Source organism: Luteimonas sp. e5, assembly GCF_054031035.1.
The window spans coordinates 56,564-112,143 of record NZ_JBSTRX010000004.1 but is presented as its reverse complement, the minus strand read 5'-3'; the positions used below and the strand labels follow the sequence as shown (position 1 = coordinate 112,143).

The following is a 55,580-nucleotide window of genomic DNA, read 5'->3' as shown; positions in this document are numbered from 1 at the left end:
AAAAGTGATCGGGTCACGCCTGACCCGCAATAACCCCCAATCAGCCAGACGCCATCCACCTGATTGAGATGGGGTGCATGATCGATGGTATATGCAATCTTTCCGCTCCAGACAAACTCGAAGTCAGATGGCCCCAGATCCGGATGCAACCGCTGGACTGCAACAGCGAACTGCTGTTGTTGAACTTGCAGTGACGCATGCGGGCTGGAAATTCTCCCTCCGAAAATGAAGCGAGCATGATCCGGAGACGGCCTGGACCAGATGAAAACCCTCCCGGTTTCCCCGTGCATGTGGAAACGTGGTGACATGGCCCTGACGCGCTGCTCTCCAAGGTGGCGGGTTGCCGCCACGCTCACATCGACAGGAACGACGCGCCCGTTCATCGCTGGCACACGTCCGTCCGAATACCCATTGGTTGCCAGGATGAGGTGACGTGCCATGAGGGCACCCTCCGGCGTCGCAACCTGGAACCTGTCACCACTTCTCCTTATCCCCGACACGGGCGTGAAGCTCCGGAGATGCGCGCCGGCGCTCTCGGCGCGCGATGCCAGCAAATTGACCAGGCGCTTGGGATGCACCCCTCCATCCCGCGGATACAACACGCCGCCCTTGTACACCGAAACACTGGTGTGCAAATGGACTTCTCCTGCCTTCACCAGCTGATAGGGAAGCCCGACTGCCATCTTCAGTCGCTGGCATTCCGCAACCATGGCATCGAGATCGGCATCACTGCGCGCGCCTCGAAACCTTCCCGTCAACCGGAAATCACAGTCGAAGCCTTCCCTCGAGAACAGGTCCTGGCAGTATTCCAGCGCGTCCATGCCTGCACGCATGATGTTCCTGGCTCTGGCCTCGCCATATTTCTGCGTCAAGCCACGCATCCCGAATGCATGAAAACTTGGTCCCACCATGCCGCCGTTGCGTGTCGAGGCGCCATATCCGATCTCGTTTGCATCCAGCACGAGTACAGACAGTCCGTTGCCTGCCAAACCCCAGGCAACTGCCAACCCCGAATATCCGGCCCCGATCACGATGGCATCATATTCGGCACACAGCGGCCTGGGCATGGGGTGGAAGTCCGGCACGCCTTGGTGCCAGTAATTGGCAAGGTATCCTGCCGGGTCTGCGCGGCCGAAGCCGTTTGCGGCCGTCATCGTGCACCCGCCCGCTGTGAACTCAACAGCAAATCACGCACATGGTTTCGCCACACTTTGCCGCGAATAGCGCCCACCCACGCCTTCGGGCAAAAGCTGGATCTCACATAGATGCGCCAGGACTTGCATGCAGTTTTCGGGCCGCGCATGTCTTAGTCCTTGAAATGAGTAAGCTCGGTTACCAACGGGCCGAGCGAGATTGAACCCTGCAACTTGAAGCCCCAGTCCAGACGTTCATTGCGTACCCAGACTTGAGCCCCCTCGCTTGAGGGAATGGCGCATACGCTCTCGATGATCAAGCGCTGTGCCTGCTTCCACAGCTCGATCCGTTTCGCCGGATCCTGCTCCACCCTGGCCGCGTCTATCTGCAGGTCGGCCACGTCGCAATGGCTGAAGTTCGTCATTGCGGTGGCTGTGCCCACGCTGCTGTCCGAATGAAAAAACTGCGTCAAGTAGACATCGGCAATCGGGAACCGGGATGCACCATAGGGCACCACGGCATTCACGTCCTTGCGAATCAGTTGATGCCAGGTTGCGTGCTCCACGGGCTGGAGGTCGACCACGATTCCCGACTCTTTCAGGTTTGCCTGAAGAATCTGCAGCTCGGCGTAGTAACCCGGGCTCTGGCTTGCAATCATGCTGAAACTCAGGCCGTTCGGATATCCTGCCTCCTGCAGCAGGGCCTTTGCTTTCAGCGGGTCGAATTCCAAACGCGGAACATCATCCGTATAGCCGATGTTGTCCGAGGGGACCACTGACTTCGCGGGCCGGGAAAACTCGGCACCTCGGTACCTGGGAAGCCGGCTCGGATCCAGCGCATGAGCCAGCGCTCGCCGCACCAGGATGTTGTCGAACGGCGGCATCTTGGTGTTGACATGCAGCAGGTTCAACTCGGATGGCTCAAAAATGTCGATCGTCGCGCCCGGTGTTGCCTTGATGTGGCGCAACCAGTTCTGATCTGCGGAACCGGTGGCCGCGTCGACTTCCCCGGCGAGGAACGCCAGGCCGCGCGCAGATGCCGAGCTGAGAAACCGGTACTTGACTTTGGTCAGCATCGGCTCTCCACGGAAATAGGTCTTGTGCGGGACGAACGTCACTGCCACGCCCGGCTCGACCGAATCGAACTGAAACGGGCCAAACCCGACCGGGCGACGCGCATAATCCTCGCCAAGCTCCTCGTACGCCTTGCGGCTCATGATGAATCCGCCGGAATAGTTGGAAAGAAGCCCCAGAACACTCGGGACCGGATGCTTCAACGTGATGCGCACCGTGTAAGGATCCAGTGCATCGACGGAATGGAACGCCGCATAATCAATCGAATACGCCGAGCGATCAGGATCCGCCGACTTCTTCAGGCTGAAAACAACATCATCGGACGTGACCTCGCCGAAACCATGATGCCACTGCACGCCTTGGCGCAGTTTGAATGTCCACACCAGACCGTCCTCGCTTGCACTCCAGCTTTCGGCAAGGTCCGGCTCCAGCTTCTCGGGATTGATCGTCCCCGGGGCGAACCTGACCAGTGCGCCATAGATCCAGGCAACCAACGTCCGATCAGCGGTTCCCGAAGCAAAATGCGGGTCCAGAGTGCCGATGTCGGCAGCCGACGATCCAAGCGTCAGCTCGGTCTTTTTGCCTGGCGCGGGGCTTTTCCCACACGCCGCCGCCAGCAACGACGCAAGCAGCAGGCATGCCACGACAATTCGCTTCATCTCATCAGCCTCCATCACCCGGCACGGTCAATCTCGTTTCACTCTCGGCCGACTCGGTGCCGTCGAGAGCTGCAAACAGGGGGCCAAATCCGTGTGTGGCAACTCCGTCAAGCGCGGCCAGTACTTCCTCCTGTTTTTGGGGAGAAAGGTTTTCAGCTGTTACACGACGGAACTTGTCAACGACTTGTCTCTTCGACATCGGGTTGTGGAAGTCTCCCAGAGGGTGTTGCACGGTCAACATCCTCGGACCTGCGCCCTGATCAAGCGTGACGCGACACGGTGTCGTTGCCGGGAAGGCGGCAACGAAGTCTTCGTGTGCGGACAGCCTCATGCGTTGTGCGATGTCGCGAACATCCTGATCCGCGAGAAGAGCTGAATCGACAGGCTGCAGTGCTTCCGCCCCGTACAGCGCAGCAACGGCACAGCTGAAGTAATAGCTGTACTGTCCACCTTCCAGCGTTTGTGGCGCCTTGGCATTGGAAAGACGCAAGCCTTCAGGGAATGTTTCGACCCCCAGGTCGAGAATCGGCTTCCCCGGTTGCCGCAGTGCCACGATCGCGTCGATCGCTGCGTGCATGTAACGGCAACAGGCATAAGGCTTGAGGTAGCACTGCTCCAGCCACCAGCTCTCGCCCAGCCCGGAAAGCATGGTGTTCCGCGAGAAGTGCTCGTCATCATCCAGCAAGTCGACAGGACCGGTAGCACCGGCGCGTGCGCGAAATGCGCCCGCCAACCCGACGACGACCGCAGGCGGAATCCCCTCTTTCACACTGCTGCCAAGCCGGGACCGGGGCAACATGACCGGACTTTCCGCTCCGGCCATTGCCATTGCGTGAGCAATCTGGTGTGCGCCCAGACCGAGAAGGCGACCGGCTGCCGCTGCCACTCCGAATGCGACCCAGCGGCCACTGCAATACGTCTCGATGGTGGGCGGTGGTCGGGAGCTGGCGATACGGAGCGCAACGTCATAGCCAAGCACCATGGCGTCCAGCATGCAGGCATCATCCGCACCCATGGACTGCCCGACTGCCAGCACCGCCGGAATGATGCCCGCACCTGGATGGCCAGCGGCTCCCCGGTGCCCGTCGTCAATGTCCAGTGCACTGGCCGCAGCAGCGTTGGCCATCGCTGCTCCGGCAATAGTCAATGACTGCCCGGTCAGCCATACCTTGGCGTCACCCGGACCATGCAAGGCCACAGCAGCGGCCCTCGTCGCGCGTGCCAGCGAAGAGTTCAGGCCAGCCGCTGCAGCCGCCATCAGATCAGTCAGCAGGAGAGCCGCTTTTTCCTGCGTGCGCAGCGGCAGTGCCCCCTCCGGGTGCTGTGCGACGAAACTGGCGAGCTCTTCGATTGCGTGCATGGGACCGGGATGCCCTGATTTACAGTGATCGAACGGATTGCCGGATGTAATGACCATCTGCCGCCATGCTCCACCGCGATGCCGCGGGCTGATAGCCAATCGGCCTGATGGGGCTGCGTGGTGTCATGTCATTTCCGTACTGCACTGCCGGGGTACCGCGCTTGTCCGGGTGCGTGATCGGGATTGCCGAGAGCAGCCGTTGCGTGTACTCGTGAGCCGGGCGACCAATGACGTCACGGCGCGAGCCAATCTCGACAATCTCGCCGAAGTACATCACTGCAACGCGGTCGCAGGTTTGCTCTACAGCCGCCATGTCATGGCTGATGAAAAGATAGGAAACCCCGAATTCCCCCTGCAAATCGAGCATGAGATCGATGATCTGACGCTTGATCGCAACATCGAGTGCAGATACCGCCTCGTCGGCGATGATGAGTTTCGGCGACATCGCCAGCGCACGGGCGATGCATATTCTTTGACGCTGCCCGCCGGAAAACTCGTGCGGCAAGCAGGACGCTCGCGCCGGGTCAAGCCCGACCCGCTGCATCAGCCACTCCATCCTCTCGACGGCTTCTGCCCCTCTTGCCAGCCGATGCACATGCATCGGCTCGATGATTGCCGCGCCAATCGACTGACGCGCATTGAGCGAGCCGAACGGATCCTGAAAGATCATCTGCACGTTGCGGCGCAGTCGAGCAAGACTCGCTGGATCGTCCTGGTCGATCAGCTTGCCCAACACACGGATTTGCCCTGAGTGAATTGGAGCCAGATTGATCACCGCCTTGCCAAGGGTCGATTTTCCCGAACCCGACTCGCCGACCAGCCCCAACGTTTCACCTTTGCCGATGAACAGGGACACATCCTCCACCGCATGAATCATGCCGCTGACTCGCCCCAGGATCCCGCTGCGGACGGGAAATCGGACCGACAGATCGGTTACCTCCAGCACGGGTGCATCCTCTGCCCGCGCACTTGGCAAAGCATTGACGGGAACCGCCGCCACGGCAGAACCCGCCAGCTTCCTGACCAGGCTCGGGGTCGCCTCTATCAAGGCGCGGGTATAGGCATCACTCGGCTGCGAGAAGACGTCATGCACGGACCCTTTTTCGATTTCGCGTCCGCTGCGCATGACGAGCACCTCATCCGCCACCTCCGCGGCCACCCCCATGTCATGGGTAATGAACAGCACGGCCGCACCGGTCTCCCGTTGCAGGTCTTTCAGCAATGCCAGGATCTGTGCCTGCACGGTCACGTCCAGCGCGGTGGTCGGCTCATCGGCGATGATCAGCGCAGGGTTGCAAGCCAATGCCATCGCAATCATCACGCGCTGACGCATTCCGCCAGAGAATGTGTGCGGATATTGCCGCATGCGCATCTCCGGATCCGGGATGCCCACCTTGCGCAGCATCTCGATCACGGCACTCCTCAGCTCGGCTCCCTTCAGTCCGCGATGAATGCGGATTGCCTCGGCAATCTGGTCGCCAATCCGCTGTACGGGATTCAAGGAGGTCATCGGCTCCTGGAATATCATGCTGACTCGTGCACCGCGAACCTTGCGCATTTCCGATTCGGGCAAAGACAGGAGCTTGCGCCCTTCCAGCAGGATCGAGCCGGTCGCGCACCCGATACCCTCGGGTAGCAGACCCATGATTGCCAGGGAAGTGACGCTTTTTCCGGAGCCGGATTCACCAACCAGCGCCAACGTCTGCCCTGCGGCGACCTCGAAACTCAGATCGTGCACCACCCTGGCTCCAGCAAACGAAACCCCCAAACCGCGGACGGAAATAATGCGTCGGGTATTCATCACGAGATACCCTTCAGCCGTGGGTCGATTGCATCGCGCAGCCCATCACCTATCAGATTGAATGCAAGAACCAGAAGCAGGATCGCCAAGCTGGGCATGATCGCCAAATGAAAGGAACTCAAGATGTTGTCGAATCCGTCGCGCACCATCCCTCCCCACGTCGGCATCGGTGGCGCAATCCCCAGACCGATGAATGCAAGTGACGCCTCGGTGCGAACAGCTGTCGCCATCCACAAGGAAGAGATCACCAAAAGCTCCGGAAATATCGATGGCATGATGTGTCGGAACAGAATCCTTGGCCGCGAAAAACCCATGGCCTGGCACGCCTGCACGTACTCGCGATCACGTTGTCCGATCACCCCGGCACGGGCGATGCGAGCGAACGAAGGTGTCGAACCGAACGCGATGGCGATGACGATGTTCGGGAGCGTCGCCCCCATGAGGGCGACCAGTGCAAGGCCGAGAATGAGAGTTGGGAAAGCAAGGATGACGTCCATCACTTGCATCAGAACGATGTCGATGCGTCCGCCAAGGTATCCCGCGACCATGCCGATCAACGTGCCCACAAGCATCGCCAGCAGAATTGACAGGAACCCGATGGCCAGGGAGTAGCGCGCGCCAAACAGGAGCCTGGACCAGATATCCCGACCAAGGTCATCCGTCCCCAGCAGGAATCGCGATCCAGGTGGGATGAGCTGGTCCATGAGACTTTGCTGCAAAGGGTCGTGCGTTGCCAGCAAAGGTGCGAATACCGCTGCCAGGACGAGGCTTGCCACGATGCTCAAGCCGATCCAGGTGGAGGCGTTGAGACGCTTCAGCAAGTTCCTCGGACCGGCTCCGGATTGCGAGCTGCGGACTTGCGAAGCACCCGCGTTCATTTGTACTGGACCCTTGGATCGAGGAGGCCGTATGTCAGATCTGTCAAAAGGTTCACGACGATGACAATCAAGGTGTAAACGACGATCATTCCTTGCAGCAGCGGGTAGTCCCGCTGAGCCAGGGAGCTCAGGATCAGCTTGCCGAGACCGGGACGGGAAAAAACGATCTCGGTCAGAACCGAGTTCCCGATCAGTATTCCCAGATAAAGACCGACAACCGTCGTGATCGGGATCATGCAATTGCCAAGCGCATGCTTCCAGATGACGGCTGCCTGGCTTGCGCCTTTGGCGCGGGCAGTGCGTACGAAATCGGAGTTCAGCACCTCCAGCATTGCCGAGCGCGTTACCCGGGTGATATAGGCCATCATGATCAGCGCCAGCGCCAGGGCTGGCAGCGCCATCTGCCGGAATCGGTCGATGATCGTGTCGCCGGTTCCGGCACTGATGACCGGAAACCAGCGCAACTGGATGGCAAAGATCATCAACAGAATGATCGCCGCCACGAAAGCCGGCACGGACAGCCCGATCAGGGATATGAAGCGCACCAGGTAATCCGGGAAGTGATTACGGCGAACTGCACCCCATATCCCCATGGGAACCCCCAGCGCTACACCCAGTGTCAGTGCTGCAATCGTCAACTCGATCGTGTAGGGAAGCACTGCCAGGATCTCGTCGGATACCGGCCGCCCGGTAATCATCGAGTTGCCCAGGTTTCCGCGAAGTGCGCTGGACAAAAACTGCACATATTGGACGTGAAGAGGTTGATCCAGACCAAGGCTTTCACGCAGCGCCGCTATGCTGGCAGCACTCGCCTGCTCCCCCAGGATCATGAGCGCCGGATCTCCAGGCAAAATCCGGATAAGCATGAACACCAGCGTCAGTACGCAGATCAGCGTCAGCGCAGAAAATCCGAGGCGTTTGAGCAAAAATGGAATCATCCGCCACTCCATCCCGCCCGCATCCGCCGCCTCCCGTGCCTTGCTGCATCAGATCGCACGGAGTGACGCCGACGCGCGCTCGCCATGCCGGCGTCCGGAATGGATATGCATTCCGTGACTAACAGAAAACTTGGCAGCCACTTGAAAGACTCACTTGCGACTGCAGTGACGAGTTGCCCGGACATGATGAGTGAGTTTTCACCTGCAGAATGCGCTCACTCCATACTCCAACCTGCACGCAACATCCGCCAGTGAAAAAATGCCCATCGCGCATAACCCCAAGCTATGGCGACGATCATGCAAAAATCATGACAAGGGGGCCACTGCGGCTTTTCAGTGATTATTGAATCGGCACGAGCGCGTGCTCATCCGCTCATGGCAACGAACGCGACCATCAGCGACTCCACATCGATTACAGGCATGCATGACATTCCATCACGCGAGCGCTCGAATCAGGATGCCACCACGATCACCCGAGCACAAAATGCATGACCAAAATTGCCACTTGGCATGCGCCCGCACTACGCGAGCCCAAGCATGTTTGAAGCACCCGGCATGCCACGGCGCGCATGTGCGTTCACCATCACGGGCACGTGCCCTGCGGAGGGTGATGCAGCAGCATGCGACCGGGCAGCGCGTCGCTGACATGCCCGGGGCCGAGCATCGCGGTGCCGTTGACGAACACATGGACCACGCCTTCGGCCAGTGCCGTCGGATTCTCGTACGTGGCCCGCGGGGCATAACGCAGCGGGTCGAATACCACCACGTCGGCATGGTAGCCCTGGCGCAGATAGCCGCGATCGGCCAGCCCCAACGTGTCCGCGGTCAAGCCGGTCGAGCGATGGATGAAGTCCTGCAGCGTGATCACCTTGTCCTCGACGACGAAACGCGCATATTTCTCCGGGAACGTGGCGTGCTGGCGCGGGTGGCCGTCGCTGCCGTCGGAGCCGGTCAATACCCATGGCCTGCGCATGAACGCCACCACGTCGTCACGGATCATGTTGAACGAGGCCACCCGCAGCGCGCCCCGCACGCCGTGACTTTCAACGCCACCGGTTCGGATGATGCGCAGTGCCGCATCCACCGGGTCCTGCTCCCAGGTTGCTGCCATCTGCTCCAGGGTGCGGCCGGTCCAGGGCCAGCCCTCGCCGACCATGAGCAGCGCGGCAGCACCGCCTCGACGCCGCAAGTTGTCCCGCATCTCGTCGCGGATGCGTTGCGTCGTGGCCGGCTCCTCCAGGCGCGCGAACAGTGCGGCACGTCCACCATCCCTGGCCCACGCGGGCAGCAGCACCGAGTCGAGGCCGGTACTCGATGCAAGCCACGGATAGTGGTCGGCGGTGATGGCCTGCCCTTGCGCCTGCGCGCGTTCGATGCGCGCGATCACTTCCCCGGACTGGCCATGCACGTCGGCGCCCAGCGCCTTGATGTGCGCGATGTGCACCGGCAGTTCGGCGCGGCGCCCGATTTCCAGCGCTTCGTCGATCGATGCCAGGAGGCCGATCGAATAGCTGGATTCGTCACGCAGATGGCTGTCATAGCGACCACCGCGGCGGCCGGCTTCGCGCGCCAACGCCACCACTTCGTCGGTCGTGGCAAAGCCTTGGGGCGTGTAGAACAACCCGGTCGACAAACCGAAAGCTCCTTCGCACATGGCCTGTGCGACGAGTGCGCGCATCTGCGCCAGTTCCTGCGTGTCCGGCGCGCGCGCGTCATTGCCCAGCACGCGCCGGCGCACCGGGCCCAGGCCGACATACGCGGCCACGTTGGTGCCCACGCCGTGGCTGTCGAACCAGGCACGTTCCTGCGCCACTTCGGGCGTGCCGCCACCATCGACGCCGATGAAAATGGTGGTGACACCCTGGTACAACCAGGGAAGGTTGCGGCGCACCGCCGCGTCCTGATGGCGGATGTAACTGTCGGGATGTGTATGCGGATCGATGAACCCCGGCGCGACCACCAGTCCGCTGGCATCGATGACGCGTGCGGCGCGGTAACGATCGCCCAGGTCCGGCGCCACCGCCACGATGCGATCACCGGTTATCGCGACATCCGCCCGCCTGCCCGGACTGCTGCTGCCGTCGAACACCTCGCCTCCGGTGATCAGCAGGTCCACGGACGAGGCGGGATCCTTTTCGATGCCCGGGGCAGCACATCCGCTGGCCGCGCAGGACAGCAGCGCCACCAGTGTCAACCGGAGCGCGCCGTGTGCATGGATCGGAAACGTCCGGTTCGAAATCCTGGCCAAGTTCAAGTCTCCCGTATCTGGGCACCCGGTGCCGGATGGACAGGCCACAACCGGCGTCACAGCCATCGTGCCGGGTTCCCGCGCTGCCGGCCAATGAAAAGAGGCGCCACCAGCATAGACGCCGGTTATGCGTGGGGTGTCCGTGCGGCCGGATTCCACGTATCGCACGGGTCTCCGACAAGCAACACGCCATGCCGATGCCTGATTTGCGATGGCGGATAAGCACCGTTCGGGAGTGGCGAAGCAGCGCCCTCGAGACGTGCTGCCGTGTTCAGAACATTCCGGTTTCAAGCCGCGCCGCTTCGCTCATCATGCTGCGGTTCCACGGCGGGTCGAACACCAGTTCGACGTCGGCTTCGGTAATGGTGGGGATCATTTCCAGCTTGTCGCGCACATCGGCGACGAGGATCTCGCCCATGCCGCAGCCGGGTGCGGTCAGGGTCATCTTGACATCGACCCGGCGCTTGTCCGGATCGTCCTCGCAATGGCTGAGCACCGCCTCGTAGACCAGTCCGAGATCGACGATGTTGATCGGGATTTCCGGATCGAAGCAGGTGCGCAGCTGGCGCCAGACCAGCTTTTCCACGTCCTCGTCGCCGGCATCCTCGGGCAGTTCGATCGGCTCCGGCGGCTCCTTGCCGATGGCATCCGCATCCTCGCCCGCGACCCGCATCAGATTGCCTTCGACGAACACGGTGAAGCTGCCCCCCAGGGCCTGGGTGATGTAACCGATCGAGCCGGCGGGGATGGTCACCTCCTCACCGGAGGGCACCAGGACGACGCGGCAATCGCGCTCGAAGCGCACGGGTTCGCTGCTGCGGGAGTACATGAACGGGGCAAAGTCTCGAATCGCGTATTGTACGCCGGCCGCCTGCCGCGGCATCACCCGTCTTGTTTCCGCTTGCTGCGCATGTCCGTTACCGCGACTCCTTCCCGCTCCTCGCACCTCGTCCGCCTGACGCTTGCCGTGCTGGGCCTGCCATTGCTTGGGGCACTCGGCTTTGCCGCGCTGTGGGCGCTGTTCGGCCTGTTCCGCGGCCATCTGCCCACCTGGCCGGCCCTGCTTGCAGCGCTGGACCTGCTGCTGATGGTGCGCCTGGCACGCCTGCCCCGCGGGGCCATGCGTGGCGCGGTGGCGATGCTGGGCGTACTGCTGTGCATCGTGCTGGCGCACTGGCTCTATCTCGGCGTGCTGGTCGGCAGCCTGCTCGGCATGCCGCCGCTGCTCGGCGTCAGCCTGATGCGCCCGGGCTTTGCCTGGACCCTGTTCACCCTGCTCGGCAATGCGGCCGATCTCGCCGCCTTGCTCGCCGCGCTTGCCATCGCCGCCTGGTTCGGGCGCTGAGCCCCCGCCTGCTGTCTCAGGCGTCCAGCGCCTTCAATTCGCTGACCAGGGCGTTGGCCATGTCGGCGCCGTCGCCGTAAAGCATGCGCGTGTTGTCGGCGTAGAACAGGGCGTTTTCGATGCCGGCAAAGCCGGTGCCCTTGCCACGCTTGATGACGATGGTGTTCTTCGAATCGACCACGTCGAGGATCGGCATGCCGTAAATCGGGCTTGACGGGTCGGTCTTTGCCACCGGATTGACCACGTCGTTGGCGCCGATCACCAGCGAGACGTCAGTGTTGCGGAACTCCGGGTTGATGTCGTCCATGTCCGCGATCAGGTCGTAGGGCACGCCAGCTTCGGCCAGCAGCACGTTCATGTGCCCGGGCATGCGTCCGGCGACCGGGTGGATCGCGAACTTCACCTTGACTCCGCGGTCCATCAGCCGCTGGGTCAGCTCCCAGATCTTATGCTGCGCCTGTGCCACCGCCATGCCGTAGCCGGGCACGATCACCACCCGCTCGGCATAGGCCATCAGCGCGGCGACGTCGCTGGCCTCGATCGGCTTCATCGCCCCGCCGATCTCCTGCGCCGCGCCGCCGGCGGCACCGAAGTTGGAGAACAGCACGTTCTTGATGCTGCGGTTCATCGCCTTGGCCATCAGCCGGGTCAGCAACAGGCCGGCGGCACCGACCATGGTGCCGGCGATGATCAATGCCTCGTTGCCCAGCACATAGCCCTCGAACGCCACCGCCAGCCCGGTCAGCGCGTTGTAGAGGGAAATCACCACCGGCATGTCGGCACCGCCGATCGGCAGCGTCATCAACACACCCAGCGCCAGCGCCAGCACGAAGAAGGTCACGATCCACGGCAGTGCCAGCGTGTTCCACGCCGCGATGCCGGCGATCAATGCGGCCAGCGCGACGCAGGCGTTGAACCATTGCTGGCCGGGAAACGCATAACGCTTGTCCATGCGCCCGTCGAGCTTGGCCCAGGCGATCACCGAGCCGGTCAACGCGACCGAACCGATCAGCGCACCGAGCGCGGCCAGTGCCAGTCCGCTGCGCAGCTGCAGCAGCTCCTGCGCCGGCAGCAGCGACGCGCCCAGCGAGCCGGCGACCGCGCCCTGAAGGTGGCCGGCACGCAGCAACTCCAGCGCACCGATCGCCGCCGCCGAGCCACCGCCCATGCCGTTGAACAGCGCCACCATCTGCGGCATGTCGGTGATCGCCACCTTCCGCCCCCAGACCCAGTTGATCCCGACCCCGATCACGATGGCCACGATCATCAGCGCGATGTTCTGCAAGCCCGGCAGGAAGAACGTCGCCAGCGTCGCCAGCACCATGCCGGCACCGGCCCACTGGATGCCGCTGCGCGCGGTTCTGGGACTGGCCATGCGCTGCAGGCCGAGCAGGAACAGCGCCGCGGCGATGAAGTAACTGAGCTTGACCAGCGCCGCGAGGCTCATGCGCCGTCCTCCGGCTTGCGTGATGGCTTGAACATCTCCAGCATGCGCTCGGTCACCACGTAGCCGCCGGCGGCGTTGCCGGCGCCCAGCAGCACGGCGATGAAGCCGATCACCTTCTCCACCGGCGTCTGCGCGTGACCGAGCACCACCATCGCGCCGATCAGCACGATGCCGTGGATGAAGTTGGAACCGGACATCAGCGGCGTGTGCAGGATCACCGGCACCCGCGAAATGATCACGTGGCCGGCGATCGCCGCCAGCATGAAGATGTAGAGCATGTCGAACAGGTGGGCCAGGAAGCCTTCGGACATGAATCCTCTCCACGCGGTTTTCGGCATCATAACCAGCCCTGAACGCGGATGTGTCCGGTCAACCGCCGACCGCGGCGCGCGTTTGCATTGACGAGCCCACCCATGTGCCCCGACCGATGTGTCCCGATTCCGGAATGGAGCCCCGCCTGATGCGGCCCGCCGAAGCCCCGGCGCCGGCCACGCTGGACGGGTTCCTGGCCGACGTCGGCCCACGCGCGCTGCGCTTTGCCGAACTCGGCCTGCGCCATCGCGAGGACGCATTGGACGTGGTGCAGGAAGCGATGCTCAAGATGCTGGCCTATCGCGAGCGCCCGGCGCAGGAATGGACGCCGCTGTTCTGGCGCATCCTGCGCACGCGCATCATCGATGCACAGCGCAGGCGCCGCTTCCGCCTGAGCTGGCTCAGTTCGGCGACCGGCGATGACGGCAGCCAGATCGACTGGGCCGACGACGCGGCCGGCCCGGCACGCAGCCACGATGGCCGCGAAGCCTGGGGCCGGATCCGCGAGGCCATGCGCGCGTTGCCGGCACGCCAACGCGAGGCATTCACCCTGCGCGTGCTTGAAGAGCTTGATGTGGCCGATACCGCCGCGGTGATGGGCTGCAGCGAGGGTTCGGTCAAAACCCACCTGTCACGTGCACGCAGCGCGTTGCAGGCGCAACTGGAAGACTGGCGATGAACATGCACCCCGATGATCGTTTCGATGCCACCCTGCGCGAGCACTACCGCGAAGCCACCGCGCGGCTGCCCGGTCCGCTGCGCCTGCAGCTTGATCCACGCATCGTGGCGCAGCGTGCCGCCGTCCCCGATACGCCGCAGCGTCCACGCTGGGCGCTGCCGGCAGGCTTGGCCGGCGCGGCACTGGTCGCGGCATTGGTGCTTTCGCCCGCGCTGCGTGCACCGGGCGATGCCGTCGATGCCACCCGCATCGCGGCCGACGCCGGTCCGGCGGCGGCAGCGGATGACGCACTGCTGGAAAGCAGCCCCGACTTCTATGCCTGGCTGGGCTCGGACGAGGTCCGTGTCCTGGCGATGGAGTGATGCCATGAATCCTGCGCGCATGTTCAGCCCGCTCCTGATCACCCTGCTGATGACCAGCGCGGCCCTGCCGCTGCGTGCGCAGGAGACGCCCGTCGGCAATTGGAACTCACTCAGCGCCGAACAGCGTGAACTGCTGATCCAGCCGCTGCGCGAGCGCTGGGACGCGGCCGACGCCGAAAAGCGCCAGCGCATGTACCGGCACGCGCAACGCTGGCGCGAAATGCCGGTCGAAGAACGCGCACGCGCGCGCCGCGGCCACGATCGCTTCGGTCAACTCACTGCCGAGCAGCAACAGCAGCTGCGCGTGCTGTACGACAAGACCCGTGACCTGCCCTACGAAGAGCGCAGGCAAGCGCTGGTGCTGTTCCATGTCATGCGCAAGATGCCGGCCGCCGAGCGCGAGGCGCTGCGCCAGCGCTGGGGCCGGATGAACGCGGCCGAGCGCGACGCCTGGATGCAGGAAAACGCGCCGCAACGCCCGTCGCACCGGGGCGCGGCCAAGCCCTGAGGTCGGCCTGCGCCGCGCCTGGCAAGGCTCAGGCGCCGTCGCCCTCGCGTGGCGGCCACACCGTGCGCGCGAGCAGCTCGTCCTCCCAGTCCAGCTGCAAACCGTCTTCGCCAAGCATCAACTGAGCGAAATTGAACACATTGCGGGCAAACATCTCGCTGGCATGCAGCGCACCTTGTGAGGCGAGGCCAAGCGGCCCGGCGATGATCACGCCGCTGTCGGTCTGGATGGTCTGGCCGGGCACGGTCGCGGCGCAGTTGCCGCCACTTTCGGCGGCCAGATCGACGATCACGCTGCCGGCGCGCATGCTGTCGAGCATCGGCGCGGTGAGGATGGTCGGTGCCGGCCGTCCGGGCACCGCGGCGGTGGTGATGATCACGTCCACGTTCTTCAGATGCTCGCCCAGGCGCCGCTGCTGCTCGGCGCGCTCCTCGTCATTGAGCGCGCGTGCGTAACCGCCCTCGCCCACCGCGCTGACGCCCAGATCAAGGAAGCGTCCGCCGAGGGATTCGATCTGCTCGCGGGTTTCCGGGCGCACGTCGAAGCCTTCCACCTGTGCGCCCAGGCGACGCGCGGTGGCGATGGCCTGCAGGCCGGCGACACCGGCACCGATCACCAGCACCTTGCTCGGGCGAATGGTGCCGGCGGCGGTGGTCAGCATCGGAAAGAAGCGTGGCGCCAGCTGGGCCGCGATCAGGGTGGCCTTGTAACCGGCCATGCCGGCCTGCGAGCTGAGGATATCCATCGCCTGCGCGCGCGTGGTGCGCGGCAGCCGTTCCAGCGGGAAGGCCACGATCGCGCGCTCGCGCAAGGCTTCGGCGCGCGCCGCGTCGGCCTCGGGCTGGATCCCGCCGATCAGCACCGCACCCGGTTTCATCTGACCGATGCGCTGCGCATCCGGCGCCTGCACACAGAACACCAGGTCGGCATCGGCAAGCGCGGCGGCCGCATCCGCGGCCAGTTCCGCACCGGCATCCTGGTACGCCGGATCGGGAAAGAACGCTGCATCACCGAGCCCGCGCTCGATGCGCACCGTGCAGCCGGCCTTGACCAGTCGCGCGCAGGTTTCCGGGGTCAATGCCACCCGCTTCTCGCCCGCCGCCGTTTCCTTCGCCACGCCGATTGCCAGTGCCATGGTCCAAATCCGTCCGCGTCGTTGCCGCCATCCTAACCAATGCCGGCGATCGGTTCGCCTAGAATCCGTGCATGGACTTTTCCTGCCTCGACCAACGCCGCTCCACCCCCTCGCGCCTGCTGGGCGAGCCCGGCCCCGATCAGCAGCAACTGCTGGCCATGCTCGCTGCGGCCAGCCGCGTGCCCGACCACGGCAATCGCGTGCCGTTCCGTTTCCTGCGCATCGCCGGCAGCGCGCGCCAGGCGCTCGGCCAATGGCTGGTCGAGCGCAAGCGTGAACTCGATCCCGCCGCCAGCGCCGCGGTGCTGGACAAGGAGCGCGGCCGTTTCAATCATGCGCCGGTGGTGATCGCGGTGATCGCGCAGCAGGGGCCGGACGAGAAAATTCCGGCCAGCGAGCGTTTCTCGACCGCCAGTTGCGTGTGCTTCGCGCTGTTGCAGGCGGCCCGTGCCGCCGGTTTCGGCGCGCAATGGCTGACCGGCTGGGGCGCGCATGACCCGGCCATGAGAACCTACCTGGGCCTTGCCGAAGACGAAGTCATCGTCGGCTTCATCCATATCGGCAGCGCGCGCCAAGAAGCCCCCGAACGCGCGCGCCCCGACGCCGCCACCCTGCTGCGCGACTGGACACCGTGAGCGTCAGCGCTGCGCCGGCGCCACTGTATCTGGTGGATGCGTCGCTGTACGTGTTCCGCGCTTGGCATTCGATGCCCGACCAATGGCACGACGCCGAGGGCTGGCCGCTCAATGCGGTGCAGGGCTTTGCCCGCTTCCTGCTGGAATTGCTGGAGCGCGAGCGCCCGCGGCACGTCCTGGTCGCATTCGACGAAGCACTCGATTCGTGCTTCCGCAATCGCCTGTACCCGGATTACAAAGCCAACCGGCCACCAGCACCGGAGGAACTCAAGCGTCAGTTCGCGTATTGCAAGGCACTGTGCGAGGCACTGGGCCTGGCCACGGCCGCACATGCCGAATACGAGGCCGACGACCTGATCGGCAGCGCGCTGACGGCGGTGCGCGGGCACGGCCTGCGCGGCGTCATCGTCTCTGCCGACAAGGATCTTTCACAACTCCTGCAGGAAGGCGACGAGCAGTACGACTTCGCCCGCGGCCAGCGTTGGGGCCATGCCGGGGTCAAGGCCCGGCACGGCGTGCATGCGCACCAGATCGCCGACTTCCTCGCCCTGGCCGGCGATGCCATCGACAACATCCCCGGGGTCAGCGGCATCGGCGGCAAGACCGCGGCCACGTTGATTTCACATTTCGGCGATCTCGACAGCCTGCTCGAGCGCATCGATGAAGTCGCCTTCCTGCGCCTGCGTGGCGCCGCCGCCACCGCGCGCCGGCTGCACGAGCAGCGCGAGCATGCCCTGCTGTGGCGCCAACTCACGCGCATCGCGCTGGATGCGCCGCTGCCGCATCCGCCCCCCTTCCGCCGCCAGCCGGCCGATGCCGACAGCGTGCAGCGGCTTGCCGAGCAGTTGCGCTTCGGTCCGCTGACGCGGCGCCGCATGCTGGAAGCCTGAGCCGACCCCGACGGAGCCGACCGATGCACGAGCCACGCGAAATCCTCCACCAGGGCCGATGGCTGCGGCTGGTCCGGCGCGGACGCTGGGAGTGGTGCGAGCGCTGCCACGATGACGCCGGCATGGCGGTGATGGTGGCGGCCCTGACCGAGCAGGACGAGGTGCTGCTGGTCGAGCAGTACCGTGCCGCGCTCGGTGCACGCTGCATCGAACTGCCTGCCGGTCTGGTCGGTGACCAGGATGGAGACGACTCGCCCGAGGCTGCCGCGCGGCGCGAGCTGATCGAGGAAACCGGCTGGGATGCCGAGCATTTCGAGGTGGCGCTCGATGGCGCCAGCACGCCCGGCATGAGCAACGAACGCCTGGTGATCATGGTTGCGCATGGCCTGCGCGAAGTCGGCGAAGGCGGCGGCGTGGATGGCGAGGACATCCAGCTGCACCGCGTCCCGCGCCGCGACGTGCACGCCTGGCTGCTGCGCCAGCGCGCCGCGGGCAAGGTGCTCGACCTCAAGATCTGGGCCGGACTGTGGCTGCTGCAGGCGGCGACCGCGCGCCGCGCGAGCGTCGACGAGTGCGCGATGTGAAGCGCCGTTGACGCGTGGCTTGCGGCACTGCCCGCGAGCCATCCGTATCGCAGGCGCACATGCTGCGGCGACCATGACGCGAAAAGCGACGCCTGCCGGTGGTGCCGTTCAAGATGCAAAACCGGGCGCGGCAGCGCGGCCAGCGCAGCGCGCCCTTGGCGCTCAGGCCTTTTTCAGGAACTCGGTGCGCAACACCAGGCCCTTGACCTTCTCCACATTGCATTCGATCAGGTCGGCATCATCGGTCAGGCGGATGTTGCGGCACAGGGTGCCGCGCTTGAGCGTGACCGAGGTGCCCTTGACCTTGAGATCCTTGATCAGGGTCACGCTGTCGCCATCGGCCAGGCGCGTGCCGTTGCTGTCCTTGACGATGATCTCGTCCTCGTCGTTGTCGCTCATCGCGATCCTCCGTGCATGATGGATGGGCTGCCCGCATATGCCGGCAGCCGCGGGTTTACATCGCCTGCGGGGCGAAATGGTCGGTGGCGCGCACCAGCGCGTCGATGTTCTCGTCCTCGAACGCCGAGTGGCCGGCGGTGGCGGTGATTTCCAGCGTCGATTCCGGCCAGGCCCGGTGCAGCTCCCAGGCATTGGCCACCGGGCACACCACGTCGTAGCGGCCGTGCACGATGATGCCGGGGATATCGGCGATGCGATCGACATCGCGCAGCAACTGGTCATCGACGTCGAAGAAGCCGTGGTTGACGAAGTAATGGTTCTCGATGCGCGCGAAGGCCAGCGCGAAGTGCGCATCGCCATGGCTGTCGGCATACCCCTCCGGCACGCGCAAGTAGCTGGTGCCGCCTTCCCAGATGCTCCAGTGCCGCGCCGCGGCCAGCCGCACCTCCTCGTCATCGCTGGTCAGGCGGCGGTGGTAGGCGGCGATCAGGTCGCCGCGCTCGGCCTCGGGGATGTGTTCGCGGTAAGGCTGGAAGTGATCCGGGAACAGGCGCGAGGCGCCTTCCTGGTAGAACCATTCCAGCTCCCAGCGGCGCAGCATGAAGATGCCGCGCAACACCAGTTCGGTGACCCGCTCGGGATGCTTCTGCGCATAGGCCAGCGCCAGTGTCGAACCCCAGCTGCCGCCGAATACCTGCCAGCGCTCGACGCCGAGCATCTCGCGCAGCTTTTCGATGTCCTCAATCAGGTGCCAGGTGGTGTTGTCGACAAGGTCCGCATGCGGCGTGCTGCGGCCGGCGCCGCGCTGGTCGAACAGGATGATGCGGTAGCGCGCCGGGTCGTGGAAGCGGCGCATCGATGCATTGCAGCCGCCGCCCGGCCCGCCGTGCAGCAGCACCACCGGCTTGCCGTCGGGGTTGCCGCACTCTTCCCAGTACAGGCTGTGCCGTGCATCCACCTGCAGCATGCCGTGGCGATGGGGTTCGATCTCGGGGTACAGCGTGCGCATGCCGGGCTCCGTCAAGGTCAGCCGGGGATTGTAGCCCTGCGCCACGAACCGGGCCGCGACATGCGCGATCAACGCCGACCGAGGCTGACCCGCTCGCGTGCCTCGAGGTCGTGCTCGCTGCCGACCGCGGAAAACCCGGCCGCGGCAAACAGTTCGCGCACCGCGGCGCCCTGGTCGTGTCCGTGCTCGACCAGCAGCCAGCCGCCGGGCAGCAGGTATTGCGGTGCATCGGCGATGATCCGGCGCAGGTCGTCCAGTCCGTCGCCGCCGCTGGCCAGCGCCGATGGCGGCTCGAAGCGCAGATCGCCCCGGCCCAAGTGCGCATCGCCCTCCGCGACATAGGGCGGGTTGCTCGCCACCAGGTCGAAGCGCTCGCCGGCCAGCGGCGCAAACCAGTCGCCATGGCGAAACTCGACATTGCCCAGGCCATGCGCGCGCGCGTTGCGGCAAGCGACTTCGAGCGCGGCGGCGCTGGCGTCGGTGGCGACCACCCGCGCCAACGGGCGCTCGCGCGCCAGCGCCAGTGCGATCGCGCCGCTGCCGGTACCGAGGTCGGCGATCCGCAGCGGGGTGTCCGCCGGCAGCCGCGCCAGCGCCAGTTCCACCAGCCGCTCGGTTTCGGCACGCGGGATCAGGGTGTCCGGGCCCACTTCCAGATCCAGGCTCCAGAAGCCGCGACGCCCGGTGAGGTAAGCCACCGGCCAGCCTTCGGCGCGGCGCGTGACCAGGTCTTCGAAACGCGCCACTGCATCCGCGTCGAGCGCTTCGTCGCCATGCGCGAACAGCCAGCCCCGCCCGCGCCCCAGCACGTGCAGCAACAGGTATTCGGCATCGACCGCGTCGATCCGTCGAGCGGCGCTGCGCAGCAGGCGGGCGGGGCTGGCCGAGGGCGACATCATGCCGCGCATGGTATCCAGCGCGTCGCCGGAATTGCGGGCGGCGCGCATTCGGCGGACTGATCCCCCGGTCACTTGCAATAGCTTATATCTATTGATACAATCCCAACAATCGATTGGAATTATCAATCGAGGCTCTGTAATCTTCCCTTCGCCGGATGGGACCGACCATCCAATTCCCCCTCGCAACCCCACAGGAGAGAGCGCATGTCCCTGATCAATACCGAAATCCAGCCGTTCAAGGCCCAGGCCTTCAAGAACGGCGAGTTCATCACCGTCACCGAGGCAGATCTGAAGGGCAAGTGGTCGGTGCTGATCTTCATGCCGGCGGCCTTCACCTTCAACTGCCCGACCGAAATCGAAGACGCCGCCGATCACTACGCCGAGTTCGAGAAGGCCGGTGCGCAGGTGTTCATCGTCACCACCGACACCCACTTCTCGCACAAGGTGTGGCACGAAACCTCGCCGGCGGTGGGCAAGGCCAAGTTCGCCCTGGTCGGCGACCCGACCCACGCCCTGTCGCGCGCCTTCGACGTGCTGATCGAGGAAGAAGGCCTGGCCCTGCGTGGCACCTTCGTGATCAACCCGGACGGCGTGATCAAGACCATGGAAGTGCATGACAACGCCATCGCCCGCGACGTCACCGAAACCGTGCGCAAGCTCAAGGCGGCGCAGTACGTCGCCAACCACGACGGCGAAGTGTGCCCGGCGAAGTGGAAGGAAGGCGAAAAGACGCTGACCCCGTCCTTGGACCTGGTCGGCAAGATCTGATTGCGACCTGCCGCGCTCGCTCGCGACGCGGCAATCGCATCACCAACGCTCCCGCCCTCTCCGTTCGCGGAGAGGGTTGGGAACAGGGCAGCCCGACTGCCCTGCTCCCAGCCCTCTTGGCACCCATGCATACCGGCCCGCAGCGCCTGCGGTCCTGGCCGGCACGCACGCGACGCACCGCGTCTCAAGGCGCGATGACCGCACCCGCCACGACGGCCCATCCATCCCCTGTCCAATCCTGAAGCATCCAAGGAGTCCGACATGCTCGCCACCGAACTGAAAACCCAGCTCGCCGCCTACCTGCAGAACCTGCGTGTGCCGCTGACCCTGACCGCCTCGCTGGACGAGGGCGAGCTGTCGGCGCAGATGCGCGGACTGCTGGATGATATCGTCGAAGCCGGCGCCGGACGCATCAGCCTGCGCATGGCCGAAACGCCGGCCGCGCGCATGCCGAGCTTCCGCATCCAGCGCGAAGACGCGGACGTCGGCGTGGAATTCGCCGGCCTGCCGCTGGGCCACGAGTTCACTTCGCTGGTGCTGGCGCTGCTGCACGTCGGCGGGCATCCGCCGAAGATCGACGAAGCGCTGATCGAACAGATCAAGGCGCTGCAGGGCGAGTTCCGCTTCGAGACCTTCTTCTCGCAGTCCTGCCAGAGCTGCCCGGAAGTTGTGCAGTCGCTGAACACCATGGCCGCGCTGAACCCGGCGATCCGCCACGTCGCCGTGGACGGCGCCGCGTTCGCCGAGGAAATGGAACAGCGCGGGGTGATGGCGGTGCCGACCGTGCTGCTCAATGGCGAGCCGTTCGCCGCCGGGCGCATGGGCATCGAGGAGTTCATCGCCAAGCTCGACAGCGGCGCCGAAGCGCGCGCTGCCGAGGCGATCAGCGCCAAGGAGCCGTTCGAGGTGCTGGTGGTCGGCGGTGGCCCGGCCGGCGCGGCCGCGGCGATCTACTCGGCGCGCAAGGGCATCCGCACCGGCGTCTTGGCCGAGCGCTTCGGCGGCCAGGTGCTGGACACGCTGGCGATCGAGAACTTCATCTCCGTGCGCCATACCGAAGGCCCGCAGCTGGCCACCGCGCTGGAAGCGCATGTCGCCGATTACGACGTCGACGTGATGAACCTGCAGCGCGCGGAGAAGCTCGAGCAGGTCGATGGCGGCTTCCGCGTCACCACTGCCAGCGGTGCCTCGCTTGAAGCGCGCAGCGTGGTGCTGGCCACCGGCGCACGCTGGCGGCGCATGAACGTGCCGGGCGAGGAGGAATACATCGGCAAGGGCGTGGCCTTCTGTCCGCATTGCGACGGCCCGCTGTTCAAGGGCAAGCGCGTGGCGGTGATCGGCGGCGGCAACTCCGGTGTCGAAGCCGCGATCGACCTGGCCGGCATCGTCGACCACGTCACCGTGCTGGAATTCGACACCCGCCTGCGCGCCGACGAAGTGCTGCAGAACAAGCTGCGCAGCCTGCCCAATGTCACCATCCACACCTCGGCGATGACCACCGAAGTGATCGGCGATGGCGGCAAGGTCAAGGCGCTGCGCTACCAGGACCGCGATGACGGCGACGAGCACGTGATCGACCTGGAAGGCGTGTTCGTGCAGATCGGCCTGCTGCCCAATACCGACTGGCTGAAGGACACCGTGACGCTGAGCAACCGCGGCGAGATCGTGATCGACGAGCGTGGCCAGACCAGCCTGCCCGGCGTGTTCGCCGCCGGCGACTGCACCACCGTGCCGTACAAGCAGATCGTGATCGCGATGGGCGCCGGCGCGACCGCCTCGCTGTCGGCCTTCGACCACCTGATCCGCACCTCCGCCCCGGCCGAAAAGGCGAAGAAGGCGGCGTGAGCGGCGCGGGCCGGGCACGCGAGTTTGCGGCCCGGCCCCGTCACCTTGGCCTGAAGGTGTCGATGCGATGAACCTGCGCGATCTCAAATACCTCGTCGCCCTGGCCGAGCACCGCCACTTCGGCAAGGCGGCGGAGGCGAGCTTCGTCAGCCAGCCCACGCTGTCGACCCAGATCCGCAAGCTGGAGGAGGAACTGGGCGTGCAGCTGTTCGAGCGCGCGCCGCGCAACGTGATGCTGACCCCGATCGGCCGCGAAGTGGTGGCCCGGGCACGCCTGATCCTGGGCGAGGCCGAAGGCATCCACGATCTTGCCCGGCGCAGCCGCGACCCCGAATCGGGCACCTTGCGTCTCGGCGCCTTCCCCACCCTGGCGCCCTACTTCCTGCCGTACGCGGTGCCCGAGCTGCACAAGCGTTTCCCGCGGCTGGAACTGCTGCTGGTCGAGGACAAGAGCGATGCGCTGCTGGAAAAGCTGCGCGATGGCCAGATCGATGCCGCGTTGCTGGCGCTGCCGGTGACCGACGAGCAACTGCATGCCGAGGAACTGTTCGAAGAACCCTTCCTGCTGGCGACCAGTGCGCAGGGCTCGCTGGCCGCGCAGAACACGGTGAGTCTGGACGACCTCGACGCGCATGCCCTGTTGCTGCTGGAGGACGGCCATTGCCTGCGCGATCAGGCGCTCGACGTGTGCCGCCTTTCCGGGGCGCATGAAAAGGCCGGCTTCCGCGCCACCAGCCTGGAGACGCTGCGGCAGATGGTCGCCGCCGGCGGCGGCATCACCCTGCTGCCACTGCTGGCCACGCGCTCGCCGGTGGCACAACCGGAAAACCTGCGCCTGCTGCCGTTCGCGGGCGATGCCCCGTCACGCCGGATCGCACTGGTCTGGCGCCGCAGCTCGGCAATGAGCGGCCTGCTCGGCGACATCGCCGCCACGCTGCGCCCGCTATCCTCGCGGCTCCTCGCCGACTGACCTCTCGCCATGCCACGACGCCGCGTCGTGTTCCTCATCGCGGTACTGGCCGCGCTTGCCACGATCCTCGCCTTCGCGCGCTGGCGGCAGGCGCAGGACACGCCCGCCGCTGCGCTCGCACCCGCCGGGCCGGTCGCCGAGCCCGTCGCGCGCCCGGCCTTCGTCAGTGCGCAGGCGGTCACGGCAGCGGACTGCCCGCTGCCACTGGCGCTGGCCGACCCCGAACTGCCGGCGCAATCCACACTGCCGGACGCAGTGTCGGAGTTCGCCCACCCGTCCGGCCGCCTCGAAGCACTGGCCGGGTTCAGCGTGGATGCCCGCGTGCTGTCCACGCGCCGCTATGCGGAAGACCGCGAAGCCGACTTTGCCCCGCTCGACCTTGCCCTGGGCTGGGCGCGCATGCGCGACGAGGATGTGCTCGCCGCGCTCGACATCCGCCAGGACAACCGCTGGTATTACATGGCCTGGGATGCCGCGCCGCCGATCAGCATCGAACAGGCACGGCGCGAGAGCGCGAACATGCACATGATCCCGGCCAGTCGCGACGTGGCGGCGGCCCTCGCCGGCATGCAGCCGGGACAGCGCGTGCGCATCGACGGATGGCTGGTCGAGGCCGAGGCCCGTGATGGCTGGCGCTGGCGCAGCTCATTGACCCGTGACGACCACGGCCCCGGCGGCTGCGAGGTGGTCTATGTCTGCGCCGCACGCATCGCGGCGGACTAGGCCCGCGCCGGCCTGAGCCGGGTCTTGAGCCCGGCAACGAAGATCCCGGCCAGGGTCACCGCAAGCCCGGCCCACTGTCGTGGCGTGGTGGCCTGGTCGAGCACGATCACGTCAAGCAGATAAGCCACCAGCGGCTGCAACAGCAGCAGCAAGCCGACCATCGCCACCGACAGCACCGCGATCGAGCGCGAGATCAGGATCCAGCTCAGGCAGTGTCCGAGCGCAGCCAGCAGCAGCAGGATCACGAACGAACGCCACGACGGGATCGCCAGGCTCGTCCCTTCGGCCACCCCGGCAAGCCCGAGGCACAGCGCACTGCCGAACGCGGCCAGGCACAGCACCTGCTCCACCGGAATCCGCGCCCGACCCACCGCGGCTTCCGCCTGCGAACGCTTGAGGCCGACGTTGTAGGCGGCATACATCAGCCCGGTGCCAAGGCCCAGCCACACGCCCCAGCGATACCCGGCCGGCAGTTGCGCCCAGTCCGCCCCCAGCAACAGCCACAGGCCGAAGAACGCCAGCAACACGCCACTGATGAAGCGCAGGGTCAGGCGCTCGCCGAAGAACAATGCGCCGGCCAATGCCATGAAGAACACCTGGCTGTTGGCGAGCAGGGTCGAAAGGCCGGGGCCGACGATCAGAATGCTGCGATGCCACATCCACAGGTCGGCGGCAAACGCCAGCGAAGGCAATGCAATCCACGCCCACGCCCGGCGCGAGAGCGGTTGCCAGCCATGCCGCCATTGCACAAGCGCCGCCAGCAGCACGCCCGACAGCAGCATGCGCCAGAACGCCGAGACCGTCGGCGGGGTATCGGCGAAGCGCACCATGAGGCCATTGGTGCCGATGATGGCCGCCCCCAGCAGCAGCTGCGCGAATGCGTTCCTGCGCTGCGCGGCATCCGCCGCGGGGCTCATGCCGGCTGCCAGCCTTCGTCGTCCGCCTGCAGCGGCCGGGCCGCGCCGGGTTGATCCAGGCCCAGTTCGCGCACCACGCCTTCCGCCGCTTCCGCATGGCTGTCCGACACCCGCACCAGGATGAAGCCACCGGCGGGCAACTCGCCCACCCCGCCGACCAGGTGCTCGCCCATGACGAAGGCCGGGATCGAGGCATCCTCCAGTGCATGCTTCACCAGATGGGCATCGATCAGGTTGAGCGCGTGATACACGGTGCGCATGGGTACAGGCAGTCAGCGGGAACCTGTCCAGCTTAACGCTAAACTGTCCCTTGTTTTCGCCACGCCTTCGCCATGTCCGACAGCCCCGCCCCGGCGCCCGAGCGCATCGACTTCATCCGCAACATCGTCCGCGAGGACCTGGCCAGCGGCAAGCACACGCATATCAAGACCCGCTTCCCGCCCGAGCCCAACGGCTACCTGCATCTGGGCCACGTCAAGGCGATCGCCGCGGATTTCGGCATCGCCGAGGAATTCGGCGGCGTGTGCAATCTGCGTTTCGATGACACCAACCCGGAGCGCGAGGATCTGGAGTTCGTCACCGCGATCCAGGAGGATGTGCGCTGGCTGGGCTACGAATGGGATTCGCTGCGCCACGCTTCCGATTACTTCGGCGTGTTTTACCTGGGCGCGGAAAAGCTGATCCGCGACGGCAAGGCCTTCGTCTGCGACCTCAGCCAGGACGAAGTGCGATCGACCCGCGGCACGCTGACCGAGCCGGGCACCGAATCGCCGTACCGCAACCGCTCGGTCGAGGAAAACCTGGACCTGTTCCGGCGCATGCGTGCCGGCGAGTTCGCCGACGGTGCACGCACCCTGCGCGCCAGGATCGACATGGCCTCGCCGAACATGAACATGCGCGACCCGGCGATCTACCGGATCAAGCAGGTGCCGCACCAGAACACCGGCGACGAATGGCCGATCTACCCGATGTACGACTACGCCCACGCGCTGGGCGATGCGGTCGAGGGCATCACCCATTCGCTGTGCACGCTGGAATTCGAGGACCACCGCCCGCTGTACGACTGGTGCGTGGACAACGTCGCCCTGCACGAGAACCCCGAGCTGCTGGAGCCCTTGCTGGCACGCGGCCTGCCCAAGGAGGCCGCCAAGCCGCGGCAGATCGAGTTCTCCCGGCTCAACCTCGATTACACGGTGATGAGCAAGCGCAAGCTGATGGCGCTGGTCAACGAAGGTCTGGTCGATGGCTGGGACGATCCGCGCATGCCGACGCTGCAGGGCATCCGCCGCCGCGGCTACACGCCGGAGGCGCTGAAGCTGTTCGTCACCCGCTTGGGCCTGTCCAAGCAGAACTCGGTGATCGACTACACGGTGCTGGAAAACACCCTGCGCGAGGATCTCGATGCACGTGCGCCACGGCGCATGGCGGTGATCGAGCCGTTGCGTCTGGTGCTGCACAACCTGCCCGAAGGCCATGCCGAACACCTCGAGTTCGCCAATCACCCCAAGGACGACTCCATGGGCAGCCGCAAGGTGGCGTTCTCGCGCGTGCTGTGGATCGAGCGCGAGGACTTCGCCGAAGTGCCACCGAAGGGCTGGCGACGCCTGATCCCGGGTGGCGAAGTGCGCCTGCGCGGGGCCGGCATCGTGCGTTGTGACGAAGTGATCAAGGATGCCGACGGCAATGTGGTCGAACTGCGTGGCTGGCTCGATCCCGAATCGCGTCCCGGCATGGAAGGCGCCAACCGCAAGGTCAAGGGCACCATCCACTGGGTCGATGCCGCCACCGCGGTAGCGGCCGAGTTCCGCCTGTACGAGCGCCTGTTCAACGTGCCCGACCCGGATGACGAAAGCGCGGGCAAGGGCTATCGCGACCACCTCAACCCGGATTCACGCCGCATGGTGCATGGTTATGTCGAAGCCGCCGCGGCGCAGGCGACGGCGGAAGAGCGCTTCCAGTTCGAACGCAGCGGCTACTTCGTCGCCGACCGCCACGACCATGCGTCCACGCGACCGGTGTTCAATCGCGCGGTGACCCTGCGCGACGTGTGGGCGCAGAAGCGCTGAAGCCACGCCATGTCGGCGTGGCGCGCGCGCCCGTCCCGCCCATTCCCAGGAGGAACCGCCATGCTCCGCTTCGCCCATGTCGTCCTCGTCTTCATCCTGCTGCTGCTTGCCGCGTGCACGCAGCCGACCACGCAACGCCAGGCACCGCCGCAGGCGTTCCCGGGCAATCCACTGGAGCAGCCGGTGAAACCGCGCCCGATCGGTGGCGGACCGGCGGCGGTGGATACCAGCTGCCGCACCGATGCCGACTGCACGGTGAAGAACGTCGGCAATTGCTGCGGCTATTATCCGGCCTGCGTCAACGTAAATGCCAAGGTCGATCCGCAGGCGGTGGCCGATGAATGCCGTCGCACCGGCCGCGTCGGGGTCTGCGGATTCCCCGACATCAGCGCCTGCCGCTGCGTGTCCGGCCAGTGCACCGGCGACAACCGGCTCTCCACGCAATGATGCAACCTCCGCTGCAATTGCATCTGACCCTGCCGGCGTGGCTGCACGAGTTCGCGTTCACGCGTGCGTATCCCGGCGACGAGGCCAAGGTCGCGCTCGCCATCGAGCTGTCGCGGCGCAACGTCGAGGCCGGCAGCGGTGGCCCGTTCGGCGCGGCGGTGTTCAGCCCCGACGATGTGCTGATCGCGGTCGGCGTCAATCGCGTGCTGCCGCAAAGCTGCAGCCTTGCACACGCCGAGACCTTCGCCCTGATGCTGGCCCAGCAACGCCTGCAGCGCGCGCGCCTGAACTGCAACGATGACGGTGGCGCCTGGGGCCCGGTGACCCTTGCCACCTCGGCGCAGCCGTGCTGCCAATGCTATGGCGCCAGTATCTGGGCCGGCATCGACCGCCTGCTGATCGGTGCACGCAGCGAGGACGTCGAGCGGTTGACCGAATTCGACGAAGGCCCGCTGCCGCAGGACTGGATCGGCGAACTTGCGCGACGCGGCATCGAAGTGGTGCGCGACCTGCAACGCGAAGCTGCCTGCGCGGTGCTGCGCGATTACGGCCTGCGCGGCCCGGCCTACTGATGCCGGGCGCAGAACGGACGTCGGCGGCGGCGCAGGTCGCGTGGCCCGCACGGCAGGCCGTGCTGTGCCACTGCCGCGCGGGGTTCGAGCCGGAACTGGCCGCCGAACTCGGCGAGCGTGCCGCGTTGGCCGGCATCGCCGGACATGTGCGTGCCGAACGTGGCAGCGCCCTGGTGCAGTTCCATGCCGAAGGCGAAGAGGCCGATCGCCTGGACACGGCACTGCCGTGGGAGAAACTGATCTTCGCGCGGCAGAAGCTGCAGCTGATCGCCGAATTGCGCGCCCTGCCGCGCCACGATCGTGTCGGGGCGCTGATCGCCGCGCTGGACGCGGCACGCGAGCGCGAAGTCCTGCCGCGCTTCGGCACGCTGTGGCTGGAACATGCCGATTCCGATGCCGGCCGACCCTTGGCCGGACTCGCGCGCAGCCTCGGCAATGCACTGCGACCGGCGTTGCGCAAGAGCGGCTGGCTGGATGCACGCGACGATCCGCAGCGCCCGCGCCTGCATGTGGTGCTGCTCGATGGCGACCATGCCCTGCTCGCGCGCAGCACACCGGGCGACAGTGCGCCCTGGCCGCTGGGCATCCCGCGGCTGAAGATGCTGCCGGACGCACCCTCGCGCAGCGCGCTGAAACTGGAGGAAGCCTTCCTCACCCTGCTCGACCCCGCGCAGCGCGAGGCGCTGCTGGTGCCCGGCATGCGCGCCGCCGACCTCGGCGCCGCGCCGGGTGGCTGGAGCTGGGTGCTGGCACGCCACCACATCCGCGTCAGCGCGATCGACAATGGCCCGCTGCAGCCGCGCCTGCTCGACAGCGGGCTGGTCACCCATGTGCGTGCCGACGGCTTCAGCTGGCGGCCTGCGCAGCCGCTGGACTGGCTGGTCTGCGACATGGTCGAGCAACCTGCCCGCGTCGCGCGGCGCATGGCCGAGTGGTTCGCCCACGGCTGGTGCCGGCATGCGCTGTTCAACCTCAAGCTGCCGATGAAGAAGCGCTGGCTGGAAACCCGCCACTGCCTGCAGCTGTTCGAGCAGGAGGCCGGCCAGCCGCTGTGTGCGCGCGCACGCCAGCTGTACCACGATCGCGAGGAAATCACCGTGTTCGCGAGCGTGGCGGCATGAGCAGGCGGATCATCGCGCTCTCGAGCGTGCATGGAGGGCGCGACTGATGGTCAGCATCGGTCCGTTCTCGGTGTCTTTGCTGGTGCTGCTGCTGGCACTCGCGATCGCCGCCGGCGTGACGCGCTGGCTCGATCCGCGCCCGGCGACCAGCGACGAGACACGCCGCCCACGCGCCAGCGCGATGCTGCTTGACATGCTGCTGATCGCGGTGCTGGTGGCACGCCTTGCCTTCGTCGCCAGCGCGTGGTCGAGTTATGCGGACGCCCCGCTGTCGATCCTGCGCATCGGCGATGGCGGCTTCCTGCCGTGGCCGGGCATCATCGCCGGACTCGCCTGGGGGCTGTGGCGCAGCCGGCGCCATGCCGGGCTGGCACGACCGGTGGCGTTCGCCGCCGGTGCCGGCGTGGCCAGCTGGCTGCTGCTCGGCTTCGCGCTCGGCCTGCTGCAGGCCTCTGTGATCCGCCTGCCGGAACAGCGTCTGGCGCGACTGGAAGGTGGCGAAATGGAACTGGCGGCATTGGCCGGCAAGCCGGTGGTGGTCAACCTGTGGGCCACCTGGTGCCCGCCCTGTCTGCGCGAAATGCCGATGCTGGCCGAGGCCCAGCGCCGGCATGGCGATGTCCATTTCGTGTTCGTCAATCAGGCCGAAGATGCGGCCAGCGTGCGCGCCTACCTGCAACGCAGCCAGCTGCAGCTCGACAACCTGTTGCTGGATCCATTTTCCTCGGTGGCCGAGGCGGTCGGCTCGCGCGGCTTGCCGACCACCCTGTTCTTCGATGCGCAGGGGCGGCTGGTGCACAGCCACGTCGGCGAACTCAGTGCGGCAAGCCTCGACCAGCGCCTGCAGCGCATCGGCACGGATACCCGCGCCGGCCGCTGATCCGCGTCATCGGCGGCGAACGAAGCGCCGGCTCACAGGCCCGCCGCATGCCGCCACAGCGCGTGGCGCAACGGCGTGATCGCATTGGCCGCCGCCAGCGCATGGCCGCGCAGCAAGGTCGGCAGCAGGGAGTCGTTCGAGTACACGCGATTGATCGCCTCGAAGGCGAGTGTCGAAGCCACGTTGTCGCTGCGACGCGCCCGCGCCCAGCGTTGCAGACGATGCGGGCTCGACAGCAGGTCGCGGCCACGCTGCCGCGCATCGACCAGCGCCTCGCGCAGGGCGGCGACATCACGCAGGCCGAGGTTGATGCCCTGCCCCGCCAGCGGATGCACCACGTGCGCGGCATCACCGATCAACAGCAATCGCCCCTGCACCTGGGTGCGTGCAAGCAGGCGGCGCAGCGGAAACGCCGCACGCGGCGAACGCAGGCGCAACTCGCCAAGCCGGTGCGCGCTGGCGAGCGTGAGTTCGCGTTCGAAATCGGCCGCGTCGAGCGCCAGCACGCGTCTGGCCTCGGCATCGGGCAGACTCCACACGATCGAGCACAGCCGCTCGGCATCCGCCGGCAGCAGGGCCAGCGGGCCACCGGGCAGGAAGCGCTGCCAGGCGGTCCATGCATGTCCGTCCTGCGCTTCCACGTAGGCCACCACGCCGCGCTGGCCGTAATCATGGCGCGACACCTCGATCCCGGCCAGTTCGCGCAGACGCGAACGCGCGCCGTCGGCACCGATCAGCAACCGTGCCGTCAGCGCCTCGCCGCTCTCCAGATGTACGCGTGCCGTGTCCTCGTCCAGCTCCATCCCGGTCACACCGGAGCCGCTCAGCAGTTCCACGCCGGCGCGTTCGGCCGCTTGCCACAGGCGTGCGGCCAGCACCTCGTTCTCGACGATCCAGCCCAGCTCACGGCGCGCGAAGTCGTCCGCGTCGAACACCAGCTCGCCGCCGCCGGCGGCATCCCATACCCGCATCCGCCGATAGGCTTGAGCGCGCACGGACAGGACGTCCGGCCACACCCCGAGCTCATCGAGCAATGCCGCATTGTCCGGTGCCAGCGCGACCACACGCAGGCTGCGCTCGGCGGGCGAAAACACCGGCGGTGCGCCGGCCTCGACCAGCGCGACCTGCAGCCCTTCACGTGCCAGCCCCAGCGCGCAGGCGGCGCCGGCGATGCCGGCACCGACCACCACCACATCACGCGAGCGGCGACGGCTCATTGCGCATCCCCGCGGCACAGCGCCGGCACGTCACCGCGATAACCCATGCCACCGGCGGCCAGCCGCGCTCGCAGCGCCGGCAGGTTGGCCAGTGCCGCCATGCCCAGACTGCGCGCCAGGCCCATCGCCAGGCCCGGATTGGCCGTGGCCCGCGCCAACCCGTCGGAAAACGCCAAGGTGCGGCGACGATCTTCGTCGCGTCGGTGCGCGTATGCCTCGGGCAGGGCCGGATCGTCCACGCCATGGCGCCGGATTTCCTCGACCAGGGTCAGCGCATCGCGCAGGCCGAGGTTGAAGCCCTGCGCACCCAGCGGATGGATCGATTGCGCGGCATTGCCCAGCAACACCGCGCGCGGCGCGTGCAGGCGCTCGGCGACCACGCGCCGGATCGGGTAGCGGCTGCGCTCGCCGCTGGCGAGGAAACGCCCGACGCGCCAGCCGAATGCGCGCTGCACGCGCTCCAGCCAGGCGCGTTCGTCCAGTGCCGCCACCGCATCGGCCTCGCTGCTGGCCACGCCGTGCACCAGGCCGTAGTGGCGGTCATTGCGCGGCAGCAGCGCGGTCGGGCCATGCTCGCCGAGTCGCTCCCAGGCGGTACCGTCCGGCGCGCGCGTGGCGCGCAGGCGGCACACGAACAGGGTCTGCTGGTAATCATGCCGGGCGGCGCCGATGCCCAGCGCCTCGCGCACCGCACTTTCACTGCCGTCGGCACCCACCAGCAGGCGCGTGCGCAGGGTGAGCGGCCCGTCCTCGCCTTCGATCTCGACGTCGCGCAGACCATCCGCACCCACGCTGCTGGCGATGAAGCGGGCCGGGCGATGGCGCTGCAATCGTGCAAGACCGCCGAGGCGGGTTTCCAGCGCCTGGCCGAAGTCGCGCGCGATCACCACGTGGCCGAAGGCATCGCGACCGTAATCGCGCGCATCCAGCCACACTCGGCCGAAATCGCCGGCACGGCTGGCGTGGATGCGCCGGATCGGTGCGGCGCTGGCCAGCAGTGGCCAGACCTCCAGCGCCTGCAGGGCGTGGCAGGTGGCTTCGGCAAAGCTCAGGTTGCGCTCATCGAACACCGCCGGCAAGGTGCTGGCGGGGCTGGCCTCGACCATCGCCACGTCCAGCCCGCTGGAGTCCAGGGCGATCGCCAGGCTGGCACCAACCAGGCCGCCACCGACGATCACGATGTCGTGAGCACTGCGCATGGGCGAATTCTAACGGGCGCGATAGAATCGGCATATTGCCTTGTGCATGGAGCCGGCCAGCGGGCCGGGAAACGGAGTCTTGCGATGAACCTGCAAAGCGCGCCGCACAGCCGCGGCATCAACCTGTCCATTTTCGCCGCGCTGGCGCTGGCGATGGTCGCCACCCGCCTGCACCATTTCGCCGTGGTGCCCGATGCCAGCTGGGCGGTGTTCTTCGCCGGCGGCTTCTGGCTGCGGCATGCGACGCGCTGGGCCTTCCCCGCGCTGATGCTGCTGGCCGTCGCGGTCGACTGGTTCGTGATCAGTCGCCAGGGCATCAGCTTCTGGAGCCACTATTGCGTCTCGCCGGGCTACTGGATGCTGCTGCCGGCCTATTTCAGCCTGTGGGCCGGTGGCATGTGGCTTTCGCGCCAGTCCGGCAGCGCCCCGCTGCTGCTGGCCAAGGCGGCCGGCGCACTGTTCGTCGCGGTCGCCGTGTGCCAGCTGTTCTCGCAGGGCGGCTTCTACTGGCTCAGCGATGCGGTGGCGAACAAGTCGCTGGCCGGCTGGGCGAAGAACTACAACGACTGGCTGTGGCCGTTCCTTGGCAGCACCGCGATGTACGTGGCGCTTGCCGCAGTGGCCCATTTCGGCATTCGTGCGCTGGCCACGCCACGCCACGAGCCCGTCGCGCGGGCCTGAGCCATGGGCAACCGGCTGTCGAAGATCTATACCCGCACCGGCGATGACGGCAGCACCGGCCTGGGCGATGGCAGCCGCACCGGCAAGGATTCGTTGCGGGTCGAGGCCTATGGCACGGTGGACGAAGCCAACTCCTGCATCGGCCTGGTGCTGGCCAGTCCCGGCATCGATGCCGAGATCCGTCGCCTGCTGACCTCGATCCAGCATCAGCTGTTCGACCTCGGCGGCGAGCTGTGCATCCCGGGACATGCGGCGATCGACGACGAGGATGTCGCCAACCTGGAGCGCGCACTCGACCGCCACAACGAGGCCTTGCCGCCCCTCAAGGACTTCATCCTGCCCGGCGGTGGCGAAGCGGCGGCGCGTTGCCATCTGGCGCGCACCGTGGTGCGCCGCGCCGAGCGCATCAGCGTGGCGCTGTCACGCCAGGAAGAGGTGCGCGGCCAAGCCATCCGTTACCTCAATCGCTTGTCCGACCTGCTGTTCGTGCTGTCGCGCGTACTGGCCCGCGCCGATGGCCAGGGCGAGGTGCTGTGGCACCACGAGCGGCGGCGCGGGTGACGCTCAAGCTTTATACCCACCCCGCCTGCCTGGGCCACGACACCGGCCCCGGCCACCCCGAATGCTCCGCCCGCCTGCAGGCGGTGATCGAGGCCATCGATCAGGCCCTGCCCGGCGCGGACTGGCATGACGCGCCGCGCGCACTGCGCGAGGACCTGATGCAGGTGCATGCCGGCGAACTGATCAGCCGGGTGCTGGACACCCCTTGCGACACGCCGGAATGGCTGGATCCGGACACCGTGCGCTCGCCCGGCAGTGCCGAGGCCGCGTTGCGTGCCGCCGGCGCCGGCATCGCCGCGGTCGAATGGACTCTGCAGGGACCGCATTCGCGCGCGTTCTGCGCGGTACGCCCGCCCGGGCATCACGCCGAAGCCGGCACCGCGATGGGCTTCTGCCTGTTCAACAACATCGCGGTGGCCGCGGCGCACGCACTGCAGGACAAGCTGGTGCGCAGCGTGGCGATCATCGATTTCGACGTCCATCACGGCAACGGCACCGAGGACATCTTCCGCCACGACCCGCGCGTGCTCTACGTCAGTTCGCACCAGGCCGGGCTGTACCCCAGCAGCGGCATGGGCGACGCCATTGCCGGCGGGCGCGGCCACATCCGCAACCGGCCGCTGCCACCGGGCTGTGGCCCGGACGAGTTCCGCCGCGTGTGGCGGCATGAACTGCTGCCGCACATCGCCGATTTCGCACCCGACATGCTGTTCATCTCCGCCGGCTTCGATGCCCATCGCGCCGATCCGCTGGCCGGACTGGAGCTGGAGGCGGCGGATTTCGCCTGGCTGACCGAAGCGCTGCTGCGCATCGCCGATGCCTCGGCACAGGGACGGGTGATATCGATGCTCGAAGGCGGCTATGACCTCGACGCGCTCGCCGAGTGCGCGGTGGCGCATGTGCTGGCACTGGCCGCCTGAGCCCGCGGAGTGCCATGATGCAGGCTGAACCACGCCCGCTGCGGGTGATTGCCGGGTCCGTGCCAATGCGTCAAGCTAGGCGCCGCCTCTGCCTCGGGATCATCCGCAACGTGCGCCGCCGACTGCGACTGCTGCCTCTTTCCTTCGCCATTGCCTGCGCACTGCCGGCCACCGCCCAGCAACTGCACGAGCACGAAATGCAGCCGGATTACAGCCTGTGCCCGGCCGAGGATGCGGTGCCGGTATTCCCGGACGCACCGCCACCCACGCGCCTGCGCACCGACCGCGAAGCACGCCGGCAGATGGATACCGAGCTCGCGGGTGACGAACAGAGCGGCACCTACGAAGTCCCGGTACTGAGCGGCAACGTCACCCTGCGCCGCGGCGACCAGTTCCTTGGTACCGACAACATCACCTTCGACAGCGAGGCCGGCACCTACGTCGCCGAAGGCAGCGTGCGCTTCCAGGACAGCGGCATGCGCATCACCGCCGAACGTGCCAGCGGCAACCAGAACGAAGACAGCCATCGACTGGAAAACCTGCGCTACCAATTGACCGATCGCCGTGGCAACGGCGGCGCGGACCTGATCGAGGTGCGCGACGACGTGGGCAGCCTGCATGGCGCCAGCTACAGCACCTGCCCGCCCTCGCAGCCGCAGTGGAAGCTGGTCGCCAATCGCATCGATTTCGATACCGACGAAGGCTTCGCCGTGGCGCGCAACGCCACCTTCCGCGTCGGCAGGATCCCGGTGCTGTACATGCCGTGGTTCAAGTTCCCGATCGACGAGCGCCGCCAGACCGGCCTGCTGATGCCTTCGATCTCCAACTCCGGGCGCAACGGCTTCTATTACAAGCAGCCGATCTACTTCAACCTGGCACCGAATTACGACCTGACCCTCTCGCCGCGCATCATGACCAAGCGCGGCCCGGCTCTGGGCAGCGAGTTCCGCTATCTGCTGCCAGCCGGTGCCGGCGAGTTCAATGCGTTCTGGATGCCGGACGACAAGCTGCGTGACCGTTCGCGTTCCTACTTCAGCTACAACGGTTACCAGAACCTGAGCCAGAACTGGCAATTCAACGCGAGTGTCGCGAAGTTCAGCGATCCGCGCTATTTCGAGGACTTCACCAGCAGCGCCTTGGGTGGCATCGCCTGGCACACCACGCGCAGCGTGCTCGGCGTGTATGGCCGTGGCCGGCACTGGAGTGCGGGCGTGATGGCCGACCACAACCAGCTGTCCGACTACACCCTGACCGAATTGTCACTGCCGTTCGATCGCTTGCCACGCGCCTACCTGTCCTGGGAGCAGCCGATCGGCACCCTGCTGCGCGCCGGCATCGACAGCGAGGCGGTGCGCTTCCGCCACAGCAGCTGGCGCGCGCTGGATGCCGAGTTCAACCCGATCGGCCCGAAGATCGCGGTACCCGGCGGCAACCGCCTCGACCTCAAGCCATGGATCAGCATGCCGCTGCAGGGCGCGAGCTGGTTCATCGAGCCCAGGCTCGCCTGGCGCCATACCCGTTACCAGCTGGATGATGCATTGGCGCGGCAAATCGCCGAGCAGCGCGCGCGCGCGGATGCCGGCAGCCAGGGCATTCCCTACGACCCCGGGATGGACGCGGCATTTTTCGACAAGCAGCCTTCGCGCAGCCTGCCGATCTTCTCGCTGGACGCGGGAGTGCAATTCGACCGCGAATTCCAGCGCAAGGGCGAAGGCCATGTGCAGACGCTGGAGCCGCGCCTGTTCTACCTCAACGTGCCCTATCGCAACCAGGACGCGCTGCCATTGTTCGATACCCAGCCCCTGACCTTCGGCTGGGGCCAGTTGTTCCGCGACAACCGTTACACCAGCGCGGATCGGCAGAGCGATGCCAACCAGATCACCACCGCGGTGACCACTCGCATCCTGCGCGATCGCGACGGCTTCGAACGCTTCAATGCCAGCATCGGCCAGATCCACTATCTGGATGACGTGCGCGTCATGGCGGCGGGACATGAGCGCACCATCGAGCGCGGCCGCTCGGCCTGGGTCGCGGATACCAACTGGGCACCCTCCGACCGCTGGCTGATTGGCGCCTCCTACCAGTGGGACCCGAAATATCGCCGCCAGGACCTCGCCTCGCTGCGTGCGCGCTACCTGCTCGGCGACGATGGCGTGGTCAACATCGGCTACCGCTATCGTCGCGATCTGCTGGAGCTGGCCGATTTCTCCTTCCTGTACCCGATCAATCCGGCATGGAGCCTGGTTGGCCGCTATTACTACTCGATCAAGGATCGAAAACCGCTGGAAACGGTGGCCGGCGTGCAATGGGACAGCTGCTGCGTGGCGATGCGCCTGGTCGCCCGCCAATACATCCGCGACCGCGAAGGTGATCTCAACAACGCGATCATGTTCGAGCTGGAGTTCAAGGGCCTGGGCTCGGCCGGTCAGGACACGAGGCGCGCCCTGCGCCGTGCTATTCTCGGCTATTACCGAGACGACCTCTATCTGGTGCCGCCGCAATCCATCGATGGCGTCGGCAAACCGGACAACGACCCTCCCGACGCATCCCTGCCATGACCCGAATCCGCGCCCTTGCGCTGGCCGCCCTGCTGGCCTTCATCCCCGCTTCGCCGCTGCTGGCCCAGGCCACCCAGCCGATCGACCGCATCGCTGCGGTGGTCAACGAGGACGTGATCCTGCAAAGCGAGCTTGATCGCGCCATCGCCAACATCAATGCCCAGTACGCCGACAACCCGGGCCAGCTGCCGCCGCCGGACGTGCTCGCGCGCCAGGTCCTGGAACGGCTGGTGCTGACCCGCCTGCAAGTGGCGCGGGCACAGGAGGCCGGCATCCGCGTCAGCGACCAGGAGCTTGACCAGACCGTCGCCTCGATCGCCGAACAGAACCGCATGACGCCCGACCAGCTGCGCGCGCAGATCGCCAGCGAAGGTTCGGACTTCAATGATTTCCGCAGCAGCATCCGTGACGAGATCACCATCCAGCGCCTGAAGCAGAGCTTCGCGCAAAGCCGCATCCAGGTCAGCGACGCGGAAGTCAATGCCGCGCTCAGCCAGCAGGCGGCGGCCGGTGGTGGTACCCAGTACCACCTCGCCCACATCCTGGTCGCCCTGCCCGAAGGCGCCACCCCGGAGCAGATCGAAACCGGGCAGACCAAGATCGAAGGCGTGAAGGGGCTGATCGATCGTGGCGAGATGGACTTCCGCGCCGCCGCGGTGCGCTATTCGGACAGCCCGAACGCGCTGGAAGGCGGTGACCTCGGCTGGCGCCCGGAGTCGGAAATCCCGCCTGCGTTCGCGCAGATGGTCAAGAGCCTGCAGCCGGGCGAGATGATCGGCCCGATCCGCGGCACCAGCGGCTTCCAGCTGATCCAGCTGATCGCCACGCGCAGCGCTGCCGAATCCGGGCCGGGCATGCTCACCCAGTACCACGTGCGCCATATCCTGGTCGATGGCGATGACGCCGCGGCCCGCGCCAAGCTGGAAACCATCCGTGCCCGCGTCGCCGGTGGCGCCGATTTTGCCGCCATCGCGCGCGAGCAATCGCTGGATCCGAACAGCCGCGACAATGGCGGCGACCTCGGCTGGATCAATGCCGACGCATTCGGTCCGGAGCTCGGGCCGCAGATCGCCGCACTGGCCGAAGGCCAGGTCACGCCACCGCTGAAGACCGGCGCCGGCTGGCACATCATCCAGCTGGTCGCCAAGCGCCAGGCCGAGGTCGGCGATGACCAGCAACGTGCGGCGATGCGCGAAACCATCGGCCGGCGCAAGCTGGAAGACGAGTACAACCGCTTCCTGCAGGAATTGCGCGGCGATGCCTACGTCGACGTTCGCAGCGATTCGGTGCTCGGCGCGCGCACGGACGACAACGAGGACTGAGCATGCGGCCACGGCTGGCGCTGGTTCCGGGCGAACCTGCCGGAGTCGGCGCCGAGCTGGTGGTGCGCCTCGCGCAGCAGCCCGCGCCCGGATGCGAACTGCTCGCCTTCGCCGATCCGGCCAGCATGAGCCGCGCCGCCGAAGTGCTGGATCTGCCGCTGCGCCTGCTGCCGGCGAACGCACGCGCCGAGCGTCCCGGTGACCTGCCGTTGCAGCCAGTGCCGTTGCCTGGCGCACCGCCGCCATTCGGTCGGCCCGACCCGGCCAATGCGGCGGCGGTGATCGCCGCACTGGAAACGGCGGCACGCGCCTGCCTCGCGGGCACATGCCAGGGCCTTGTCACCGGGCCCACGCACAAGGCCAGCATCAACGCCGGCGGCATCGCCTACAGTGGTACCACCGAGCTGCTGGCAGACATCACCGGCTGCCAGGTGGCGATGATGCTGGCGCGGCCCGGCCTGCGCGTGGTGCTCGTCACCACCCACCTGCCGCTGCGCGAGGTGGCCGACGCGGTCACCGGCGAGCATCTGGAGCGCATACTGCGCATCACCGAAGCCGCGTTGCGTGACGATTTCGGCATCCCTGCGCCACGGCTCGCGGTGCTCGGCCTCAACCCGCATGCGGGCGAGGACGGGCACCTCGGGCGCGAGGAAATCGAAATCATCATCCCGCGGCTGGAAAAATTGCGCGCCGAGGGCATGGCGCTGATCGGGCCGTTGCCGGCGGACAGCGCGTTCCTGCCCGACAAGCTGCCGGGCTTTGATGCCGTGATCGCGATGTACCACGACCAGGGCCTGCCGGTGCTCAAATCGACGGGCCTGGACCAGGCGGTCAACATCACCCTGGGCCTGCCGTTTCCGCGGGTGGCGGTGGACCATGGCGCCGCGCTGGACATCGCCGGGCGCGGCAGCGCCGATCCGTCGAGCCTGTTTGCCGCGGTCGAAACCTGCGCCATGCTGGCACGCACCCGCAACGCCACCGGGGAACCCGCGGCATGAACGACACCATCAGCTTCGACGACTTCCTCAAGGTCGATATCCGCGTCGGCCGCATCATCGAGGCGCTGCCCTTCCCCGAAGCACGCAAGCCGGCCTATCGGCTGAAGGTCGATTTCGGGCCTGAAATCGGCGTGCTGCAGTCCAGCGCGCAAATCACCGTGCATTACACGCCGCAGGATCTGCTTGGCAGGCTGGTGGTCGGGGTGGTGAATTTTCCGCCACGCCAGATCGGTCCGGTGCGGTCGCAATGCCTGGTGACCGGGTTCCACGACGCCGATGGCGCGGTGCGCCTGTGCATACCCGAGGGCGAGATCGCGCCCGGGACGCGTCTGCTGTGAGCGCGCACTTCGGACAACCGGCGAAGAAACATCTCGGGCAGAACTTCCTGCACGATCGCGACGTGATCGAGCGCATCCTGCTGGCGCTGGCGCCCGCGCCCGGCGAGCGCATCGTCGAGATCGGCCCGGGCCAGGGGGCACTGACCCTGCCGCTGCTGCAGCGCCACGGCACCCTCACCGCGATCGAATTCGACCGCGACCTGTTCGCCCCGCTGCGTGCCGCGGCCGCGGCACAGGGCAGCGAGTTGCGCCTGATCGAATCGGACGTGCTCAAGGTCGACTTCAGCGCCCTGGCGGAGGAGCTGGGCGGGCCGATCCGGTTGCTCGGCAACCTGCCCTACAACCTGTCGAGCCCGATCCTGTTCCATGCGCTGGAACATGCCGCGGCGATCATCGACATGCACTTCATGCTGCAGCAGGAAGTGGTCGAGCGCATGGCCGCCAGCGAGGGCAGCAAGGTGTATGGCCGGCTGTCGGTGATGCTGCAGGCGTACTGTCGGGTGACGCCACTGATCCACGTGCCACCGGCTGCCTTCCGGCCCGCGCCGAAGGTGGATTCGATGGTGGTGCGCCTGGTTCCGCGGCCTGCGGCGGAAATCGAGGTGAATGATCGCGCCGAGTTTGCCGCGGTGGTGCGCGCCGCCTTCGGCCAGCGCCGCAAGACCTTGCACAACGCGCTCAACGGCCTGCGTGATGATGAGGCGATCCGTGCCGCCGGTCTGCAGCCGGGCATGCGTGCCGAACAGGTACCGGTGGCCGGCTTCATGCGCCTGGCCAACCTCGCCTGAGCACGGCCGTTTGCGGCGGTTTTGCCCGCCTGTTCACGTCATCTGCGTAGAATCGCTGGCATGTCCAACCCAGAGCGCTATGCCATCGGCATCCAGGTCGCCAGTCGTTATCTGGAGGAGGAGTCCTCGCCGGAGGATGGGCGCTGGGTGTTCGGTTACACCATCCGCATCGAGAACCATGGCAGCCAGGCAGCACAGCTGACCCATCGCCACTGGGTGGTCACCGATGCCGATGGTCAGGTCGAGGAAGTGCACGGCCAAGGCGTGGTCGGCGAGCAACCGCGGCTGGAGCCGGGCGAAGGCTTCGAATACTCCTCCGGCGTGGTACTCGGCACCTCGCTCGGCACCATGCATGGACATTACGAGCTGCTGGCCGATGACGGCACCCGCTTCAGCGCCGAAATCCCCGCCTTCACCCTGACCACGCCACGCACCTTGCACTGAGGGCCGGGGCATGTCGGTCTGGGCCATCGGCGATCTGCAGGGCTGCTACGACGCCACCCGCCACCTGCTCGATGCGATCAAGTTCGACCCGGCACGCGACCGCCTGTGGTTCTGCGGTGACCTGGTCAATCGCGGCGGACAGTCACTGGAAACCCTGCGCCTGGTGCACTCGCTGGATGCACACAGCGTGGTGGTGCTGGGCAACCACGACCTCTCGCTGCTGGCGATCGGCGAGCGGCGCCCGGAGGAGCAGCGCCGGGTCAATCCCGACTTGCGTCGGGTGCTGGAAGCCGGCGACGCGCGCGAGCTGCTGGACTGGCTGCGCATGCGCCCGCTGATGCACGTCGATCGCGAACTGGGCTGGTGCATGCTGCATGCCGGGCTCGCCCCGCAGTGGACCATCGCGATGGCGCAGGGGTATGCGCGCGAAGTCGAAAAGCGCCTGCGCGGGGACGACCATCGAAGATTGCTCAAGGCGATGTACGGCGACCGTCCGGGCTGGAACCCGCGGCTGACCGGCATCGACCGCCTGCGCGCGATCATCAACATATTCACCCGCATGCGCTACTGCAGCCCGCGTGGGCGCATCGCCTTCGACATCAAGGGCGCGCCGGGCAGCCAGCCACCCGGCCTGTATCCGTGGTACTCGGTGCCCGGGCATGTCGAGCGCGAGCTCGACATCGTCTGCGGTCACTGGAGCACGCTCGGCCTGATGATCGGCCATGGCATCGCCGCCATCGACACCGGCGCGGTGTGGGGCGGCAAGCTCACCGCGCTGCGTCTGGATGGCGAAGGCCTGCACCTGGTGCAGGTGGCCGGACGCACGCCCTGATGAACCGGGCGCGGGTGCGCACGGTGCTGCTGCCGTGGCTGGCGATCGCCGCGGTCGCTTGTTCGCGGGAAAGCCCGCCACCCGCGCTCGCCACAGGCGCCCACCCGGTCGCGCTGGCGGCCGCGGCACCCGTCACCCGCGTCGAACCCGTGCCGGCATGGGTCGAGGCCGCGCGCACCCAGATCGGCGTGACCGTGCGCTACGACCCCGCGTACCGGCGCCTGGACTATCCGGGAGGCGACGTGCCGACCGAGCTGGGCGTATGCACGGACGTGGTGATCCGTGCCCTGCGCAGCCAGGGGCTTGACCTGCAACAAGCCGTGCACGAGGACATGCGCCGGCATTTCGACCTGTATCGGCAGCGCTGGGGCCTGCAACATCCCGACCGCAACATCGACCACCGCCGCGTGCCCAATCTGGAAACCTGGTTCACCCGTCAGCAGTGGCAGCTTGCCGCCGGCGAAGACTACCGCGCGGGCGACCTCGTCACCTGGCGCCTGCCCGGCGGCGCCCCGCATATCGGCATCGTCTCCGACCGCAGGCGTGCCGATGGCACGCCACTGATCCTGCACAACATCAACCGCGGCGTGCGCGAGGAGGACGTGCTGCAGGCCTGGCCGGTGAGCGGGCATTTCCGCCCGCGCCTGTGATCGGGTGATTCAGATGCGCTGGTAATCGACGAAGTCGAAGGCATGCGCATGCCGTTCGTCGGCGGGATGGTGCTCGCGCGCGATCTCGCGCCACTGCGAGAGGTCGAAGGCGGGGAAGTGCGCATCGGCATCGGCCACGCGCGCGTGCACCCAGGTCAGATGCAGGCGGCTCGCCAACGGCAGGGTCAGGCGATAGATTTCACCGCCGCCGATCACGCACAACTGCGCGCTGCCTTCGTCCGCGGCCATCGCCAGTGCATCCTGCAGCGACGCCACCGCCTGCATGCCGGCAAACGGCACCCGGCCACTGCGGGTCAGCACCAGATTGCGCCGCCCCGGCAGCGCACGACCCAGTGATTGCGCGGTCTTGCGCCCCATCAGCAGCGGTTTGCCCAGAGTCAGCGCCTTGAAACGCTTGAGATCGTCGGGCAGGTGCCAGGGCAGTTGGTTGTCGCGTCCGATCGCATGCGCCTGGTCGAGTGCGGCGATCAGCGCCAGCTCCACGCTCACACCGCCACCGGTGCCTTGATTGCGGCCTGCGGGTGGTAGTCGAGGATCTCGATGTCCTCGAAACGGAAACCGAAGATGTCCTTGACCTGCGGATTCAGCTGCAAGCGCGGCAGCGGGCCGGGCTGGCGCGAGAGCTGTTCGCGCGCCTGCTCGAAATGGTTGCTGTACAGATGCGCATCGCCCAGCGTATGCACGAAATCACCGACCCCGAGTCCGCTCACCTGCGCCAGCATGTGCGTGAGCAGCGCGTAACTGGCGATGTTGAACGGCACGCCGAGGAAGATGTCGCCGCTGCGCTGGTACAGCTGGCAGCTCAGCCGGCCATCGGCCACGTAGAACTGGAACAGCGTGTGGCAGGGCATCAGGGCCATCTGCGGCAACTCGGCCACGTTCCATGCACTCACGATCAGGCGCCGTGAGTCCGGGTTGCGGCGGATTTCCTCCACCAGCCAGCGGATCTGGTCGACCACCTGGCCATCGGCACCGCGCCAGGCACGCCATTGGCGGCCATACACCGGCCCCAGCTCACCCTCCGCATCGGCCCATTCGTCCCAGATCGACACCTTGTGCTGCTTCAGGTAGCCGATGTTGGTTTCCCCGCGCAGGAACCACAGCAGCTCGTGGATGATCGAGCGCGTATGCAGCTTCTTGGTGGTCAGCAGCGGGAAGCCCTGGCGCAGGTCGAACCGCATCTGCCAGCCGAACACGCTGCGGGTGCCGGTTCCGGTGCGATCGGCCTTGTCGATGCCATGCTCCAGCACGTGCTGCATGAGGTCGAGATACTGGCGCATCAGTTCCGCTCCGCCATGCCCGGGCGCGGCTGCAGCGTCGGCTGCGTGCGTGACTTCCACAGCCAGTACAGGCCCAGGACGATCAGCGGCAGGCTGAGCACCTGGCCCATGGTCAGCCAGCCGAAGGCGAGGTAGCCCAGCTGCGCATCGGGCAGGCGCACGAATTCCACCGCGAAACGGAACGCCCCGTACAGCAGCGCGAACAGGCCGGATACCGCATAACGCGGCCGCGGCCTGGAGGAGAACCACCACAGCAGGATGAACATGACGATGCCCTCCCACGCCATCTGGTACAGCTGGCTGGGATGCCGCGCATAGGCGTTCAGCGCCCCGCCCTCGAACATCATGCGCAGCGAATTGGCCGGCAGATGGGCGATCTCGGCCGGCAGCGCGTGCGGAAACACCACGCCCCAGTCGCCGCCGGTCGGCTTGCCCCACAGCTCACCGTTGATCCAGTTGCCAAGGCGACCGAAACCGAGCCCCAGCGGAATCAGCGGGGCGACGAAATCGACCACGTCGAAAAAGTGCAGGCGTTGCTTGTGCGCCCACCACAGCGCCGCAACCAGCACCCCCAGCAGGCCGCCATGGAAGCTCATGCCGCCTTCCCAGAGCTTGAACACCTGCAGCGGATCCGCGATGTAAGTCGGCAGGTCGTAGAACAGGATGTAGCCCAGGCGCCCGCCCAGCACCACGCCGAGCATGCCGTAGAACAGCAGGTCGCCGAAGGCATTCTCGCCGATGCCCGGCAGCCGCCCCTGGCGGATGCGGCGCCGGCCCAGCCACCACGCGCTGAGGAAGGCGGCCAGGTACATCAGGCCATACCAATGGATCTTCAGGGGGCCGAGCTGGAGCGCGACCGGGTCGAGCTGGTGCAGATACAGGGGCATGAGGGCTTCCAATGCGCGAAGCGGCTATTTTGCCCGAGTCAGCGCAGGATCACCGGCGCATTGGGCAATTCGTCGACATCCGCTTCGCCATCGCGCTGCGGGAAATGCGTGATCAGCAGGTCGCCGATGGCGCTGACGCCGGCCAGCACCGCCGCTTCAGGCTCACCGGCGCGCATGCGCTCCTCGATCATCGCGCAGATGCCGCGCCATTGTTCGGCGCTGACCTGCCCGTCGAGGCCGCGGTCAGCGATGATCTCGATGCGATGATCGGCCAGCAGCAGGTACAGCAGCACACCGCTGTTGGCGGCGGTGTCCCAGACCCGCAGCCGCGCGAATGTCTCCTCGGCGCGCTGCCGCGAATCGACCCGCTGCCACACGTCGCGCCAATGCAGGGCCGATTCCACCGCGAAGCGGATTTCACCGCGGTGGCGCCGCTCGTCGTGCGCGATCGCGTCATGGATGCGGCGCAGGCTCTCGGCCGGAAACACGCGGCTGGTCGGGGTGGCGAACAGATGGCGCAGGATCCGCTTCATCACCAACTCCCCGAGGCGCCACCGCCCCCGAAGGAGCCGCCGCCGCCACTGAATCCGCCGCCACCGCCGAACCCTCCGCCGCCAAAGCCGCCACCGCCCCAGCCACCGCCGCGACTGCTACCGCCCCAACCGCCACTGGAAGGCCCGCCGCCGAAGCCGCCCCAGCCGCCCGGCCCGGCATAGCGGCCACCGCCGCCACCGGCAAGCCCGAACAGAAAGCCGATCAGCGCACCGATGCCGCCCACCAGCAGTACCGCGGACAGCGCCCAGGCGATGCCGCCGGCGCCACCGGCGGTCAGCAAGGCACGTACGCCGCTCGGCAGAGCGCCGAACACCACGCGCAGCAGCTGGGCGACGACAAAGGCGGCGAACAGGGCGAACAGCCAGTCCCCGCCGCTGTCCGGGCCAGGACGATGGCCGGCGACCGGGGCCGGCAGGCCTTCGCCCTGGATCAGTTTCTGCAAGGTGGCGGTGGCGTCCTCGATGCCGCCTTCGTAATCATCCTGGCGAAAGCGCGGCACCATGTATTCCTGGATCACGCGGCTGGCGGTGGCATCGGGGATCGCGCCCTCCAGGCCGTAGCCCACTTCGATGCGCGCACGGCGGTCGTCCCGGGCCACCACCAGCAACACGCCATCGTCCTGCTGCTGGCGCCCGATGCGATTGTGCTCGGCCACCTGCAGGGCATAGTCGGAAATCGGCAACGTGCCGGTGCTCGACACCACCAGCACCACCAGCTGGCTGCCGCTTTCGCGGTCGAACTGTGCCAGCTGCGCGTCCAGCGCCTCGATCCGCGCCGGATCCAGCGTGCCGCTGAGGTCGGTGGCATGCCGCTCCAGCTGCGGGATCGGCACCGACTGTGCCACCGCGCCCGCGGCCAGCAGTACCAGACACAGCAGCGCCAGACGCCGCCACCAGCTCATCGGCGGGCTCCCGCCCTCAACCGCCCGGCGTGGCCGCCGGCGCGGCGCCACCGAAATCGACCGTCGGTGCCTGCTGGATCTGCTGTTCGTTGTCGACGCTGAAGTTCGGCTTCTGCTTGTAACCGAACATCATCGCGACCAGGTTCTGCGGGAAGCTGCGGATGTAGGTGTTGTAATCCTGCACCGCGGCGATGTAGCGCTGGCGTTCGACCGCGATGCGGTTTTCGGTGCCTTCCAGCTGTGCCTGCAATTGCAGGAAGTTCTGGTCGGCCTTGAGCTGCGGATAGTTCTCCGCCACCAGCAACAGGCGGCCGATGGCGCCGTTGAGCTCGCCCTGCGCCTGCTGGAACTGCTGCACCGACTGCGCGTCATCGGCATTGACGTTGATGCTGCCGACCCGTGCCCGCGCATTGGTGACTTCGGTGAACACCCGCTCCTCGTGGGCGGCGTATCCCTTCACCGTGTTGACCAGGTTGGGCACCAGGTCGGCGCGGCGCTTGTAGACATTGAGGACCTGCGACCAGGCAGCCTTCACCGCTTCGTCCTTGCGCTGGATCTCGTTGTAGCCGCAGCCGGAAAGCAACGAGGCCAGCAGGATCAAGGCAAGCAATCGCAACACATGCATGGGAATCTCCACATCGGGGAACGGCAGCGCCGTGTACAGGTGTTCACGGTGCCGCCGGTGCCGTTCAAATGGAGTGAAAAACGCGCCCGCGCAGGTTCACCAGCGCCCAGCGCCCGGCACCCGGCGCGCGATCGCGCGCCGGCGCATCAGCAGGTTCAGCCACTCCACCATCACCGAGAAGCCCATCGCGAAGTAGATGTACGGCCGCGGCACGTGCACATCGACTCCATCCAGGATCAGCACCACGCCGATCAGCAGGATGAAGGCCAGCGCCAGCATCTTCACCGTAGGGTTGTCGTCGATGAAGCGACCCAGCGGATTGGCCGCCAGCAGCATCACCGTGACCGCCAGCAGGATGGCGAACACCATGATCGGGATGTGCTCGGCGATGCCGACCGCGGTGATCACCGAATCCAGCGAGAACACGATGTCGATCACCGCGATCTGCGCGATCACCACCCAGAACACGCCGGAGGCCTTGGAGGTGCGCGGGTCCTCGTCCTCGCCGCCGGAAATCAGCTCGCGGATTTCCATCATGCCCTTGATCAGCAGGAACGCGCCGCCGACCACCAGGATGATGTCGCGCACCGAGATGCCCATGCCGAACAGGTGGAACAGGTCGTTCTGCATGCGTGCGAGGAAGGCCAGCATCACCAGCAGGGCGATGCGGGTGATGCAGGCCACCGCGATGCCGATCTTGCGTGCCAGCGGGCGCTGGTGCTCGGGCAGCTTGCCGACCGCGATCGAGATGAACACGAGGTTGTCGATGCCGAGCACGATCTCCAGCGCGGACAGCGTGACCAGGGTCAGCCAGGCATCGGGGGAAGCGAGAAAACTGAAATCCATCGTCGATTTCCTGTGCGATCAGCGCGCCATCAGGCGCGGCAGCAAAATGCAGCCCCAGACCACGAGCACGTTGAGCATGGTCACGAACACCGCCGCCGAGCCCATGTCCTTGGCACGTCCGGCGAGCTCGTGGAACTCCGGGCCGAAGCGCTCGATGACCGCCTCGATCGCCGAATTGACCAGCTCCACCGCCAGCACCAGCAGCAGGGCACCCAGCAACAACGCACGCTCGACGCCGCCTTGGCCCAGCCACAGGGCGAGCGGTGCCAGCACCGCGAGCGCCACCACCTCGAGGCGGAACGAGGATTCGTGCAGCCACGCCGCACGCAGGCCCTGCAACGACCAGCGGGTGGCGGCGAGGATGCGCCGCGGCCCACGCGGCATATGCCCGTAGCTGTCAGCCACGCGGCAGGCTCCGTTGCGAACGGGGGCGGGAATCGGCAGGCATGGCGGTTCCGGGGACAAGCGCACATTTTGCCATAGCGTGCACGATCGGCGCCCGCATGACGGCGGCGCCGGGGGTCGCCGCGGTTACTGGCGCAGCGCCTCGATCGGGTCCAGCAACGAGGCCTTGCGCGCCGGGTAGTAGCCGAAGAACAGCCCGGTGATGATGGAGAAGGCCGCCGCCAGGCCCACCACCTGCGCATTGAGCGCCGTCGGCAGGTCACTGAACTTCGATACCAGCAGCGCGCCGACGATGCCGATCAGGATGCCGATCACCCCGCCGATCAGCGAAATCAGCATCGCCTCCATCAGGAATTGGCGGCGCACGTCGGATGGGCCGGCGCCGACCGCCATGCGCAGGCCGATCTCCTTGATGCGCTCGGTCACCGAGACCAGCATGATGTTCATGATGCCGATGCCGCCGATCACCAGGCAGATGCCGGCCACCGCGCCCAGCAGCTTGGACATCAGGTTGGTGGTCGCGGTGCGCGTGGCGACGATCTGGCTGATGTTGCGCACGCTGAAATCGTCCTCGTCACCCGGCCGGATGCGGTGGCGCTGGCGCAGCAGCGCTTCGACTTCACCCTGCACGTAATCCAGCTCGCGCGCGTCACCCACGGTCAGCGCGATCTGCATCACCGTGCCTGGCGGCAGGCCCATGTTGCCCATCAGCCGGCGGCGTCCGGTTTCCAGCGGCACCATCACCACATCGTCCTGATCCTGACCGAAGCCACCCTGCCCCTTCGCCGCCAGCGTGCCGACGACCACGAACGGCACCCGTCCGAGGCGGATGGTCTGGCCGATGCCATCCTCATCGCCGAACAGGGCGCGGCGCACGGTATCGCCGAGGATCACCTTCTTGTCCGCACCGCTGTAGTCCTGCGGCTCGAACAGGTTGCCCGAGGCCAGTTCCCAGCTGTTGATGGTGAAGAAATCCGGCTGCACGCCCTGCCAACTGGTGGCGGCGTTGTTCTCGGCGAACACCACCTGGGTGTTGCCGCGCAATGCGCCGGCGACGTATTGCACCTCGGGGATTTCGTCGCGAATCGCCTGCGCATCCCCCTCGGTCAGGGTGAAGAAGCTGGACGCACTCATGCGCGCACCGCCAATCCCGCGGCGGCCGCCGGGCGAGATGTCCAGGCGCTGCGAACCCAGTCCCGAGACCAGCTTGTCGATTTCCTGCTGCGTGCCCTGGCCAACCGAAACCATCACGATCACCGCGGCAATGCCGATGATCACGCCGAGCGAGGTCAGCGCACTGCGCATCCAGTTGCCGCGCAGGGCGTGGAACGCGGTACGCAGCACATCCAGCCAGTTCATGCCGCACGCTCCAGCGAATGCAGTTCGCCATCCTGGATCACCACGATGCGGTCGGCATGCTCGGCCACGTGCGCATCATGGGTGATCAGCACCACGGTATGGCCCTGGTCGCGCAACTGCTTGAACAGGGCGAGGATTTCCTCGCCGGTGCGGCTGTCGAGTGCGCCGGTGGGCTCGTCGGCGAGCAGGATCGGCGGCTGGTTGATCAGCGCGCGGGCGATCGCCACGCGCTGCTGCTGGCCACCGGAAAGCTCGTTCGGCTTGTGATGGCTGCGATCGCCGAGGCCGACCGCTTCCAGCGCCGCCTGCGCACGCTCGCGACGCTCGGCCGGGCTCACCCCGGCGTAGCCCAGCGGCATCGCCACGTTGTCCAATGCGCTCATGCGCGGCAACAGGTGGAAGCCCTGGAACACGAAACCGATCTTGTCGCGGCGCAGCGCGGCCAGTTCCTCGGCATCCAGCGTGGACACGTCGATGCCATCGCAGGCGTAGACCCCGCTGCTGGGCGTGTCCAGACAGCCGATCAGGTTCATCAGCGTGGACTTGCCCGAACCCGACGGTCCCATGATGGCGATGAACTGGCCATCGGGAATGACCAGATCCGCACCCTTGAGCGCGACCACTTCGGCCTGGGTGCCCTCGGCATAGACTTTGCGCAGGCCGCGGGTTTCGATCACCGGCGGCTTGTTGGCAGCGGGCGCCGGGCTCACGGGCGCCCCGTGGCCGCGCGCTCGCCGGTGATGGCAAGATCGCCGGCCTGGATGTTGCCGGATACCTCGGTGCTGCTGCCGTCGGAGGCACCGATGCGCACCATCACCATCTTCGGCTGACCATCGGCCAGCAGGTACAGCGGGGCACGCCGGGCATTCAACAGCGCATCCACCGCGCTGTCCCATTTCGCGCGTCGTTCATCGTCGAGGGTGGCGCGGAACGGAGCGAACTCCTCGCGCATGCGTTCGCGCATGCGATTGCGGATCTGCGCCTGCATCGCCGCGTCACCACCACTGCGCATCACCATGCGCATGCCGCCACCGCCACCTCCCATGACGCGATTGCCCTGCTGCTGGCTGGCCTGACTGCGCATCGCCTGCATGCGCTCGGCCTGGCGTGCCTGCATTTGCTCCAGCGTGCGGTCGAAAGCCGCCTGCTGCGCGGGCTCCAGGTCGAGGCTGGCGGCGATGCGCGGCCACTCATCGCTCATCCCGCCGCGTGCCGCGGCATTGGGTGCCGCGCCGGCACCGCCCTGATCCAGGCCCATCGCCTTGAGCTGTTCTTCGGACGGCTTGTAGCGCAATGCGGCGTTGGCCACCTTGAGGATGCCCTCGCGCTTGCTGACCTCGATTTCGGCATTCACCGTCAGACCGGGCAGCAAGGTGCCATCGTGGTTGTCCACCGTCACCACCACCGGGTAGGTCACCACGTTGCTGGTGCTGGTCGCCGCCAGCCGTACCTGCTCGACCACGCCACGGAACTGGCGGTCGGGGAAGGCATCGGCAGTGAAGCTGACGCCCTGCCCGGCCTTGACCTGGCCGATGTCGGATTCGTCCACCGCCAGCTCGATCTTCATCTTCGCCAGGTCCTCGGCGATGGTGAACAGCTCCGGCGCCTGCAGGCTGGCAGCCACGGTCTGGCCGGGTTCGATCTTGCGCGTCAACACCACGCCGTCCACCGGCGAGCGGATCACCGTGCGGCCGAGATTGAGGCGCGTGGTCTGGGTGGAGGCGGTCTGCTGGCGGATCTGCGCACGCGCCGAGTTGACCTGCGCCTCGGCCTGCTGCATCGCGGTGCGTGCGGTATCCACGTCACCGCGCGCGACCAGCTGCTGATCGCCGAGTGCCGCCTTGCGCCGGTAATCGGCACGGGCATTGGCCAGCGCGGCCTCGGCCTGGCGCAGGCTGGCATTGGCACTGGCGATCGCCGCCGAGCCCTGCGCGATCTGCGCCTCGTAGGTGCTCGGGTCGATGCGCGCGAGCACGTCACCCTTCTTCACCGGGCTGTTGAAATCGACCAGCACCTCGGTGACCAGGCCGGAAATCTGGCTGCCCACGATGACGGTGGAAATCGCCGACAGCGTGCCGGTGGCGGAGATCGAGACGCGGATGTCACCCTGCTCGATGGCACTGGTGCGCCAACCATCCTCGCTGGTCGCATCCTTGCGCTTGTTCCACCACATGCCGGCAGCGACCAGCACGACGAGGGCGATGATGGCCGGTGCCAGCCAGCTGCGGCGGCGACGGCGGGAAACAGGTTTGCGCGAAGGCGTGGACATGGGCAATGAGGCAGGCAAAAGGCACCCTGGCGGGCATCAGAAGCCATCAACGCCTGTCACGCGGCGCGGTTGACCGGCTCAGGCGAATTTCAGCACGGCGACCGTGCCATGCCCCGGCTGGCTGCGCAGCTGGATATCCCAGCCGAAGCGTTGCGCCAGCCGTTGCGCCACGGTCAGTCCCATGCCCTTGGCGGTGTGATCCGAAATGTCCGCACGCCAGAACGGGTTGAACACCCGCGCGAGCGTCTCCGGATCCATGCCGATGCCGGTATCGCGCACTTCCAGACGGTCGGCCAGCACTTCCAGTTCGATCGAGCCCTGCTCGGTGAAACGGCAGGCATTGCGCAGGAACTGGGAAATGATCACCCCGAGCACGCGCGGCGGCGCCTCGATGTACGGATCGGCGGTGGTCAGCACCAGCATGCGCACATCCTTGCCCTGCAGCCAGTATTCGACGTTGGCTGCTTCCTCGTGGGCCACGTCCTGCACCCGCACGCGCTCGCTTTCCACCGGCACGTCGGGGTGGCGGGCGAGGATCAGGAAGGCATCGATCAGTTCCTGCATGTCGCCGGTGGCATCGCGGATGCGGCGCAGGGATCGCTCGCCGCGCGGCGAAAGGTCTTCGCTGGCCAGCAGGTCGCTGGCGACGCGCACCACGCTCACCGGCGTGCGCAGCTCGTGGCTGGCATCGCGGGTGAAGTCACGCTCGCGCTCGACATGATCCAGCATGCGCCGCGACATCCGCGTCAGCGCATCACCCAGGTGATCGACCTCATAGGTGCCCTCGCCGCCCAGTTCGGCGACGTCATAGTCGACCACCTGATCGCGGCGTGGATCCCAGGCCAGCACCCGGTCGGTCAGGCGCGAGATCGGGGCCACGATGCGTTTGCAGCGGCGATAGCCCAGCAGGCTGAGCAGGATCACGCTGAGCACCGAAAGCAGCGCCGCCAGCACTGCGACGCGTGCCACCAGGCCATCGGTGGCCCCGGGTGCGGCCTGCACGAACACCACCCCCTCGGCGCGCTGGCTGACATAGGCCACGCGCCAATCGCCGTCATGCACGTTGTGCAGGCCCGGCGAGAGCGCGCGCAGTTGCGGCGGCACGGCATCCGGCATCGCCCCGCTGGGCACGAAATAGCTGCGGATGGTCGCGCTTTCGGCCAGTCGCGCGCGCGGGTCCTGCGCCAGCAGTTGCCAGGTGCGGTCGACTTCATTGACCAGTCGCTGCTTGAGCAGCGAATCACGCAGCAACATGCTGCCGTAGAAGGTACCGGCGGTGACCAGCACGGAGGCGATCAGCCCCTGCAGGATGAAGATCCAGCGGATCTTGCGCGAGAGGCTTTTTTGCGGCGCCATGTCCGGGGGCCGGCCCCTCAGGCCGGCGGCTGCTCGATGTCCGCCACCCGGTAACCGGCACTCTGCACGGTATGCAGCAGCGGACGATCGAACGGCTTGTCGATCACCTTGCGCAGGTTGTACAGATGGCTGCGCAGGGTGTCGGAATCGGGCAGGCTGTTGCCCCAGATCTCGCGCTCGATCTCCTGCCGGCTGACCACGCGCGGCGATTCGCGCATCAGGATGGTCAGCAGCTTGAGGCCGATCGGCGAGAGCATCAGTTCAGTGCCGCCGCGGGTCACGCGCAGGCTGGAGGGGTCGAGCACCAGATCGCCGACCTTGAGCACCTCCGAGCCGACCTGGCGGCGTTCGCGACGGATCAGCACGCGCAGGCGCGCTTCCAGTTCCTCGATCGCGAACGGCTTGGTCAGGTAATCATCCGCACCCACCGACAGGCCGGTGAGCTTTTCATCCAGCGTGTCGCGCGCGGTGAGCATCAGGATCGGGGTCGAGCGCCGCGCCTCCTCACGCAGGCGGCGACACACCTCCAGACCGTCCATGCGCGGCAGCATGAGGTCGAGGATGATCACGTCATAGGTGTTTTCCGAGGCCAGACGGAAACCGTCCAGACCGTCGGCGGCATAGTCGATCTCGAATCCCTTGGTTTCGAGGTATTCACCGACCATTTCCGAGATGTTGCGGTTGTCCTCGATGATCAGGACCAGACCGGAGTTTTCCTGTGGATTGCGCATGCGGGGCTCCTTTCAGCTTTGTGAAATGATCCGGGCGCGAAGTGCAAGCGGCGTGAAGAAAACACCACGCACGGAGCTTGCGTGTTAGCCGGCGTCGCCCTGCTCGTCGCGCTTGGCGGCCTGCCAAAGTGCTTCCTGCGCCTCCAGATCCAGGGTCGCGAACGCCTTGCCGCTGGCCCGTGCCAAAGCCTCCATCGCACGGAAGCGACGCTCGAACTTGTGGTTGGCGCCACGCAACGCCGCACCCGGGTCCACCGCGCCGTGTCGCGCCAGGTTGGCGGCGACGAACAGCACGTCACCCAGCTCTTCGGCCAATGCACTGGCGTCGGTGTCCGCGGCAGCGGCATCGCGCGCCTCGAATTCGGCCTCCAGCTCGTCCAGCTCCTCGCGCAGCTTGGCCAGCACCGGCTTCCAGTCGGGCCAATCAAAGCCCGTGCGCGCCGCGCGCGATTGCAATTTCAGCGCACGCTGCCACTCCGGCAAGCCGCGCGCGATGCCGGCCAGCGCCGAATCATCGCACTCGCCACGCGCGGCGCGCTCGGCTTCCTTGTGCACCTCCCAGGCCGCCGTCTGCGAGTCGGCATCCTCGACACGCGCATCGGCGAACACATGCGGATGGCGCCGTGTCATCTTGTCGCTGATCGCCTCGCACACGTCGGCGAAGTCGAACGCGCCCTGCTCCTCGGCCATGCGCGCATGGAACACCACCTGCAGCAGCAGATCGCCGAGCTCCTCGCGCAGGTCGGCCAGGTCGCCACGATCGATGGCATCGGCCACTTCGTAGGCCTCCTCGATGGTGTACGGCGCGATCGAGGCGAAATCCTGCTGCAGATCCCAGGGGCAACCGGACTGCGGGTCACGCAGCGCGGCCATGATGGCAAGCAGGCGGTCGATCGGCGTCACGGGCATCGGCAAGGTACGGGCGTGGAATCAGTCGGCAAGGCGTTGCAGCAGCGCGGGATCGCCAGCGGCGATGAAGTCGCCGTTCAACAGGCTTTCGCGCTGGTTGTAGCGGAACGGACGCCCGCGCGCATCTTGCAGCACGCCGCCGGCGGCCTCGAGGATGGCCTGGCCGGCGGCGGTATCCCATTCGCTGGTCGGGCCGAAGCGCGGGTACAGGTCTAGCCGGCCTTCGGCAAGGCGGCAGAACTTGAGCGAGGATCCGAGGCTGACGATTTCGGCGTCGGCCAGGCGGGCGATCACCGCATCGGTGCGGCGGTTGCGGTGCGAGCG

59 protein-coding genes and 1 pseudogene (2 of these 60 running past the window's edge) are annotated in these 55,580 nt (G+C 66.8%); 27 read left to right on the top strand and 33 right to left on the bottom strand.

Annotated elements, in window-relative coordinates; translation table 11 throughout:
• The 8 genes from ACW11F_RS12170 to sufT form a co-directional block, all read right to left on the bottom strand.
• Positions 1–1,154, bottom strand: the 5' portion of a protein-coding gene (locus tag ACW11F_RS12170; protein WP_456997212.1) for an NAD(P)/FAD-dependent oxidoreductase. Its footprint begins 178 nt before the window's first position; only the first 1,154 of its 1,332 coding nucleotides appear in the window; its start codon is at positions 1,152–1,154; its stop codon lies off the left edge, out of view.
• A gap of 152 nt (positions 1,155–1,306) precedes the next feature.
• Complete coding sequence (locus tag ACW11F_RS12165; RefSeq protein ID WP_456997211.1) at positions 1,307–2,866, bottom strand: ABC transporter substrate-binding protein; 1,560 nt, start codon at positions 2,864–2,866, stop codon at positions 1,307–1,309.
• 4 nt (positions 2,867–2,870) lie between these two features.
• Positions 2,871–4,283 carry an MmgE/PrpD family protein gene (locus ACW11F_RS12160; protein WP_456997210.1) on the bottom strand — a complete coding sequence of 471 codons (1,413 nt, stop codon included), beginning with the start codon at positions 4,281–4,283 and terminating at the stop codon, positions 2,871–2,873.
• The gene (locus ACW11F_RS12155) at positions 4,246–6,027 is read right to left on the bottom strand and encodes an ABC transporter ATP-binding protein (protein WP_456997209.1); all 1,782 of its coding nucleotides are present in this window, start codon (positions 6,025–6,027) and stop codon (positions 4,246–4,248) included. The genes ACW11F_RS12160 and ACW11F_RS12155 overlap by 38 nt, the downstream gene beginning before the upstream one ends.
• Complete coding sequence (locus tag ACW11F_RS12150) at positions 6,027–6,848, bottom strand: ABC transporter permease (RefSeq protein WP_456997208.1); 822 nt, start codon at positions 6,846–6,848, stop codon at positions 6,027–6,029. The genes ACW11F_RS12155 and ACW11F_RS12150 overlap by 1 nt, the downstream gene beginning before the upstream one ends.
• 53 nt (positions 6,849–6,901) lie before the next feature.
• Positions 6,902–7,843 (bottom strand): ABC transporter permease, encoded by a 942-nt coding sequence (locus ACW11F_RS12145; RefSeq protein ID WP_456997207.1) that lies wholly within the window; start codon positions 7,841–7,843, stop codon positions 6,902–6,904.
• Positions 7,844–8,426: 583 nt separating this feature from the next.
• A complete protein-coding gene (locus ACW11F_RS12140) occupies positions 8,427–9,959 on the bottom strand; it encodes an N-acyl-D-amino-acid deacylase family protein (RefSeq protein WP_456997206.1) in 1,533 nt (510 codons plus the stop codon).
• A 403-nt stretch (positions 9,960–10,362) separates the two neighbouring features.
• Positions 10,363–10,920: a putative Fe-S cluster assembly protein SufT gene (sufT, locus tag ACW11F_RS12135; RefSeq protein ID WP_456997205.1), complete on the bottom strand. Its 558-nt coding sequence runs from the start codon at positions 10,918–10,920 to the stop codon at positions 10,363–10,365.
• Between the two features lie 81 nt (positions 10,921–11,001).
• On the opposite strand from sufT, the gene ACW11F_RS12130 reads away from it, so the two are divergent.
• On the top strand, positions 11,002–11,436 hold the full coding sequence (locus ACW11F_RS12130) for a hypothetical protein (protein WP_456997204.1): 435 nt from the start codon (positions 11,002–11,004) through the stop codon (positions 11,434–11,436).
• Between the two features lie 16 nt (positions 11,437–11,452).
• Here the strand turns inward: ACW11F_RS12130 and ACW11F_RS12125 are convergent, their stop codons facing one another.
• Positions 11,453–12,883, bottom strand: a complete 1,431-nt coding sequence (locus ACW11F_RS12125) for an NAD(P)(+) transhydrogenase (Re/Si-specific) subunit beta (RefSeq protein WP_456997203.1) — start codon at positions 12,881–12,883, stop codon at positions 11,453–11,455.
• The gene (locus tag ACW11F_RS12120; RefSeq protein ID WP_456997202.1) at positions 12,880–13,194 is read right to left on the bottom strand and encodes an NAD(P) transhydrogenase subunit alpha; all 315 of its coding nucleotides are present in this window, start codon (positions 13,192–13,194) and stop codon (positions 12,880–12,882) included. The genes ACW11F_RS12125 and ACW11F_RS12120 overlap by 4 nt, the downstream gene beginning before the upstream one ends.
• 134 nt (positions 13,195–13,328) lie before the next feature.
• Here ACW11F_RS12120 and ACW11F_RS12115 point away from each other — a divergent pair, with 134 nt between their 5' ends.
• From ACW11F_RS12115 to ACW11F_RS12105, 3 genes are read left to right on the top strand one after another with little or no spacing between them, the layout of a single operon-like run.
• Positions 13,329–13,874, top strand: coding sequence for an RNA polymerase sigma factor (locus ACW11F_RS12115; protein ID WP_456997201.1), 546 nt, complete (start codon positions 13,329–13,331; stop codon positions 13,872–13,874).
• Entirely contained in the window at positions 13,871–14,236 is a 366-nt protein-coding gene (locus ACW11F_RS12110) for a hypothetical protein (protein ID WP_456997199.1), read from the top strand. Before ACW11F_RS12115 ends, ACW11F_RS12110 begins: the two co-directional genes overlap by 4 nt.
• 4 nt (positions 14,237–14,240) lie before the next feature.
• Positions 14,241–14,744, top strand: a complete 504-nt coding sequence (locus ACW11F_RS12105) for a DUF3106 domain-containing protein (RefSeq protein ID WP_456997198.1) — start codon at positions 14,241–14,243, stop codon at positions 14,742–14,744.
• 28 nt (positions 14,745–14,772) lie between these two features.
• On the opposite strand, the gene ACW11F_RS12100 is transcribed toward ACW11F_RS12105, so the two are convergent.
• A complete protein-coding gene (locus ACW11F_RS12100) occupies positions 14,773–15,879 on the bottom strand; it encodes an NAD(P) transhydrogenase subunit alpha (RefSeq protein WP_456997197.1) in 1,107 nt (368 codons plus the stop codon).
• Between the two features lie 71 nt (positions 15,880–15,950).
• Here ACW11F_RS12100 and ACW11F_RS12095 point away from each other — a divergent pair, with 71 nt between their 5' ends.
• From ACW11F_RS12095 to ACW11F_RS12085, 3 genes are read left to right on the top strand one after another with little or no spacing between them, the layout of a single operon-like run.
• The gene (locus ACW11F_RS12095; RefSeq protein WP_456997196.1) at positions 15,951–16,514 is read left to right on the top strand and encodes a nitroreductase family protein; all 564 of its coding nucleotides are present in this window, start codon (positions 15,951–15,953) and stop codon (positions 16,512–16,514) included.
• Complete coding sequence (locus ACW11F_RS12090; RefSeq protein WP_456997250.1) at positions 16,502–17,404, top strand: 5'-3' exonuclease; 903 nt, start codon at positions 16,502–16,504, stop codon at positions 17,402–17,404. Before ACW11F_RS12095 ends, ACW11F_RS12090 begins: the two co-directional genes overlap by 13 nt.
• A gap of 23 nt (positions 17,405–17,427) precedes the next feature.
• Positions 17,428–17,988 (top strand): NUDIX hydrolase, encoded by a 561-nt coding sequence (locus ACW11F_RS12085; RefSeq protein ID WP_456997195.1) that lies wholly within the window; start codon positions 17,428–17,430, stop codon positions 17,986–17,988.
• A gap of 162 nt (positions 17,989–18,150) precedes the next feature.
• Here the strand turns inward: ACW11F_RS12085 and ACW11F_RS12080 are convergent.
• The 3 genes and pseudogenes from ACW11F_RS12080 to prmC all read right to left on the bottom strand — a co-directional run.
• Positions 18,151–18,360: pseudogene (locus tag ACW11F_RS12080) on the bottom strand (alkylphosphonate utilization protein); the annotation flags it as partial.
• Positions 18,361–18,442: 82 nt separating this feature from the next.
• Entirely contained in the window at positions 18,443–19,396 is a 954-nt protein-coding gene (gene pip, locus ACW11F_RS12075) for a prolyl aminopeptidase (RefSeq protein WP_456997194.1), read from the bottom strand.
• Positions 19,397–19,464: 68 nt separating this feature from the next.
• Positions 19,465–20,295 carry a peptide chain release factor N(5)-glutamine methyltransferase gene (gene prmC / locus ACW11F_RS12070; RefSeq protein ID WP_456997249.1) on the bottom strand — a complete coding sequence of 277 codons (831 nt, stop codon included), beginning with the start codon at positions 20,293–20,295 and terminating at the stop codon, positions 19,465–19,467.
• A gap of 204 nt (positions 20,296–20,499) precedes the next feature.
• Between prmC and ahpC the strand changes: the two genes are divergently transcribed.
• The 4 genes from ahpC to ACW11F_RS12050 all read left to right on the top strand — a co-directional run bounded on the left by ahpC (position 20,500) and on the right by ACW11F_RS12050 (position 24,601).
• Positions 20,500–21,063, top strand: coding sequence for an alkyl hydroperoxide reductase subunit C (ahpC, locus tag ACW11F_RS12065; protein ID WP_456997193.1), 564 nt, complete (start codon positions 20,500–20,502; stop codon positions 21,061–21,063).
• A 261-nt stretch (positions 21,064–21,324) separates the two neighbouring features.
• A complete protein-coding gene (ahpF, locus tag ACW11F_RS12060; protein ID WP_456997192.1) occupies positions 21,325–22,908 on the top strand; it encodes an alkyl hydroperoxide reductase subunit F in 1,584 nt (527 codons plus the stop codon).
• Between the two features lie 67 nt (positions 22,909–22,975).
• The gene (locus ACW11F_RS12055) at positions 22,976–23,878 is read left to right on the top strand and encodes a LysR substrate-binding domain-containing protein (RefSeq protein ID WP_456997191.1); all 903 of its coding nucleotides are present in this window, start codon (positions 22,976–22,978) and stop codon (positions 23,876–23,878) included.
• A gap of 9 nt (positions 23,879–23,887) precedes the next feature.
• Positions 23,888–24,601: a hypothetical protein gene (locus ACW11F_RS12050; RefSeq protein ID WP_456997190.1), complete on the top strand. Its 714-nt coding sequence runs from the start codon at positions 23,888–23,890 to the stop codon at positions 24,599–24,601.
• On the opposite strand, the gene ACW11F_RS12045 is transcribed toward ACW11F_RS12050, so the two are convergent.
• Together ACW11F_RS12045 and ACW11F_RS12040 are read right to left on the bottom strand one after the other, a co-directional pair.
• The gene (locus tag ACW11F_RS12045) at positions 24,598–25,518 is read right to left on the bottom strand and encodes a DMT family transporter (protein ID WP_456997189.1); all 921 of its coding nucleotides are present in this window, start codon (positions 25,516–25,518) and stop codon (positions 24,598–24,600) included. The two genes, ACW11F_RS12050 and ACW11F_RS12045, sit on opposite strands and share 4 nt — an antisense overlap.
• Positions 25,515–25,778 (bottom strand): putative signal transducing protein, encoded by a 264-nt coding sequence (locus ACW11F_RS12040; protein ID WP_456997188.1) that lies wholly within the window; start codon positions 25,776–25,778, stop codon positions 25,515–25,517. Before ACW11F_RS12040 ends, ACW11F_RS12045 begins: the two co-directional genes overlap by 4 nt.
• 72 nt (positions 25,779–25,850) lie before the next feature.
• Between ACW11F_RS12040 and ACW11F_RS12035 the strand changes: the two genes are divergently transcribed.
• The 5 genes from ACW11F_RS12035 to ACW11F_RS12015 are packed head-to-tail and all read left to right on the top strand — an operon-like array spanning position 25,851 to position 30,604.
• A complete protein-coding gene (locus ACW11F_RS12035; protein ID WP_456997187.1) occupies positions 25,851–27,584 on the top strand; it encodes a glutamine--tRNA ligase/YqeY domain fusion protein in 1,734 nt (577 codons plus the stop codon).
• A gap of 60 nt (positions 27,585–27,644) precedes the next feature.
• Positions 27,645–28,031, top strand: a complete 387-nt coding sequence (locus ACW11F_RS12030) for a hypothetical protein (protein ID WP_456997186.1) — start codon at positions 27,645–27,647, stop codon at positions 28,029–28,031.
• Positions 28,031–28,603, top strand: a complete 573-nt coding sequence (locus ACW11F_RS12025; protein ID WP_456997185.1) for a nucleoside deaminase — start codon at positions 28,031–28,033, stop codon at positions 28,601–28,603. The genes ACW11F_RS12030 and ACW11F_RS12025 overlap by 1 nt, the downstream gene beginning before the upstream one ends.
• Positions 28,603–29,724 carry a 23S rRNA (cytidine(2498)-2'-O)-methyltransferase RlmM gene (gene rlmM / locus ACW11F_RS12020; RefSeq protein ID WP_456997184.1) on the top strand — a complete coding sequence of 374 codons (1,122 nt, stop codon included), beginning with the start codon at positions 28,603–28,605 and terminating at the stop codon, positions 29,722–29,724. Before ACW11F_RS12025 ends, rlmM begins: the two co-directional genes overlap by 1 nt.
• 46 nt (positions 29,725–29,770) lie before the next feature.
• On the top strand, positions 29,771–30,604 hold the full coding sequence (locus ACW11F_RS12015; RefSeq protein WP_456997183.1) for a prolipoprotein diacylglyceryl transferase family protein: 834 nt from the start codon (positions 29,771–29,773) through the stop codon (positions 30,602–30,604).
• A 32-nt stretch (positions 30,605–30,636) separates the two neighbouring features.
• On the opposite strand, the gene ACW11F_RS12010 is transcribed toward ACW11F_RS12015, so the two are convergent.
• Entirely contained in the window at positions 30,637–31,821 is a 1,185-nt protein-coding gene (locus tag ACW11F_RS12010; RefSeq protein ID WP_456997182.1) for an FAD-dependent oxidoreductase, read from the bottom strand.
• Positions 31,818–33,020 carry a 2-octaprenyl-6-methoxyphenyl hydroxylase gene (gene ubiH / locus ACW11F_RS12005; protein WP_456997181.1) on the bottom strand — a complete coding sequence of 401 codons (1,203 nt, stop codon included), beginning with the start codon at positions 33,018–33,020 and terminating at the stop codon, positions 31,818–31,820. Before ubiH ends, ACW11F_RS12010 begins: the two co-directional genes overlap by 4 nt.
• An 84-nt stretch (positions 33,021–33,104) precedes the next feature.
• On the opposite strand from ubiH, the gene ACW11F_RS12000 reads away from it, so the two are divergent.
• From ACW11F_RS12000 to ACW11F_RS11950, 11 genes are all read left to right on the top strand, one after another.
• Positions 33,105–33,701 carry a hypothetical protein gene (locus tag ACW11F_RS12000; protein WP_456997180.1) on the top strand — a complete coding sequence of 199 codons (597 nt, stop codon included), beginning with the start codon at positions 33,105–33,107 and terminating at the stop codon, positions 33,699–33,701.
• Positions 33,702–33,704: 3 nt separating this feature from the next.
• Positions 33,705–34,262, top strand: a complete 558-nt coding sequence (locus tag ACW11F_RS11995) for a cob(I)yrinic acid a,c-diamide adenosyltransferase (protein ID WP_456997179.1) — start codon at positions 33,705–33,707, stop codon at positions 34,260–34,262.
• Positions 34,259–35,182, top strand: a complete 924-nt coding sequence (locus ACW11F_RS11990; RefSeq protein WP_456997178.1) for a histone deacetylase family protein — start codon at positions 34,259–34,261, stop codon at positions 35,180–35,182. Before ACW11F_RS11995 ends, ACW11F_RS11990 begins: the two co-directional genes overlap by 4 nt.
• A 110-nt stretch (positions 35,183–35,292) precedes the next feature.
• Positions 35,293–37,740 (top strand): LPS-assembly protein LptD, encoded by a 2,448-nt coding sequence (lptD, locus tag ACW11F_RS11985; protein WP_456997177.1) that lies wholly within the window; start codon positions 35,293–35,295, stop codon positions 37,738–37,740.
• Positions 37,737–39,062: a peptidylprolyl isomerase gene (locus ACW11F_RS11980; protein WP_456997176.1), complete on the top strand. Its 1,326-nt coding sequence runs from the start codon at positions 37,737–37,739 to the stop codon at positions 39,060–39,062. The genes lptD and ACW11F_RS11980 overlap by 4 nt, the downstream gene beginning before the upstream one ends.
• 2 nt (positions 39,063–39,064) lie before the next feature.
• A complete protein-coding gene (gene pdxA / locus ACW11F_RS11975) occupies positions 39,065–40,060 on the top strand; it encodes a 4-hydroxythreonine-4-phosphate dehydrogenase PdxA (RefSeq protein WP_456997175.1) in 996 nt (331 codons plus the stop codon).
• Entirely contained in the window at positions 40,057–40,398 is a 342-nt protein-coding gene (locus tag ACW11F_RS11970) for a tRNA-binding protein (protein WP_456997174.1), read from the top strand. Before pdxA ends, ACW11F_RS11970 begins: the two co-directional genes overlap by 4 nt.
• Positions 40,395–41,186: a 16S rRNA (adenine(1518)-N(6)/adenine(1519)-N(6))-dimethyltransferase RsmA gene (gene rsmA, locus ACW11F_RS11965; protein ID WP_456997173.1), complete on the top strand. Its 792-nt coding sequence runs from the start codon at positions 40,395–40,397 to the stop codon at positions 41,184–41,186. Before ACW11F_RS11970 ends, rsmA begins: the two co-directional genes overlap by 4 nt.
• Positions 41,187–41,246: 60 nt before the next feature.
• Positions 41,247–41,630 carry a Co2+/Mg2+ efflux protein ApaG gene (gene apaG, locus ACW11F_RS11960; RefSeq protein ID WP_456997172.1) on the top strand — a complete coding sequence of 128 codons (384 nt, stop codon included), beginning with the start codon at positions 41,247–41,249 and terminating at the stop codon, positions 41,628–41,630.
• 10 nt (positions 41,631–41,640) lie between these two features.
• Positions 41,641–42,462, top strand: coding sequence for a symmetrical bis(5'-nucleosyl)-tetraphosphatase (locus tag ACW11F_RS11955; RefSeq protein WP_456997171.1), 822 nt, complete (start codon positions 41,641–41,643; stop codon positions 42,460–42,462).
• Positions 42,462–43,112, top strand: coding sequence for a DUF1287 domain-containing protein (locus ACW11F_RS11950; protein ID WP_456997170.1), 651 nt, complete (start codon positions 42,462–42,464; stop codon positions 43,110–43,112). Before ACW11F_RS11955 ends, ACW11F_RS11950 begins: the two co-directional genes overlap by 1 nt.
• A 9-nt stretch (positions 43,113–43,121) precedes the next feature.
• On the opposite strand, the gene ACW11F_RS11945 is transcribed toward ACW11F_RS11950, so the two are convergent.
• The 15 genes from ACW11F_RS11945 to cysQ all read right to left on the bottom strand — a co-directional run.
• Entirely contained in the window at positions 43,122–43,616 is a 495-nt protein-coding gene (locus tag ACW11F_RS11945; RefSeq protein WP_456997248.1) for a dihydrofolate reductase, read from the bottom strand.
• Between the two features lie 2 nt (positions 43,617–43,618).
• Complete coding sequence (locus ACW11F_RS11940; protein ID WP_456997169.1) at positions 43,619–44,413, bottom strand: thymidylate synthase; 795 nt, start codon at positions 44,411–44,413, stop codon at positions 43,619–43,621.
• The gene (gene lgt / locus ACW11F_RS11935; protein ID WP_456997168.1) at positions 44,413–45,300 is read right to left on the bottom strand and encodes a prolipoprotein diacylglyceryl transferase; all 888 of its coding nucleotides are present in this window, start codon (positions 45,298–45,300) and stop codon (positions 44,413–44,415) included. Before lgt ends, ACW11F_RS11940 begins: the two co-directional genes overlap by 1 nt.
• 38 nt (positions 45,301–45,338) lie before the next feature.
• Positions 45,339–45,833, bottom strand: coding sequence for a TPM domain-containing protein (locus ACW11F_RS11930; RefSeq protein WP_456997166.1), 495 nt, complete (start codon positions 45,831–45,833; stop codon positions 45,339–45,341).
• Positions 45,833–46,756 carry a TPM domain-containing protein gene (locus ACW11F_RS11925; protein ID WP_456997165.1) on the bottom strand — a complete coding sequence of 308 codons (924 nt, stop codon included), beginning with the start codon at positions 46,754–46,756 and terminating at the stop codon, positions 45,833–45,835. The genes ACW11F_RS11930 and ACW11F_RS11925 overlap by 1 nt, the downstream gene beginning before the upstream one ends.
• Positions 46,757–46,772: 16 nt before the next feature.
• A complete protein-coding gene (locus ACW11F_RS11920; protein ID WP_456997164.1) occupies positions 46,773–47,381 on the bottom strand; it encodes a LemA family protein in 609 nt (202 codons plus the stop codon).
• Between the two features lie 96 nt (positions 47,382–47,477).
• The gene (locus ACW11F_RS11915) at positions 47,478–48,227 is read right to left on the bottom strand and encodes a TerC family protein (RefSeq protein WP_456997162.1); all 750 of its coding nucleotides are present in this window, start codon (positions 48,225–48,227) and stop codon (positions 47,478–47,480) included.
• Between the two features lie 18 nt (positions 48,228–48,245).
• Entirely contained in the window at positions 48,246–48,632 is a 387-nt protein-coding gene (locus ACW11F_RS11910) for a diacylglycerol kinase (RefSeq protein WP_456997161.1), read from the bottom strand.
• A gap of 126 nt (positions 48,633–48,758) precedes the next feature.
• On the bottom strand, positions 48,759–49,991 hold the full coding sequence (locus ACW11F_RS11905) for an ABC transporter permease (protein WP_456997160.1): 1,233 nt from the start codon (positions 49,989–49,991) through the stop codon (positions 48,759–48,761).
• Entirely contained in the window at positions 49,988–50,701 is a 714-nt protein-coding gene (locus ACW11F_RS11900; RefSeq protein ID WP_456997159.1) for an ABC transporter ATP-binding protein, read from the bottom strand. The genes ACW11F_RS11905 and ACW11F_RS11900 overlap by 4 nt, the downstream gene beginning before the upstream one ends.
• A complete protein-coding gene (locus ACW11F_RS11895; RefSeq protein ID WP_456997157.1) occupies positions 50,698–52,260 on the bottom strand; it encodes an efflux RND transporter periplasmic adaptor subunit in 1,563 nt (520 codons plus the stop codon). The genes ACW11F_RS11900 and ACW11F_RS11895 overlap by 4 nt, the downstream gene beginning before the upstream one ends.
• 78 nt (positions 52,261–52,338) lie before the next feature.
• A complete protein-coding gene (locus ACW11F_RS11890) occupies positions 52,339–53,616 on the bottom strand; it encodes a sensor histidine kinase (RefSeq protein ID WP_456997156.1) in 1,278 nt (425 codons plus the stop codon).
• A 17-nt stretch (positions 53,617–53,633) separates the two neighbouring features.
• Entirely contained in the window at positions 53,634–54,347 is a 714-nt protein-coding gene (locus ACW11F_RS11885) for a response regulator transcription factor (RefSeq protein ID WP_456997154.1), read from the bottom strand.
• 84 nt (positions 54,348–54,431) lie between these two features.
• Complete coding sequence (gene mazG / locus ACW11F_RS11880) at positions 54,432–55,256, bottom strand: nucleoside triphosphate pyrophosphohydrolase (RefSeq protein WP_456997153.1); 825 nt, start codon at positions 55,254–55,256, stop codon at positions 54,432–54,434.
• A gap of 21 nt (positions 55,257–55,277) precedes the next feature.
• A protein-coding gene (cysQ, locus tag ACW11F_RS11875; RefSeq protein ID WP_456997152.1) for a 3'(2'),5'-bisphosphate nucleotidase CysQ crosses the window boundary here: on the bottom strand, positions 55,278–55,580 show its end. It continues 489 nt past the right edge of the window; the window shows 303 of its 792 coding nt (coding positions 490–792); its start codon lies beyond the right edge, outside the window; it ends in the stop codon at positions 55,278–55,280.

Coding starts and splice junctions, on each gene's coding strand:
- ACW11F_RS11980 (WP_456997176.1), top strand. CDS start 37,737: ATGACCCGAATCCGCGCCCTTGCGCTGGCCGCCCTGCTGGCCTTCATC.
- ACW11F_RS12040 (WP_456997188.1), bottom strand. CDS start 25,778: ATGCGCACCGTGTATCACGCGCTCAACCTGATCGATGCCCATCTGGTG.
- ACW11F_RS11955 (WP_456997171.1), top strand. CDS start 41,641: ATGTCGGTCTGGGCCATCGGCGATCTGCAGGGCTGCTACGACGCCACC.
- ACW11F_RS12160 (WP_456997210.1), bottom strand. CDS start 4,283: ATGGTCATTACATCCGGCAATCCGTTCGATCACTGTAAATCAGGGCAT.
- ACW11F_RS11890 (WP_456997156.1), bottom strand. CDS start 53,616: ATGGCGCCGCAAAAAAGCCTCTCGCGCAAGATCCGCTGGATCTTCATC.
- ACW11F_RS12165 (WP_456997211.1), bottom strand. CDS start 2,866: ATGAAGCGAATTGTCGTGGCATGCCTGCTGCTTGCGTCGTTGCTGGCG.
- ACW11F_RS12000 (WP_456997180.1), top strand. CDS start 33,105: ATGAACCTGCAAAGCGCGCCGCACAGCCGCGGCATCAACCTGTCCATT.
- ACW11F_RS12115 (WP_456997201.1), top strand. CDS start 13,329: ATGGAGCCCCGCCTGATGCGGCCCGCCGAAGCCCCGGCGCCGGCCACG.
- apaG (WP_456997172.1), top strand. CDS start 41,247: ATGTCCAACCCAGAGCGCTATGCCATCGGCATCCAGGTCGCCAGTCGT.
- ACW11F_RS12095 (WP_456997196.1), top strand. CDS start 15,951: ATGGACTTTTCCTGCCTCGACCAACGCCGCTCCACCCCCTCGCGCCTG.
- ACW11F_RS12085 (WP_456997195.1), top strand. CDS start 17,428: ATGCACGAGCCACGCGAAATCCTCCACCAGGGCCGATGGCTGCGGCTG.
- ACW11F_RS12025 (WP_456997185.1), top strand. CDS start 28,031: ATGCAACCTCCGCTGCAATTGCATCTGACCCTGCCGGCGTGGCTGCAC.
- ACW11F_RS11920 (WP_456997164.1), bottom strand. CDS start 47,381: ATGCATGTGTTGCGATTGCTTGCCTTGATCCTGCTGGCCTCGTTGCTT.
- ACW11F_RS12110 (WP_456997199.1), top strand. CDS start 13,871: ATGAACATGCACCCCGATGATCGTTTCGATGCCACCCTGCGCGAGCAC.
- lgt (WP_456997168.1), bottom strand. CDS start 45,300: ATGCCCCTGTATCTGCACCAGCTCGACCCGGTCGCGCTCCAGCTCGGC.
- ACW11F_RS12130 (WP_456997204.1), top strand. CDS start 11,002: ATGTCCGTTACCGCGACTCCTTCCCGCTCCTCGCACCTCGTCCGCCTG.
- pdxA (WP_456997175.1), top strand. CDS start 39,065: ATGCGGCCACGGCTGGCGCTGGTTCCGGGCGAACCTGCCGGAGTCGGC.
- ACW11F_RS12055 (WP_456997191.1), top strand. CDS start 22,976: ATGAACCTGCGCGATCTCAAATACCTCGTCGCCCTGGCCGAGCACCGC.
- ACW11F_RS12035 (WP_456997187.1), top strand. CDS start 25,851: ATGTCCGACAGCCCCGCCCCGGCGCCCGAGCGCATCGACTTCATCCGC.
- ahpC (WP_456997193.1), top strand. CDS start 20,500: ATGTCCCTGATCAATACCGAAATCCAGCCGTTCAAGGCCCAGGCCTTC.
- mazG (WP_456997153.1), bottom strand. CDS start 55,256: ATGCCCGTGACGCCGATCGACCGCCTGCTTGCCATCATGGCCGCGCTG.
- ACW11F_RS12120 (WP_456997202.1), bottom strand. CDS start 13,194: ATGTCCGAAGGCTTCCTGGCCCACCTGTTCGACATGCTCTACATCTTC.
- sufT (WP_456997205.1), bottom strand. CDS start 10,920: ATGTACTCCCGCAGCAGCGAACCCGTGCGCTTCGAGCGCGATTGCCGC.
- ACW11F_RS12045 (WP_456997189.1), bottom strand. CDS start 25,518: ATGAGCCCCGCGGCGGATGCCGCGCAGCGCAGGAACGCATTCGCGCAG.
- ACW11F_RS12030 (WP_456997186.1), top strand. CDS start 27,645: ATGCTCCGCTTCGCCCATGTCGTCCTCGTCTTCATCCTGCTGCTGCTT.
- ACW11F_RS11940 (WP_456997169.1), bottom strand. CDS start 44,413: ATGCGCCAGTATCTCGACCTCATGCAGCACGTGCTGGAGCATGGCATC.
- ACW11F_RS12125 (WP_456997203.1), bottom strand. CDS start 12,883: ATGAGCCTCGCGGCGCTGGTCAAGCTCAGTTACTTCATCGCCGCGGCG.
- ACW11F_RS11995 (WP_456997179.1), top strand. CDS start 33,705: ATGGGCAACCGGCTGTCGAAGATCTATACCCGCACCGGCGATGACGGC.
- ACW11F_RS11915 (WP_456997162.1), bottom strand. CDS start 48,227: ATGGATTTCAGTTTTCTCGCTTCCCCCGATGCCTGGCTGACCCTGGTC.
- ACW11F_RS11930 (WP_456997166.1), bottom strand. CDS start 45,833: ATGAAGCGGATCCTGCGCCATCTGTTCGCCACCCCGACCAGCCGCGTG.
- ACW11F_RS11970 (WP_456997174.1), top strand. CDS start 40,057: ATGAACGACACCATCAGCTTCGACGACTTCCTCAAGGTCGATATCCGC.
- ubiH (WP_456997181.1), bottom strand. CDS start 33,020: ATGCGCAGTGCTCACGACATCGTGATCGTCGGTGGCGGCCTGGTTGGT.
- prmC (WP_456997249.1), bottom strand. CDS start 20,295: ATGATGTCGCCCTCGGCCAGCCCCGCCCGCCTGCTGCGCAGCGCCGCT.
- ACW11F_RS12015 (WP_456997183.1), top strand. CDS start 29,771: ATGGTCAGCATCGGTCCGTTCTCGGTGTCTTTGCTGGTGCTGCTGCTG.
- ACW11F_RS12050 (WP_456997190.1), top strand. CDS start 23,888: ATGCCACGACGCCGCGTCGTGTTCCTCATCGCGGTACTGGCCGCGCTT.
- ACW11F_RS11950 (WP_456997170.1), top strand. CDS start 42,462: ATGAACCGGGCGCGGGTGCGCACGGTGCTGCTGCCGTGGCTGGCGATC.
- ACW11F_RS12155 (WP_456997209.1), bottom strand. CDS start 6,027: ATGAATACCCGACGCATTATTTCCGTCCGCGGTTTGGGGGTTTCGTTT.
- ACW11F_RS12145 (WP_456997207.1), bottom strand. CDS start 7,843: ATGATTCCATTTTTGCTCAAACGCCTCGGATTTTCTGCGCTGACGCTG.
- ACW11F_RS11925 (WP_456997165.1), bottom strand. CDS start 46,756: ATGAGCTGGTGGCGGCGTCTGGCGCTGCTGTGTCTGGTACTGCTGGCC.
- ACW11F_RS11885 (WP_456997154.1), bottom strand. CDS start 54,347: ATGCGCAATCCACAGGAAAACTCCGGTCTGGTCCTGATCATCGAGGAC.
- ACW11F_RS11905 (WP_456997160.1), bottom strand. CDS start 49,991: ATGAACTGGCTGGATGTGCTGCGTACCGCGTTCCACGCCCTGCGCGGC.
- ACW11F_RS11895 (WP_456997157.1), bottom strand. CDS start 52,260: ATGTCCACGCCTTCGCGCAAACCTGTTTCCCGCCGTCGCCGCCGCAGC.
- ACW11F_RS12010 (WP_456997182.1), bottom strand. CDS start 31,821: ATGAGCCGTCGCCGCTCGCGTGATGTGGTGGTGGTCGGTGCCGGCATC.
- ACW11F_RS12100 (WP_456997197.1), bottom strand. CDS start 15,879: ATGGCACTGGCAATCGGCGTGGCGAAGGAAACGGCGGCGGGCGAGAAG.
- rlmM (WP_456997184.1), top strand. CDS start 28,603: ATGCCGGGCGCAGAACGGACGTCGGCGGCGGCGCAGGTCGCGTGGCCC.
- ACW11F_RS12105 (WP_456997198.1), top strand. CDS start 14,241: ATGAATCCTGCGCGCATGTTCAGCCCGCTCCTGATCACCCTGCTGATG.
- pip (WP_456997194.1), bottom strand. CDS start 19,396: ATGCGCACGCTGTACCCCGAGATCGAACCCCATCGCCACGGCATGCTG.
- ahpF (WP_456997192.1), top strand. CDS start 21,325: ATGCTCGCCACCGAACTGAAAACCCAGCTCGCCGCCTACCTGCAGAAC.